54 protein-coding genes and 1 riboswitch (1 of these 55 only partly in view) are annotated in these 56283 nt (G+C 71.2%); of the genes, 38 read left to right on the top strand and 16 right to left on the bottom strand.

The annotated features are described in order from the left end of the window. Both ACZ6SQ_RS29375 and ACZ6SQ_RS29370 read right to left on the bottom strand, forming a co-directional pair. A protein-coding gene (locus ACZ6SQ_RS29375; RefSeq protein WP_469567294.1) for a hypothetical protein crosses the window boundary here: on the bottom strand, positions 1-34 show its start. The gene continues 1052 nt to the left of window position 1, outside the view; only the first 34 of its 1086 coding nucleotides appear in the window; the start codon lies at positions 32-34; its stop codon lies off the left edge, out of view. Then, positions 31-702: a hypothetical protein gene (locus ACZ6SQ_RS29370; RefSeq protein WP_469567292.1), complete on the bottom strand. Its 672-nt coding sequence runs from the start codon at positions 700-702 to the stop codon at positions 31-33. The genes ACZ6SQ_RS29375 and ACZ6SQ_RS29370 overlap by 4 nt, the downstream gene beginning before the upstream one ends. A gap of 248 nt (positions 703-950) precedes the next feature. Here ACZ6SQ_RS29370 and ACZ6SQ_RS29365 point away from each other — a divergent pair, with 248 nt between their 5' ends. After that, the gene (locus ACZ6SQ_RS29365; RefSeq protein WP_469567290.1) at positions 951-1616 is read left to right on the top strand and encodes a hypothetical protein; all 666 of its coding nucleotides are present in this window, start codon (positions 951-953) and stop codon (positions 1614-1616) included. 15 nt (positions 1617-1631) lie between these two features. On the opposite strand, the gene ACZ6SQ_RS29360 is transcribed toward ACZ6SQ_RS29365, so the two are convergent. Then, entirely contained in the window at positions 1632-2339 is a 708-nt protein-coding gene (locus ACZ6SQ_RS29360; RefSeq protein WP_469567288.1) for a hypothetical protein, read from the bottom strand. 784 nt (positions 2340-3123) lie between these two features. Here ACZ6SQ_RS29360 and ACZ6SQ_RS29355 point away from each other — a divergent pair. The 9 genes from ACZ6SQ_RS29355 (at position 3124) to ACZ6SQ_RS29315 (ending at position 9662) form a co-directional block, all read left to right on the top strand. After that, positions 3124-3840, top strand: coding sequence for a hypothetical protein (locus ACZ6SQ_RS29355; protein WP_469567286.1), 717 nt, complete (start codon positions 3124-3126; stop codon positions 3838-3840). Between the two features lie 20 nt (positions 3841-3860). Beyond that, positions 3861-4697 carry a hypothetical protein gene (locus ACZ6SQ_RS29350; RefSeq protein ID WP_389332768.1) on the top strand — a complete coding sequence of 279 codons (837 nt, stop codon included), beginning with the start codon at positions 3861-3863 and terminating at the stop codon, positions 4695-4697. Beyond that, positions 4694-6001 (top strand): CpaF family protein, encoded by a 1308-nt coding sequence (locus ACZ6SQ_RS29345; RefSeq protein WP_469567284.1) that lies wholly within the window; start codon positions 4694-4696, stop codon positions 5999-6001. The genes ACZ6SQ_RS29350 and ACZ6SQ_RS29345 overlap by 4 nt, the downstream gene beginning before the upstream one ends. Before the next feature lie 49 nt (positions 6002-6050). After that, positions 6051-7010: a type II secretion system F family protein gene (locus ACZ6SQ_RS29340; protein WP_469567446.1), complete on the top strand. Its 960-nt coding sequence runs from the start codon at positions 6051-6053 to the stop codon at positions 7008-7010. Beyond that, positions 7007-7927, top strand: coding sequence for a type II secretion system F family protein (locus ACZ6SQ_RS29335; protein ID WP_469567282.1), 921 nt, complete (start codon positions 7007-7009; stop codon positions 7925-7927). The genes ACZ6SQ_RS29340 and ACZ6SQ_RS29335 overlap by 4 nt, the downstream gene beginning before the upstream one ends. Before the next feature lie 55 nt (positions 7928-7982). Beyond that, entirely contained in the window at positions 7983-8249 is a 267-nt protein-coding gene (locus ACZ6SQ_RS29330; protein WP_469567280.1) for a hypothetical protein, read from the top strand. Between the two features lie 23 nt (positions 8250-8272). Next, positions 8273-8725 carry a TadE family protein gene (locus tag ACZ6SQ_RS29325; RefSeq protein ID WP_469567278.1) on the top strand — a complete coding sequence of 151 codons (453 nt, stop codon included), beginning with the start codon at positions 8273-8275 and terminating at the stop codon, positions 8723-8725. A 68-nt stretch (positions 8726-8793) separates the two neighbouring features. Beyond that, on the top strand, positions 8794-9198 hold the full coding sequence (locus ACZ6SQ_RS29320) for a TadE/TadG family type IV pilus assembly protein (protein WP_386380624.1): 405 nt from the start codon (positions 8794-8796) through the stop codon (positions 9196-9198). A gap of 44 nt (positions 9199-9242) precedes the next feature. After that, entirely contained in the window at positions 9243-9662 is a 420-nt protein-coding gene (locus ACZ6SQ_RS29315) for a pilus assembly protein TadG-related protein (RefSeq protein WP_389333048.1), read from the top strand. 247 nt (positions 9663-9909) lie between these two features. Here ACZ6SQ_RS29315 and ACZ6SQ_RS29310 read toward each other — a convergent pair whose 3' ends face one another. The 5 genes from ACZ6SQ_RS29310 to ACZ6SQ_RS29290 all read right to left on the bottom strand — a co-directional run bounded on the left by ACZ6SQ_RS29310 (position 9910) and on the right by ACZ6SQ_RS29290 (position 13421). Then, positions 9910-10236 (bottom strand): hypothetical protein, encoded by a 327-nt coding sequence (locus tag ACZ6SQ_RS29310; RefSeq protein ID WP_469567276.1) that lies wholly within the window; start codon positions 10234-10236, stop codon positions 9910-9912. Between the two features lie 175 nt (positions 10237-10411). Beyond that, on the bottom strand, positions 10412-10753 hold the full coding sequence (locus ACZ6SQ_RS29305) for a hypothetical protein (RefSeq protein ID WP_469567275.1): 342 nt from the start codon (positions 10751-10753) through the stop codon (positions 10412-10414). A gap of 25 nt (positions 10754-10778) precedes the next feature. Continuing rightward, entirely contained in the window at positions 10779-11384 is a 606-nt protein-coding gene (locus ACZ6SQ_RS29300) for a hypothetical protein (protein WP_469567273.1), read from the bottom strand. Between the two features lie 34 nt (positions 11385-11418). Continuing rightward, positions 11419-11868, bottom strand: a complete 450-nt coding sequence (locus ACZ6SQ_RS29295; RefSeq protein WP_469567271.1) for a hypothetical protein — start codon at positions 11866-11868, stop codon at positions 11419-11421. Then, positions 11841-13421, bottom strand: a complete 1581-nt coding sequence (locus ACZ6SQ_RS29290; protein WP_469567268.1) for a putative T7SS-secreted protein — start codon at positions 13419-13421, stop codon at positions 11841-11843. Before ACZ6SQ_RS29290 ends, ACZ6SQ_RS29295 begins: the two co-directional genes overlap by 28 nt. A gap of 299 nt (positions 13422-13720) precedes the next feature. Between ACZ6SQ_RS29290 and ACZ6SQ_RS29285 the strand changes: the two genes are divergently transcribed. The 5 genes from ACZ6SQ_RS29285 to ACZ6SQ_RS29265 all read left to right on the top strand — a co-directional run bounded on the left by ACZ6SQ_RS29285 (position 13721) and on the right by ACZ6SQ_RS29265 (position 20367). Then, a complete protein-coding gene (locus ACZ6SQ_RS29285; RefSeq protein ID WP_469567267.1) occupies positions 13721-16711 on the top strand; it encodes a BTAD domain-containing putative transcriptional regulator in 2991 nt (996 codons plus the stop codon). 29 nt (positions 16712-16740) lie between these two features. Continuing rightward, positions 16741-17643, top strand: a complete 903-nt coding sequence (locus ACZ6SQ_RS29280) for a prepilin peptidase (protein WP_469567441.1) — start codon at positions 16741-16743, stop codon at positions 17641-17643. A gap of 122 nt (positions 17644-17765) precedes the next feature. Then, positions 17766-18962 carry a cyclic dehypoxanthinyl futalosine synthase gene (gene mqnC, locus ACZ6SQ_RS29275; RefSeq protein WP_469567264.1) on the top strand — a complete coding sequence of 399 codons (1197 nt, stop codon included), beginning with the start codon at positions 17766-17768 and terminating at the stop codon, positions 18960-18962. A 49-nt stretch (positions 18963-19011) separates the two neighbouring features. Beyond that, a complete protein-coding gene (locus ACZ6SQ_RS29270; protein ID WP_469567262.1) occupies positions 19012-19611 on the top strand; it encodes an imidazolonepropionase-like domain-containing protein in 600 nt (199 codons plus the stop codon). A gap of 60 nt (positions 19612-19671) precedes the next feature. Continuing rightward, positions 19672-20367, top strand: a complete 696-nt coding sequence (locus tag ACZ6SQ_RS29265; protein WP_469567259.1) for a demethylmenaquinone methyltransferase — start codon at positions 19672-19674, stop codon at positions 20365-20367. Positions 20368-20442: 75 nt separating this feature from the next. On the opposite strand, the gene ACZ6SQ_RS29260 is transcribed toward ACZ6SQ_RS29265, so the two are convergent. Then, positions 20443-20787: a PASTA domain-containing protein gene (locus ACZ6SQ_RS29260; protein WP_469567255.1), complete on the bottom strand. Its 345-nt coding sequence runs from the start codon at positions 20785-20787 to the stop codon at positions 20443-20445. Between the two features lie 83 nt (positions 20788-20870). Further along, complete coding sequence (locus ACZ6SQ_RS29255) at positions 20871-21377, bottom strand: GNAT family N-acetyltransferase (protein WP_469567253.1); 507 nt, start codon at positions 21375-21377, stop codon at positions 20871-20873. A gap of 47 nt (positions 21378-21424) precedes the next feature. On the opposite strand from ACZ6SQ_RS29255, the gene ACZ6SQ_RS29250 reads away from it, so the two are divergent. Further along, positions 21425-22762 carry a geranylgeranyl reductase family protein gene (locus ACZ6SQ_RS29250; RefSeq protein WP_469567251.1) on the top strand — a complete coding sequence of 446 codons (1338 nt, stop codon included), beginning with the start codon at positions 21425-21427 and terminating at the stop codon, positions 22760-22762. Between the two features lie 335 nt (positions 22763-23097). Here ACZ6SQ_RS29250 and ACZ6SQ_RS29245 read toward each other — a convergent pair whose 3' ends face one another. Then, complete coding sequence (locus ACZ6SQ_RS29245) at positions 23098-23943, bottom strand: C40 family peptidase (RefSeq protein ID WP_469567249.1); 846 nt, start codon at positions 23941-23943, stop codon at positions 23098-23100. Positions 23944-24660: 717 nt separating this feature from the next. On the opposite strand from ACZ6SQ_RS29245, the gene ACZ6SQ_RS29240 reads away from it, so the two are divergent. The 15 genes from ACZ6SQ_RS29240 to recQ all read left to right on the top strand — a co-directional run bounded on the left by ACZ6SQ_RS29240 (position 24661) and on the right by recQ (position 42740). Continuing rightward, a complete protein-coding gene (locus ACZ6SQ_RS29240) occupies positions 24661-25020 on the top strand; it encodes an NADH-quinone oxidoreductase subunit A (protein WP_007383963.1) in 360 nt (119 codons plus the stop codon). A gap of 15 nt (positions 25021-25035) precedes the next feature. Further along, positions 25036-25590, top strand: coding sequence for a NuoB/complex I 20 kDa subunit family protein (locus ACZ6SQ_RS29235; protein WP_003998928.1), 555 nt, complete (start codon positions 25036-25038; stop codon positions 25588-25590). Then, the gene (locus ACZ6SQ_RS29230) at positions 25587-26321 is read left to right on the top strand and encodes an NADH-quinone oxidoreductase subunit C (protein WP_469567246.1); all 735 of its coding nucleotides are present in this window, start codon (positions 25587-25589) and stop codon (positions 26319-26321) included. Before ACZ6SQ_RS29235 ends, ACZ6SQ_RS29230 begins: the two co-directional genes overlap by 4 nt. Then, positions 26318-27640 (top strand): NADH-quinone oxidoreductase subunit D, encoded by a 1323-nt coding sequence (locus ACZ6SQ_RS29225; RefSeq protein WP_469567244.1) that lies wholly within the window; start codon positions 26318-26320, stop codon positions 27638-27640. The genes ACZ6SQ_RS29230 and ACZ6SQ_RS29225 overlap by 4 nt, the downstream gene beginning before the upstream one ends. Then, positions 27637-28404, top strand: a complete 768-nt coding sequence (gene nuoE, locus ACZ6SQ_RS29220) for an NADH-quinone oxidoreductase subunit NuoE (RefSeq protein WP_469567242.1) — start codon at positions 27637-27639, stop codon at positions 28402-28404. The genes ACZ6SQ_RS29225 and nuoE overlap by 4 nt, the downstream gene beginning before the upstream one ends. Continuing rightward, positions 28404-29750, top strand: a complete 1347-nt coding sequence (nuoF, locus tag ACZ6SQ_RS29215; protein WP_386380593.1) for an NADH-quinone oxidoreductase subunit NuoF — start codon at positions 28404-28406, stop codon at positions 29748-29750. The genes nuoE and nuoF overlap by 1 nt, the downstream gene beginning before the upstream one ends. After that, positions 29747-32251, top strand: coding sequence for an NADH-quinone oxidoreductase subunit G (locus ACZ6SQ_RS29210; protein ID WP_469567240.1), 2505 nt, complete (start codon positions 29747-29749; stop codon positions 32249-32251). The genes nuoF and ACZ6SQ_RS29210 overlap by 4 nt, the downstream gene beginning before the upstream one ends. Continuing rightward, entirely contained in the window at positions 32248-33615 is a 1368-nt protein-coding gene (gene nuoH / locus ACZ6SQ_RS29205; protein ID WP_386380595.1) for an NADH-quinone oxidoreductase subunit NuoH, read from the top strand. Before ACZ6SQ_RS29210 ends, nuoH begins: the two co-directional genes overlap by 4 nt. Continuing rightward, the gene (gene nuoI / locus ACZ6SQ_RS29200) at positions 33608-34219 is read left to right on the top strand and encodes an NADH-quinone oxidoreductase subunit NuoI (protein WP_469567236.1); all 612 of its coding nucleotides are present in this window, start codon (positions 33608-33610) and stop codon (positions 34217-34219) included. Before nuoH ends, nuoI begins: the two co-directional genes overlap by 8 nt. After that, entirely contained in the window at positions 34216-35058 is an 843-nt protein-coding gene (locus ACZ6SQ_RS29195) for an NADH-quinone oxidoreductase subunit J (RefSeq protein ID WP_469567233.1), read from the top strand. The genes nuoI and ACZ6SQ_RS29195 overlap by 4 nt, the downstream gene beginning before the upstream one ends. Further along, positions 35055-35354 (top strand): NADH-quinone oxidoreductase subunit NuoK, encoded by a 300-nt coding sequence (nuoK, locus tag ACZ6SQ_RS29190; RefSeq protein ID WP_053760538.1) that lies wholly within the window; start codon positions 35055-35057, stop codon positions 35352-35354. The genes ACZ6SQ_RS29195 and nuoK overlap by 4 nt, the downstream gene beginning before the upstream one ends. Positions 35355-35368: 14 nt before the next feature. Further along, positions 35369-37282 carry an NADH-quinone oxidoreductase subunit L gene (gene nuoL / locus ACZ6SQ_RS29185; protein WP_469567230.1) on the top strand — a complete coding sequence of 638 codons (1914 nt, stop codon included), beginning with the start codon at positions 35369-35371 and terminating at the stop codon, positions 37280-37282. A 5-nt stretch (positions 37283-37287) separates the two neighbouring features. Next, positions 37288-38859: an NADH-quinone oxidoreductase subunit M gene (locus tag ACZ6SQ_RS29180; protein WP_469567228.1), complete on the top strand. Its 1572-nt coding sequence runs from the start codon at positions 37288-37290 to the stop codon at positions 38857-38859. Then, entirely contained in the window at positions 38856-40505 is a 1650-nt protein-coding gene (nuoN, locus tag ACZ6SQ_RS29175) for an NADH-quinone oxidoreductase subunit NuoN (protein ID WP_386380600.1), read from the top strand. The genes ACZ6SQ_RS29180 and nuoN overlap by 4 nt, the downstream gene beginning before the upstream one ends. A 240-nt stretch (positions 40506-40745) precedes the next feature. Beyond that, the gene (gene recQ / locus ACZ6SQ_RS29170; RefSeq protein ID WP_469567226.1) at positions 40746-42740 is read left to right on the top strand and encodes a DNA helicase RecQ; all 1995 of its coding nucleotides are present in this window, start codon (positions 40746-40748) and stop codon (positions 42738-42740) included. A gap of 57 nt (positions 42741-42797) precedes the next feature. Here the strand turns inward: recQ and ACZ6SQ_RS29165 are convergent, their stop codons facing one another. Together ACZ6SQ_RS29165 and fahA are read right to left on the bottom strand one after the other, a co-directional pair. Beyond that, the gene (locus ACZ6SQ_RS29165) at positions 42798-43736 is read right to left on the bottom strand and encodes a M56 family metallopeptidase (protein WP_469567224.1); all 939 of its coding nucleotides are present in this window, start codon (positions 43734-43736) and stop codon (positions 42798-42800) included. Between the two features lie 305 nt (positions 43737-44041). Beyond that, positions 44042-45253, bottom strand: coding sequence for a fumarylacetoacetase (fahA, locus tag ACZ6SQ_RS29160; RefSeq protein WP_469567222.1), 1212 nt, complete (start codon positions 45251-45253; stop codon positions 44042-44044). Positions 45254-45592: 339 nt separating this feature from the next. Between fahA and ACZ6SQ_RS29155 the strand changes: the two genes are divergently transcribed. Then, a complete protein-coding gene (locus ACZ6SQ_RS29155; RefSeq protein WP_469567220.1) occupies positions 45593-46417 on the top strand; it encodes an HAD family hydrolase in 825 nt (274 codons plus the stop codon). Between the two features lie 73 nt (positions 46418-46490). Here the strand turns inward: ACZ6SQ_RS29155 and ACZ6SQ_RS29150 are convergent, their stop codons facing one another. Continuing rightward, positions 46491-46961: a transglycosylase SLT domain-containing protein gene (locus ACZ6SQ_RS29150; protein WP_469567218.1), complete on the bottom strand. Its 471-nt coding sequence runs from the start codon at positions 46959-46961 to the stop codon at positions 46491-46493. A 5-nt stretch (positions 46962-46966) separates the two neighbouring features. Beyond that, a riboswitch (cyclic di-AMP (ydaO/yuaA leader) is annotated at positions 46967-47106 on the bottom strand. Between the two features lie 869 nt (positions 47107-47975). Between ACZ6SQ_RS29150 and ACZ6SQ_RS29145 the strand changes: the two genes are divergently transcribed. From ACZ6SQ_RS29145 to ACZ6SQ_RS29130, 4 genes are all read left to right on the top strand, one after another. Beyond that, on the top strand, positions 47976-48986 hold the full coding sequence (locus ACZ6SQ_RS29145) for a polyprenyl synthetase family protein (protein ID WP_469567216.1): 1011 nt from the start codon (positions 47976-47978) through the stop codon (positions 48984-48986). 469 nt (positions 48987-49455) lie between these two features. Next, a complete protein-coding gene (locus tag ACZ6SQ_RS29140; protein WP_469567215.1) occupies positions 49456-50700 on the top strand; it encodes a LolA family protein in 1245 nt (414 codons plus the stop codon). Positions 50701-50774: 74 nt separating this feature from the next. Next, entirely contained in the window at positions 50775-51779 is a 1005-nt protein-coding gene (locus tag ACZ6SQ_RS29135; RefSeq protein WP_469567213.1) for an ABC transporter ATP-binding protein, read from the top strand. Then, positions 51766-52665 (top strand): ABC transporter permease, encoded by a 900-nt coding sequence (locus tag ACZ6SQ_RS29130; protein WP_469567211.1) that lies wholly within the window; start codon positions 51766-51768, stop codon positions 52663-52665. The genes ACZ6SQ_RS29135 and ACZ6SQ_RS29130 overlap by 14 nt, the downstream gene beginning before the upstream one ends. 12 nt (positions 52666-52677) lie before the next feature. Here the strand turns inward: ACZ6SQ_RS29130 and ACZ6SQ_RS29125 are convergent, their stop codons facing one another. After that, positions 52678-53259, bottom strand: a complete 582-nt coding sequence (locus ACZ6SQ_RS29125) for a flavodoxin family protein (RefSeq protein ID WP_469567209.1) — start codon at positions 53257-53259, stop codon at positions 52678-52680. A gap of 360 nt (positions 53260-53619) precedes the next feature. On the opposite strand from ACZ6SQ_RS29125, the gene ACZ6SQ_RS29120 reads away from it, so the two are divergent. Beyond that, positions 53620-54981 (top strand): tetratricopeptide repeat protein, encoded by a 1362-nt coding sequence (locus tag ACZ6SQ_RS29120; protein ID WP_469567207.1) that lies wholly within the window; start codon positions 53620-53622, stop codon positions 54979-54981. Positions 54982-55046: 65 nt separating this feature from the next. Here ACZ6SQ_RS29120 and ACZ6SQ_RS29115 read toward each other — a convergent pair whose 3' ends face one another. Then, positions 55047-55538 (bottom strand): VOC family protein, encoded by a 492-nt coding sequence (locus ACZ6SQ_RS29115; protein ID WP_469567205.1) that lies wholly within the window; start codon positions 55536-55538, stop codon positions 55047-55049. A gap of 21 nt (positions 55539-55559) precedes the next feature. Between ACZ6SQ_RS29115 and ACZ6SQ_RS29110 the strand changes: the two genes are divergently transcribed. Further along, entirely contained in the window at positions 55560-56192 is a 633-nt protein-coding gene (locus ACZ6SQ_RS29110) for a CGNR zinc finger domain-containing protein (protein WP_469567203.1), read from the top strand. The last annotated feature ends 91 nt before the right edge of the window (positions 56193-56283 follow it).

The following is a 56283-nucleotide window of genomic DNA, read 5'->3' as shown; positions in this document are numbered from 1 at the left end:
CGGTGCCGAGAACCGTACTCCGAGACCTGTTCACTGGCACTTCGCCGCCTTTGCCTCGACGTACACCTTGGTCGCTTGCCAAAGACCTTCTCCCGTAGGCGACTTGACCATGATGATCTTGAAGTGGTCGAAGTCCGTGATGCTGGGCGCGCCCTTCAGGACCTTTCCGGTCTTGACCTCTTTGGAGTAGAACTTGGTCGAGTCCACGCAGAACGCGACCTCCACCGAGTCGCCGTTCGACGAGGACCGGGTGGCGGCTTGGTAGTGGCGTCGGGTGCCGGTTGCCGTCCAGTCCCCTTCGAGTCTGACGTCGATCTGCGTCTTCGCGTACTTCAGCCCGTCGCCTGCGGAGTAGGCGACCAGGGCGGCGTCCTTGGTCGTGCGCTTGTCCACGCCCCGGTAAATGGCACGGACGTAGTTCGCGGCATCATCCATCGCAGCCGCCTCGTTCTTGTCCCCAGGCCTCTCCCAGTCGAACACCAGGTTCATGTCCTTGGGCAGCGACACATCGACGCCGTCCGGCTTGTCGGAGGCCGGAGCGTCCGACGGCTCCGCGGACTTGGTCGGCTTTCCGGATTCCTGGTCGGCTCCGGCGATCTTGTCGTTGTCGCCGGCCTTGTCGTCCTCGCCGCCGCATGCGGTCAGCAGCAGGGCCGAGGCGGTGGCGAGCGCGACAGCAACGGGCAAAGTGCGGCGCTTCACAGTGAGCTCCCCGTGAGACAGAAGTTCAGTCAAGAGCACAGACGGTATCGGTGCGCTTCCCGGTTTCGCCAGCGCGAACTATTCTGAAAGCAGGGGCAATTCCGGGCGTTCGGGTCCCCGAGTGGCGCTTGTCTCCGAGCCGCGTTCAGGCGTGCGACAGCACTCCGTCATGTGTACGCCGACCGCATCCGCTCTGGCCTGTGCTCCGGAAAGCACTGTTCCGTTCGCTTCACGGGTGGGGGAGACGAATGACCGGGAACGCTGCTGCGGCGGCCCCTGCGCGGACCGGCCGGGGTGACGACGAGGCCTGGCTGCGCCGGGAGGTGACTCGGTGGCTGCTGTTCGGTCTCGTGTGCGCCGGCGGTTCGCTGGGGCCTGCCTGGCTCGCGCCGGTGGTCCCGCTGCCCGGCCCGCTGCGCGCGGTCGCTGTACTCGTCGCCTGGGTCGTACTGCCACTGGCGTCCGCGCTGGTCCCGCTTCTGCTGCTGCGGAGGGTTCCGCGCAGGCGGCGGAAGGTCGCGTGGCAGCTTGTCGTGCCGGTCGTCGCGGGGGTGGCGCTGGGTGTGGTCGGCAAGGAAGCCGGGGACCAGGTCGCCCTGGAGGCGCGGGGCAGATGGGCCGATGTCGAGGTCGTGCGGGTGGAGAAGGCCGGGACCGATCACTGCGACCTGCGTACGGCCGACGGGCGGGAGGTCTCGCCCTCGCTCTCCGAGGGCGACGGCTGCGACGGCTCGATCGCGCCGGGGGACACGCTGCGGGTGCGCTACGACCCCGAGGGCGTCGCAGGCCCCACCGAGGATGCCGACGCCGCGTCGTACGGAGGGCTGATCGCCGGTCTCTTTCTGGCCGCCGTGGTGACGGGCACCTGGGGCGGCGTGCGGCAGAGCCGTTGGAACCGGGAGTACGTCGGCTGACCTCATCGGCGGGGCTCAGCCCAGCTTGGCGTTCTGGATCTTCACCAGATCCGCCGGGATCTCCGCGTTGCCGGGGCCGGCGCTCAGGAAGGCGCTGCTGTCCACGGTGAAGTAGTTGGCGATGGTGTCGCCGAAGCGGAAGGTCTGGGTGCGCACGGTCTGGGGGTGGCCCTGGAAGTCGAACGTGGCTGCCGTCGCGACCGACTCGTCGCCCGCCTCGGGCGCGCTCTCCGGCTTCGTGGAGTCGTACACCGCGCTGCCGCCGCTCTTCGACTTCGCGGTGAAGCCGCCACCGCAGGACGCCACCGCCGCGCCGAGTTCCTTCATCGCGGCCTCGGCGCCGCCGTCCTCGTACGTGCTGAGCGTGATGTACGTGAGCATGGACGTGGAACTCCCGCCGTTGGCGACACGGGTGAGGTGGCCCTCGGGGTCGCCGAGAGGGAGGTCGTTCATCGCGTGGACCAGCGGGGCGCACACGGGCTTCTCGACGGTCACCTCGGCGGTGCTCGTCGCGAACGCCTCCTCGGGGTCGGGCTCCCTCAGCGTGTACTTACCGGCCTCGGTCACCATCAGCTTCGTCAACTTCTCCGTGGGCGCCAGCTGTTTCGCCTTCGGCGACGAGGGCGCGGTCTCGGGCTTCGCGTCCGAGTCGCTCCCGCCGCAGGCGGTCAGTACGGCGGCGAGGGACAGCACGGAGGCTGCGGTCAGAGCGACGCGCTTCATGGGGGGGCTCCTTCGGGTGGGGGGTGAGCTTGTGCGTACGGCCAGAGTCACGGCCACAGCCACAGCCACAGCTACTGCCACAGTCACGGCCGCAGCCGTAGCCACAGTCACGGCAGCGGTACCGGTAGCTGTTGCGAACAGGGGCGCGAGCCTGCCCGAGAGATGCGCGTCGAACGCGCCTCAGACGGTGTGCCCGGTCGGGCGAGATGCGCTCAACTCCGCCTAATCCGACCCACGTTCCGCGCCCCGACCGCACGCGGGCACTCTACTCACGCCTTTCCCTTGTGCGAAACGGCTCCCCTCGTGAGGCGGGTTGCCCAAGTGCCCTGCCGTACCGCGTCGCTGAAGGCGGTGAATCCTCCTCTGTCGGCGTCCATCCCTTCGTGAGCGATTCGTGCAGGCCTGATGGTCGCCCCGTGACGAACCCCGCGTCTGCTCCGTCACAGCCCTGTGCGAGGACGGTGCGGATACGGCAACAGATTCGCTGACGCACAGCACGAGGAGCGCCGGAAGGCCCCGTGCAAAAGGGGCCGGGCGCGGCGGAATTGCAGAGGGGTAAGGGTGGGCCGGGCGAACCCCGAGGTCCCGGACGCGCCTTGAGGGGCGTATGGGCGGCTGATACGGTGCCATGGCTTGACACTCACCCCAGCGCTGGCTATTCGGCCAGGTCGCGCAGTACGTCCGGCTCATCCGGTGAGGGTGACTCCAGGGGGGTCGCTGGTGAAGTGTCCGGAAATGCAGAGTATTTGGCAGTCAGTGTCTTGGGTGTACGGGGAGCAGTCGCGTGAAGATCCAAGAGCGTGCGGGGGCGGGCGCCGGTCGTGCCGCCGTTCCGGCTCAGCCGTCGGTCGGTGACCGGCTTCCCACTCCGCCTCGCGAGCGCAAACCCGCACTGGCCGCACTCGCCGTGCTGCTGATCCTGGTCGGCGCGCTCGGCGCGACGATGCTGGTGCTGCGCGCGGGCGACCGGATCGAGGTCGTGAAGGTCACCGCCGACATCCAGGCCGGTGAGTCCGTATCCGACTCCGACGTGTCGTCCGTGATGGTCGCCGCCGACGACGGCATCAACTACATCCGCTGGGAACAGCTCGACAGCCTCAAGAAGCTGAAGGCCAAGTCCACCATCTACGAGGGCACGGTCGTGATGGGGCAGATGTTCACCGAGGGCGAGAGCCTGCCGGCGGGCAAGGCCGCCGTGGGCGTGGCCCTGAAGGAGGGCCAGTACCCGGGGGACATCAAGGCCGGTGACACCGTGGCCGTCTACAACGTGGACGCCGCCGAGGGCGGTTCGTCCGGCGCCGGCGCCTCCTCCGGTCCGACGTCGTCCGGCGGGCTTCTGACCGACAACGCGAAGATCGCCACCACGGCGACCAAGAGCGACTCCACCGTGACGACCGGCAGCCTCTCCCTGACGCTGCTCGTGGACGAGGCCGACGCCGCCGCCGTCACGCGGGCCGCGTCCGCCGGCGCCGTCGCCGTCGTGCACGTCCCCGGCAACTAGAAGGCAGGGCACCGCAAGCCATGGCGCTCATCGCTCTCGCCGCCGACAAGGGTTCCCCCGGCGTCACCACCGCGGCCGTAGCCCTCGCGGCGGTCTGGCCGCGTCGCGTCCTGCTCGCCGAGACCGATCCGGCGGGCGGTGACCTGGTGTACCGGTCGGCCGCCGCGCACGGCGGGCCGCTCAACCCGAACACCGGCATGCTGTCCATCGCCGCCACCGCGCGGCGCGGCCTGGTGCCGGACCAGCTCTGGGACCACGTACAGCCGTTGAGCGGCGGTCTCGACGTGCTCGTCGGGCTCGGTATCGCCGAGCAGGCCGCCGGTCTCACCGGACTGTGGCCGACCCTGGGCCGCGCCTTCGCCTCGCTCGGCGACTCGCCCGACGCGCCCGCAGACGTCATCGCCGACTGCGGACGCATCAGCGGCGACACCCCCGCCGTGGAACTGTTCCCGCACGCCGCGCTGGTGCTGCTGGTCTCCCGTACCGAACCCGAGGCCATCGCCCGGGTGCGCGACCGGGCCGCCGCGCTGTCCGCGAAGCTGCACGGAGGTGCGCGCGGCGCCGCGAGCCTCGGGATGCCCATGATCGGCGTGGTGCTGATCGCCGACCCGGGCAGCGCGGCCAAGATCGCCGGCCAGGTCAACGACATGCTCGTGCACGCGCAGACCGGCGCCCGGGTGGTCGGCACCATCGCCGACGACGCGGCGGGCGCCGACCAGCTCGCCGGGCGCCGGCGCGGCCGCCTGGACAAGTCGCTGCTCATCCGCTCGGCGCGCAAGGTCACCGCGGACCTCTACCAGCAGTACGGCGCCGCCTGGACGATGCCCGGACAGGCCCCGCAGGGAGCCGGCCGATGACCGCTGTCGACCATCAGCTGGTCAAGCGGTTCCGTCAGGACGCCGGTGACCGTATCGCCGAGCAGCGACGGCAGGACCAGGTCAGCGGTGTCACACCGATGTCCGGCGAGGACGAACGGCACTACGCCCGCGCGGTCATAGCCCAGATACTGGAGGAGTACGCCCGCCAGGAGATCAACGCCGGGCGTACGCCGCTGGACGCCGAGACCGAGGAGCAGTACGCGGCCGCCGTGCACGCCGCGCTGTTCGGCGTCGGCCGGCTCCAGCCGCTGCTGGACAACCCCGAGGTCGAGAACATCGACATCAACGGCTGCGACCAGGTCTTCGTCGGATACGCCGACGGCCGTGAGGTGCGCGGCGAACCGGTCGCGGAGACCGACGAGGAACTCGTCGAGCTGATCCAGGTGCTGGGCGCCTACAGCGGTCTGTCCTCCCGGCCCTTCGACTCCGCCAACCCCCAGCTCGACCTGCGGCTGCCCGACGGCTCACGACTGTCGGCCGTCATGGACGTCGCCCGTCGGCCCGCGCTGTCCATCCGCCGCTCGCGCATGGGCAAGGTGTTCATCTCCGACCTCGTCGGCAACGGCACGGTCTCCCCGGAGATCGGCCACTTCCTCGCCTGCGCGGTGCGCGCCCGCAAGAACATCATGATCGCGGGCGCCACCAACGCCGGTAAGACCACCCTGCTGAGGGCCCTCGCCAACGAGATCCCGCCCCACGAACGCCTCATCACCGTCGAGCGCGCCCTGGAACTCGGCCTCGACACCTTTGCCGAACTCCACCCGAACGTCGTGGCGTTCGAGGAGCGGCTGCCCAACTCCGAGGGCCAGGGCGCCATCACCATGGCGGAACTGGTCCGCCGCTCCCTGCGGATGAACCCCTCGCGGGTCATCGTCGGTGAGGTGCTCGGCGACGAGATCGTCACCATGCTGAACGCGATGTCCCAGGGCAACGACGGCTCGCTGTCCACGATCCACGCCAACAGCTCCAGCGAGGTGTTCAACCGCATCTCGACCTACGCGCTCCAGGCCTCGGAACGGCTGCCCATCGAGGCCAGCCAGATGCTGATCGCGGGCGCGGTGAACTTCGTGGTGTTCATCCAGCGCCGCAACGACTTCCAGACGGGCGGCCGGCTCCAGCGCATGGTGACCTCCGTACGCGAGGTCAACGGCGTCGACGGCCGTGTGCTGTCCAGCGAGGTGTTCACCGAGACGCCGGACGGCAGGGTCGTGCCGCACGCGCCGATCGCCTGCCTCGACGACCTGATCGCGCAGGGCTACCGGCCCTCGGGATCATGGGGGTGACACGCCGATGACGACGACGAGACTCGCGGCACTGGGCCAACTCGGCTCCATGGGCGGGCTGTTCTCCACCGACGTGCTGTACTCCATCGGCAGCGGAGTCGCCGTCGGCGGCGGCATCGCCCTGCTGCTGGTGGCCGTACGGGGGCTGCCCGCCAAGCCCGAGCACGAGAAGCAGAAGGCGTCCGAGCGGGCGAACGAGCTGATCCGGTTCGCCGGGCAGCGCGGCTCGCTGGCCGCCCTCGTCGGCCTCGCCGTGCTGCTCCTCACGCGCTGGGCGGTGGCCGGTATCGCGGCCGGTGTGCTCGTCTTCCTCTGGGACCGCCTCTTCGGCGGCGCCCGCGAGGAACGGGCCGCCATGCGCCGCGTGGAGGCCCTCGCCTCCTGGACGGAGTCCCTGCGCGACACCATCGCCGGCGCGGTCGGCCTGGAGCAGGCCATCCCGGCCTCCGCGCGCGCCGCGGCCCCGGTCCTGCGCCCGCACCTCGACGCCCTCGTCGACCGGCTGCGCGCCCGCACCCCGCTGCCCGACGCGCTCCAGGTGCTCGCGGACGAGATCGACGACGCCTCCGCCGACATCATCGTCGCCGCGCTCATCCTCAACGCCCGGCTGCGCGGCCCCGGTCTGCGCCAGGTCCTCGGCGCGCTCGCCAAGTCGGCCCGCGAGGAGGTCGACATGCGTCAGCGCGTGATGGCCCAGCGCGCCTCCACACGCCGTTCGGTGCAGATCGTCGTCGCGGTCTCGATCGCCTTCGTGCTCGGACTGTCCGTGTTCAACCGCGAGTTCGTCGAGCCGTACGGCACCGCCGTCGGCCAGCTCGTCCTCACCTGCGTCTGCGCCCTGTTCGGCCTCGGCTTCTGGTGGCTGCGCAAGCTGTCCACCATCGAGACGCCCGAACGCTTCCTGGTGCGCGACGAGTCGTCGGTGCGGTTCGTGCGTCCCCGGACGCCGGCCCCGGCATCGACGCCGCCGCCGGCGTCGCCGTCCACGGAGGAAGGGGTACGGCGATGAGCCTGACCATGCCGATCGTCGTCGGGGTGATCCTGGGTCTGGGCGTGTACGCCCTGATCCGCGCCCTGATGCCGACCAGGCGCAGCGCTGTCGCCCAGGTCGCGCGGATCGACGCGATGCGGGCGCGCGGGGCGGCGTACGAGTCGGCCCGACGGGGCGAGGACACCGGCCGGTTCGCCTCGCTGCGCGCCGAAGTCGGCGTCCGGGTGGCCGAGTTCTTCGTGCAGCAGGGGTGGGAGCAGCGCTCGCTGCGGGCCGACCTCGCGGTGCTGGACCGCAGTTGGGAGAAGTTCCTCGCGACGAAGGTGCTGCTGGGGGCGACGGGGCTTATCTTCGGCCCGTTCCTCTTCGCCGTGGCGTGGACGCTGGGCGTCGGCAGGAGCCCGGTCATCCCGGTGTGGCTGGCGCTGCTGTGCGCGGGCCTGTTCTTCTTCCTGCCCGATCTGGAGGTCCGCCGGGACGCCGCGGAGAAGCGCCGCGACCTGCGCCGGGTCATCGGGGCGTATCTGGACCTGGTGTCGATGAGCCTCGCGGGCGGCCGCGGTCTGCCCGAGGCGCTGCTGGCGGCCGCCGAGGTCTCCGACGGATGGGCCACGCAGCGTATCCGCAACGCCCTCGCCGACGCCCGGATCACCGGCATCAGCCAGTGGCAGGCGCTCGGCCAGCTCGGTGAGGAACTGGGCGTGGAGGAACTGAAGGACCTGTCGGCCTCGCTGGCCCTCGTCGCGGACGACGGCGCCAAGGTCCGCGAGTCCCTGGCCTCCCGCGCCGAGACCATGCGCCACCGTGAGCTGGCCGAGATCGAGGGCAGCGCGGGCGAGAAGTCGCAGTCGATGCTCGTCGCGCAGCTGCTGCTGTGCGCCGGCTTCCTGGTGTTCCTGATCTTCCCGGCGGCGATGCGGGTGTTCCAGGTGTGATGTCTCCCTTGCCGCCCGCCCCGATCTCCAGCTGAGTCGAGAGGAAATAACCCTCATGAACACGCCCAAGACCACGACCCAGGACTTCCGCACCGGCATCCCGGCGGTGGACTTCCTCGTCACCTTCCTGCGCGCCCGTGTCGAGCGCGCCCGCTCCGGCGAACTCGACCGCGGCGCCTCCGCGGTGGAGTGGGTCATCATCTCCGCGGTCGTCGTGGCGATCGTCGGTGTCGTCGCCGCCATCATCAACGCCGCGCTGAGCGAGGGCGCCACCAAGGTGGGCGACTGCATCAAGGGCGCGGACGCCGGCAAGACCTGCTGACGGCCGCGGGATCGACGGGGGTTGTGCTGGTGCGCGTGGTTCGCTGGTTGCGCCGCAGGACGGAGACGGTGTCCGCCCGCGGCGACTCCGGCATGACCGCGATCGAGTTCGTGCTGCTCACGCCGGTGCTGTTCTTCATGATCTTCGCGACGGTGCAGTTCGCGCTGTACTTCTTCGCCGATCACGTCGCCCAGGCCGCCGCCCAGGCCGGCGCGCGCAAGGCCCGTGCCACGGCCGACCAGCAGCCGGGCGGCTGGCGGGGCGAGGCGCGGGACGTGGTCGACTCCTACATCGCCCAGCTGGGCCCGCAGCTCGTGCTCTCCCCGGACGTGCGGATGCTCCAGCCGGAGCAGAACACGGTCGGCGTGGAGATCACCGCGCGGGTGCCCACGGTCTTCCCCGGCCTGGACCTGACGGTGCACGCGCAGTCGTCGGGCCCGGTGGAACGGTTCGTGCCGGAAGAGGGGAATCCGTGACGGCGGCAAGGCGCGTCAGCGCGCCGGAAGGCGGTCCCGCACGCGCGCCAGGGACCGGGAGCGCGAGGCTGTCCGCCTCGGGGTCCGACGAGGGGCTGTCCACCGTCGAGGTGGTGATCCTGGCCCCGGTGATGATCATGTTCATCCTGGTCCTGGTCGCGTTCGGCCAGCTGGTCGACGGGCGCGGCGCGATCGACGGCGCCGCCCGTGACGCGGCCCGTGCCGGGTCCATCCAGAAGGACCACGCGACAGCGATGGCCGAGGCGCGCAAGGCGGCGCGGGCGAACCTGGAGGACGTGTGCTCCGGCCCGGTCTCCGTCCGCCAGACCAGCCCCGGCTTCGAGCCGGACACCTTCTTCACGGTCGAGGTCAGCTGCGAGGTGCGCGGTCTGGCGATGCTGGGCCTGGACATCCCGACCACCCTCTCGGCGAGCTTCAGCTCACCGCTGGACCCGTTCCGGAGGACGGCGTGAGGACATGGCTGCCGAGGCTGCGGGCGACGGCGTCCCGCCGGCTGATGCTGGACGACCGGGGCTCGGGCGCAGGCGCGGTGATCATCTTCGCCCTGGTCTTCCTGTCGCTCTCCGCCTTCGTGATCGACGGCGGTCTGTCGATCTCCAAGCGGGAGCGGGCGGCGGACATCGCCGAGCAGGCCGCCCGCTACGCCGCCCAGGACATCGACCGCGAGGCGCTCTACGACAACGAGGGCGGCCCGGCGCCCATCAACTTCGAGAACTGCGACGTCCGCGTCAAGGCCTTCGCCCGTGAGATGGACATGACCGGTGCGGACATCGCCGCGTCCCACTGCGTGGTGGCCGACGCGGCCCAGGTCGAGGTGGAGATCCAGCTGACGTACTCCCCGGTCCTCACCGGCATGTTCTACGGCGGCGACGTGGTCGTACACGGCCAGGCGGTGGCGGAGAACGAGGTGGGCTGACGCGGGGCTCCTGCTCCGTCCCGGAGATCGGGCCGGTGAACCGCCGAGAAGCGCTCAGCCTGGTACCGGACGGGGGCGTAGCCGACGACGTACTCCGCGAGAAACGCCCGCGCCTCCTCCGGTACCGGCAGCGGGGCCCGGGTCACGTACTCGAGGTGGCGTTTCGGCGGGTAGTAGTCGACGAACTCGTACGTGATCCGCGTGAGGGAGTCCGCCGGTCCGTAGGCGTCGGCGGCTCCGAGGGCCGTCAGGAGATCCTGGAGCCGTACGGCCGGGGCTGCCGGGGAGGTCCCACGGCAGACGGCGAGACGGGTGTGTTGCCACGGGCGATCTCCTCGAGGTCGTCCAGGCGGAGCCGGAACCATGATCCGGTTCGGGTCACCACCACCCAGCGGTCGGCGAGCCCGCTCTCGAAGACGCTGCAGTCCGTGCTCGAGAAGATCTCGGTCATGCTCAGCCCCATCCGGGTGAGCGCGGGCGGCGATCCGTCCAGGGCCGGAACCTCCTCGTGCCCCGCGCGCAGCATCCGCGTGAACTCCTCGAGGAACGCGCCGCTCCTCTCCGACCCCCGCACGCAGGAGAAGTGGAGGTTCCCGTCCAGGAACGCGGGACGCTCCGCCCACGGGTCCCGGAGCAGGCGATAGCCGGCGACGGCGTCGCACGCCCGGGGACGAGGGGCGCGGGGGCACCGCAGATCCGGCAGGCGCCGAGGCCGGGCACGGTGACCCGGCGGGGGAAGGGCGGCTTCGTCACTTGCCCTTGTCGCCCTTGCTTCCCCGCTTGTCCTCGACCTTCATCGCCTCCCGCACCTTCTTGGCCAGCTCGTCGTCGAGCTTCTTGAACTCGCGTACCACCGCCTCGGACATGTCGGCGAGGGCGTCGAGCTGCTGGGTGATGTCCTCGCGGCCGTCCTCCCAGTTGGACTCGAAGTCGCCGAGGGCGTCGTTGACGCTGCTGTCGCCGATGTCGTCCTTGTAGGACTCGAAGAGCTTCTTGGTGTGGTTGAGGCGGGTCCTGATGGAGCGGAGCTGGCTGCCGAAGCCGGCCAGCTCGTCGAGTGGGAGCGAGAGGTCGCTCTTTCCCTTGCCCATGTGCCTTGTCCCCCAGGCGAGTCGGTCAGACGAAGCGGAACGTGCTCGTGACGGCGTCGAAGATGTCGTGGAAGGCCTCGGCCAGGTCCAGGACGGGGCTGGCGCCGGAGACGAGGAGGACCTGGTCCGTGGTTCCGGGGACCGGGATGTACGTCTGGGTCAGCGCCATCCGCAGGGTCCGGCTGTCGCCCTGTGCGACGGGCACGTCCTCCACGCCGTACGTCCGTGCCACCACCCCCACCTCGGGGATCTCGACAGTGGTCACCGTCCGCCACGCGTCGCCCTCGCGACGGGCCGTGATCGTCCGCAGACTGTCGGCGATGGCGCGCGGGTCGGTGGACAGGGCGACGCCCTGCTTGCTCCTGGCGCCGACCGCAGCGACCGTGAGGGTCGCGACCAGCGGCACCCCTTCGAAATTCTCGGCCATGCAGCCCAGGTAGACCGCACCGGAATCGTGCGCGTCCTTGGCCATTTTGTGCAGCATGGCCGTCATGTCCGCGCGATAGGGCTGGAGTTCCGGCGTCACACGGATCCGTTCATCCACCATGGACCGGATGGTCGACTCGCGTCCCTCCGGACGGATGTCGAACTCCCACCAGGTTTCCGGAACTGCCAGGGAAAAACTGAGCATTGAGACAGCTGTCCTTCGCACTGATGGACCTCGGCTAGCCGAGGTCCATGCCGAGATCCTCTGTTGCGATTTCGATGAGCCTGCTGTCCGGGACCCGGGGAGCGGCGTAGTCGAGTTGTCTGACGTGATCGATGAATTCGGCGGGCAGACTCACGTGGTACTTCGACAGGTAGTACACGAGATCCTCGCGCCAGATCCAGGTTCCGTCGGTGTAGAGCGAGCCGATCCCCGTAAGGTCCGGAGCTTCGGGATCCAGTACGTCGGGCCCGGCGCTCATCTCGCTCCAGATGCCCGTTCCCGCTCTGAGGTAGCCGGCGATCCGGTCCTCGTAGGGCTTGCCGGCCGGCCTGACGGCGTCCCTGATGGAACCGTCGAGAGGCAGTCCCCAACCGGGGGCAAGTTCTACGAAGAAACCTACGGGTCGAATCATCAGAAGTCCCTCGATACTGTCGGAAGCTAGACCATGGGCAGGAAGGTCAGCCATACTCCTTCATCCTTGATGTGCGGAGTGAAGGGGCCTTCCCCGAAGCTGGGGACACCCACCGCGTTCGTCGGTGCTTTGACGGGGACTCCGAGAGAGTTCGCCATATCCTGGATGACCTGGGGCTGGGCTGCGCCTGAATGGCAGGTCAGCATTCTGACGGGCTCGCCGTTGTATCCGGGTATTCGCTGGATTGTATCAAGCACATGGTTCGGGTTGACCGTGTGACCGCCCGCTCGGACCCCGGCGCGATTCGCCTCGCCGGCCACCATTCTGCCGTCGCGCGTTCCGTGGATGATGACGTCCTGGTATCCCGGGAGTCGCTCCGCGACATCGAAATTCCGCAGAGTGGCGGGGTCGTAGCCGATGGCTGTCGCGCCGGGCTTGTGATAAATGGGGACGTCCGAGGGGAGAGCGTCGTCGGCTGCCCGGCCGGGAGGGCCCACGTGAGGCGAATCGGCTTTCCACCACCGGCTCTTGCCCATCATGCTGAAGAACGAGAAGCGAACGTTCTTCAACTGCCGGACGCTGTTGGCGACATTCCTCAGCCCCCCGCCGATCCCCTTCATCGCCCCGGCGCCGAGCGCCTTCAGCCCGCCCGCCTTCCACAGCTTCCCCAGCTTGGCCAGGCTGGTGAAGCCCTTGGTGGCGGGGATGCAGTCCAGGACCGCCCAGGCCAGGTCGCCCCAGCCCGCTGTGCCGTTGAGCATCTTTCTGACCGTGTCGGCCAGGACGACGAGTGCCGCCGCGAAGACCAGCCAGCCCAGTGGGCCGCCGATGATCATGACGATGATGCCCACGACCATCACGACCCACTTGCAGACGGTGACGATCTCGTCCCAGTTGTCGGTGACCCAGTCGCCGATCTCCTCCCACCAGTGCCGGTTGGGGATACCGGCGTCGGAGGCCTCGTTGAGCTTGGTGACTGTCCGGCGGGCGGCCTCCTCGCGCAGACCCCGGGCCTGGGAGGCCAGTTTCTTCGCCGCCTCCAGGGCGTTCTGGGCGGCGCCGACGTCCCGCTGGGCCGCCTCCTGGCGCTCCTTGGCGTGCTGGGCGTCACGGGTGGCCCTGCGGACCTCCGTCTCGTCCGGTTTCGGGACGTCCTTGCCGCCGCTCTTCGACGAGTCGTAGGAGTCGGTCTTCTCCGTAGCCCTGCGCACCCAGTCGTCGGCGCCGGTCAACGCCGTCCTGGCCGTGCTCAGTTCGTCACGGGCCTTGCGGCCGTCCCGCAGCGCCTTGTCCGCCTTGTCCTGCGCCTCCTGGAGGTCGGGCCAGAACGAGGCGAGGGCGTCGCCCGCGAGGTCGTACGACTTCCTCAGCTTGCGCAGCTTCTTCGGGGCGTCGCCGAACTCGTCCGCGAAGACCTCGGCCGTCTTCCCGGCCCAGGAGAGGATCTCGTCCTCCTTCGCGACACCCTTCAGATCGCGCAGCGCCTCGGCCACGTCGTCCGCGAAGTTGTGCAACGTGCCCGCGAGTTGGCGGATTCGCTGTGGGTCGCCGGGTGTCGGGTCCTTGTCCAGGTCCAGGACATGCCAGTCGGTCGGCCGATACGACACGCGTTTACCCCCGTAACGCCTGCAATGCGTGCATCAGAACGTACGTGTGAATCTAGCCGCAGAAGGGGCCGGGGTCCCCGCAGAGCGACCGGGTGTGGTGAAGATCCTGGGGAGGGTGGCAGGCCCGAGTGGGCGCAAGTGGGGTGTAACGGGCGGAAATTCGTGAACTGGCGAACAGGGTTCCAGTACTCGCTTCTGGGCCGACGGCCCGGTCCATAAGATCTCCTCAGGCTCGGCAGACCCTTCTGCCCGGCGCCCGAACACGCTTCACCCACGCACCCGACCTCAGGACACCCGCCATGCCGCGACGCCGCAGTTCCAGCTCGTCAAGCTCGACGGGAAGCACGCCGGCCCCGAGGAACCGCACCCCGCAGCCCGTCCGGGTGCGGCGGCGTACCTTCGGGGACTTCGTGAAGGCGTTCCTCGCCTTCGTCGCGCTCGCCGCGCTGGTGTTCGGCGTGCCGCTGGGGCTGGCGTCGCAGTTCGGGTGGCCGTTCCCGGACGGGGCGCCCAGCCTGGACTGGCTCCAGCGCGAGATCTCGGTGCAGACGTTCCTGAACATCCTCACCGTCATCGTGTGGCTGGCCTGGGCGCAGTTCACCGCGTGCGTGCTCGTCGAGGTGAAGGCCGCCGTGTCCGGGGTCGGCGTACCGGGACGGGTGCCCGGGGCCGGGGCCAGCCAGCTGCTCGCACGGCAGCTGGTCGCCGCGCTGCTGCTGGTCGGCGCGACGGCCGCCAGCTTCACCCCGGGTCTGTCCCAGCTCGGGCAGAACCTGGAGGGCAACCAGCGCCCGGCCGTCGCCGCCGCGCAGGCCACCCCCGGCCTCTTCGCGCAGACGCAGGAGCAGGCCTCCTCCACGGCCGCCGCGCTCGCCGAACAGGCCGCCGACGCCGCCGCCCACACCGCCGCACCCGGCGCCGCAGCCAAGGGCGACACGAAGTACTACCGGATCCAGCCGCCCGAGGGCCGCCATCACGACTCCCTGTGGGAGGTCGCCGAACGCCACCTCGGCGACGGCCGCCGCTACAAGGAGATCTACCAGCTCAACAAGGACCGTGTGCAGCCCGACGGCTCCCGGCTGTCCGAGGCCAGCCTCATCCGGCCCGGCTGGATCATGGAGATGCCCGGCGACGCCCGCGGCGGCGAACTCGTCGAGATGCCCGACGAGGCGCCCGCCGTCTCGCCCGAGGTGCGGGAGCAGATCCGCGACTACGCCAGGACCGGCGACCACGCCCAGCAGCAGGGCGGCGGCGAGCAGGCGGGCGGCGCGGGCGGCGCGGGCGAGGTGTCCCTGCCCGAGCAGCGCCCCGCCCCGGCCCCCGCCCCCGCTCCCGGGCACGGCGCCGGCCAGTCGCAGGCCCCGTCCGGGCAGCAGGCCACCGCGGCCGACGACGGCCGCTCCTTCGGCCTCCCCGAGGCACTCCTCGGCGCCCCCCTCCTCGCCGCCGGCCTGCTCGGCGCCCTCGGCCGGCGTCGCCGCCAGGCCCTGTGGCAGTCGGCCGTCGGGGCCGTGGGCGGGCGCCGCGGCATGGAACCGCCCACCCCGACCGGCGCCGCCGCCGACGCCCAGGACGCGCTGATGGTCGGCGCCGACCCCGAGGCCGTACGCCTGCTGGACCGCTCCCTGCGCGGCCTCGCCGCCGCCCTCACGCACCTGTCGCGCCCGCTGCCCGTCGTCTACGCGGCCTGGCTGAGCAACGGCGACCTCCACCTCCAGCTCGCCCAGCCCGCCGGGACGCCGCCCGCGCCCTGGCAGCTCGGGCAGGACCAGACGTTCTGGATGCTGGCCCGCGCCGACGCCGAGGCCTACGAGGACGTCGACACCGCCGCCCCGTACCCCGGCCTGGTCAGCCTCGGCACCATGGACGAGTCGCGGCTGCTGCTCAACCTGGAGGCCGTGCCCGGCCTCGTCTCGCTGAGCGGCGACGAGGCCGACCGGGCCGCGGTGTTCGCCTCCGTCGCCGCCGAACTCGCCACCAACGGCTGGTCGGACCGTATGACCATCACCCTCGTCGGCTTCGGCGAGGACCTCACCCCGCTCGCCCCCAACCGGCTGCGCCACCTCGACGGCGTCGACGACCTGATCGAGACGATGGACGCCGAGACCCGGCAGCGGCGCGGCGCGCTCGGCGCCGCCGGACAGGACTCCGTGCTCACCGGCCGCACCGGGCCCGCGCAGCACACCCGTTGGGCGCCGCACCTGGTGCTGCTCGCCGCCGAGCCGTCCGCCGAGGACGCCCTCAAGCTCGCCGAACTCGCCGCCGACGCCGGCCGCCTCGGCATCGGCTACCTCGTCGGCACCGGGACCGGCGATCTGCCCGGCGCCTCCTGGGAGATGGAGATCACCGGCGAGGGCAAGCTGCTCGCGCCCCTGCTCGGCCTCGAACTCGACGCCCAGCTCCTGCCGGTGCCGCAGCAGCGCGCCGTCGTCGAGCTGTTCGTCGAGGCAGACCCCGGCGACGACGGCCCCCGGGGCCCGGTCACCACCCCGCCGTTCCTCGTCGACATCAGCGAACAGGGCCGGCCCGCCGTCTACGCCCGCCTCGTCGGCTCGTACGAGATCATCGGCCTGGACACCCCCGACGGCGAGCGCAGCGCCCTCCAGCACGAGGCCCTCGCCCTGCTGCTCCTGCACCGCGAGGGCGTGCACCCGCGCGTGCTGGCCTCCGCGCTGTGGCCGCGCGGTGTCACCGACGACGTCCGTGACGCGCTGCTCGACCGGCTGCGCGACTGGCTCGGCGCCGACCCCGACGGCACGCCCCGCCTCGCCACCGACTCCGCCGGACGCCTCACCCTCGCCAAGTCCGTAGTCTCCGACCTCGACGTGCTGCGCTCGCTCTACCACGAGGCCACCCAGGGCCGGGGCGTGGACAACCGGGTCGTGCGCGGGCGGCTGCTCACCGACGCGCTCGTGCTCGTGCGCGGCCCGCTGCTCGCCGACCGGCCCGAGGGCCGCTACCGCTGGCTCACCCACGAGATCATCGACGCCCAGCTTCCGCTGCTCGTCGCGGACATCGGGCTCGCGCTGTCCGAGTTCCATCTGGAGAAGGACCGCGCGGAGAAGGCGATCGAGGCGCTGGACGCCGCCCTGCGGACGGCTCCCGCCGACGAGCGGCTGTGGCACGAACTGCTGCGCGCCACCCACGCCACCGGCGACACGGCCCGTCTCACCACGCTCGCCGCCGACCTCGTCGGCCGCAGCGGTGCCCGCGGCCTCCCGCCCCGCACGGAGGCCCTGCTGGACGAGCTCCTGCCGTCCTGGCGCGACGGCGTCACGGCGGTGGGATGACCGGGCCGGGTGCCCCGACCGTGGACACGATCGAGTCCGCGCTGGTCGTCCTCGCCGTGCTGTGGGGCGCGGCGGCCGGTGCCCTGCTGCCGCGCGCGATCCACCGCTTCTCCGCGCCCGCGGGGGAGCCCTGGCACGAGCGGTGCCCGGGCGGGCATCGCCTCCGGGGCTGGACCGGCCGCGCCCGCTGCCCGCAGTGCGCCGCCGGCGCGCCCCCGGCCGATGCCGCTGATACACCTCTGGCCGACGCCGACGCCGACGCCGACGCCGACCTGTCCTCGGCCGAAGCCGCCGAAGCCGCCGAAGCGCCTCCGGCCGACGCCCCCGCCCTGCCCGCGTCCGCCCCTGCCGCCGCCCGGCACCCCGTGCCGACCGCGCCCGGAGCGTCGTACGGCCCGGGAGCGCTCGGTCCCGCGACCGCCACGGCACTGGTCTGCGCCGCGCTCGCCGCGGCCACCGGGGCCCGGCCCGAACTGGGCGTCTGGCTGCTGCTCGCGCCCGTCTGCGTGCTGCTGGCCGCGGTGGACCTGCGGGTGAGGCGGCTGCCCGACCCGCTCACGCTGCCCCTGGCCGCCGCGGCCGTCGCCCTGCTGGGCCTCGCCGCGCTGCTGCCCGAGCACTCGGGGGAGTGGACGACGACCGTCCTCGGGGCGCTCGCCCTCGGCGCCGGATACCTCGTGCTGTTCCTGATCAACCCCGGCGGCATGGGCTTCGGCGATGTGAAACTCGCCCTCGGCGCGGGCGCGGCGCTCGGCTGGTACGGCTGGGGAACGGTCATGCTCGGCACCTTCGCCGGGTTCCTGCTGGGCGCGCTCTACGGCGGCGCGCTGGTCGTCGCCCGCCGCGCCGACCGCAGGACGGAGATCCCCTTCGGCCCCTTCCTCATCGGCGGAGCCCTGCTGGGAGTCCTGGCCGGGGCGTACACGGCCTGACGTCAGCCTCCCGAACCCCCTGGCGTAACCTGGATCAGTCCGCCCACCCGTCTCCCACCACCACCCTTGCAACGAGCGCTGCGCGCGCACCTTTCTTGATTCCTTGACGAAAGGGACACCCGGTGACCGAGAAGGCCGACCTCCAGTCCGTCCTCGACCGAGCCGCCGGGGGCGGGCGCATCACCCCCGAGGAGGCGCTCGACCTCTACCGCGACGCCCCGCTGCACGCGCTGGGCGCGGCCGCCGACACCGTACGCCGCCGCCGCTACGCCGGTGTCGAGCACATTGCGACGTACATCATCGAGCGCAACATCAACTACACGAACGTCTGTGTGACGGCGTGCAAGTTCTGCGCGTTCTACGCCCCGCCCAAGAGCGACAAGGGCTGGACCCGCGACCTCGACGACATCCTGCGCCGCTGCGCGGAGACCGTCGAACTCGGCGGCACCCAGATCATGTTCCAGGGCGGCCACCACCCGGACTACGGCGTGGAGTACTACGAGAAGCACTTCTCGGCGATCAAGAAGGAGTTCCCGCAGCTCGTCATCCACAGCCTGGGGGCGAGCGAGGTCGAGCACATGGCGCGGATCTCCGAGGTGTCCGTGGAGGAGGCCGTCCAGCGCATCCACGCGGCCGGTCTCGACTCCTTCGCGGGCGCCGGCGCCGAGCTGCTCCCGGAGCGGCCGCGCAAGGCGATCGCCCCGCTGAAGGAGAGCGGCGAGCGCTGGCTGGAGATCATGGAGACCGCGCACAACCTGGGCGTGGAGTCGACCTCCACCATGCTGATGGGCACCGGCGAGACCAACGCCGAGCGCATCGAGCACCTGCGCATGATCCGTGACGTGCAGGACCGCACGGGCGGCTTCCGGGCCTTCATCCCGTACCTGTACCAGCCGCAGAACAACCATCTGAAGGGCCGCACCCAGGCCACGATCTTCGAGTACCTGCGGATGATCGCGATCGCCCGGCTGTTCTTCGACAACGTCGCGCACATCCAGGGCTCCTGGCTCACCACGGGCAAGGACGCGGGCCAGCTGACCCTGCACTACGGCGCGGACGACCTCGGCTCGATCATGCTGGAGGAGAACGTCGTCTCCGCGGCCGGTGCCAAGCACCGCTCCAACCTGATGGAGATGATCGAGATGATCCGGGGCGCCGACCGTGTCCCGGCCCAGCGCAGCACGACGTACGAGCACCTCCTCGTGCACGACGACCCGGCGAACGACCCCGTCGACGAGCGCGTGGTCTCCCACATCTCCTCGACCGCCATCGAGGGCGGCACGGCCCACCCCGAGCTGAAGATCCTCGCCGCCAACTGACAGCCCCGCTCCGCCGGAACGGGCGGACCGCAGTGGAACTGGTCCGGAATTGCTGACCCTTCACGTCGCCGAGGCCTCCCCGGAGGCCGCCGTGCTGGTCGACGGCGCGCACCTCGCCGCCGTCGGCCGGTACGAGGAGCTGACCGCCGCCCACCCGCAGGCACGCGTGCGGCGCTGGCCCGGCATCCTCACGCCCGGACTGCTCAACCCCTACGGGCCGGAGCTGCTGGAGCACACGTACCACCCCGACCCGCGTGAGGCCGACACGTACGGCACCCGGCCGATCGGCGGGCCGCGCGCGGAGGCGCTGTTCCGCGCGGACCCCGCACGGAAGGGCGCCAGCGCACGCCGGGGCGTGCAGCGGCTCCTGGCGCACGGGACCGTCGCCATCGCGGGGGAGCTGCGGGAGCGGGGCGCGCTGGACGCGGTGCGGCGCGCGGGGCTGCTCGTGGGGCAGCGCCCGCCGTCACTGCCGGGCCCGCCGTCCTTCTCACCCGTTCCGCTGATCCTGCTGCCTCCCCTGCTGCCGGGCGGCCCGGCCCGGTTCGCCGTCTTCGACGTGCCGGACCGCACGGCCCTGGTGCGGGAGGGGTCCGGCACCTGTGTGGCCACGGTGCTGGGCGGACGCCTGCTCTACCGGGCACACTGACGCGCACCGGCGGGAGGGCCGCTGCCCGGCCGCCGCACCCCCTGCTGCCACAATGAACCCGTGACCCGCGCATCCCTGGACAAGCAGCCGCACGAAGTCGCCTCGATGTTCGACGACGTGGCGGAACGGTACGACCTCACCAACGACGTGCTGTCCCTCGGGCAGGACCGGCGCTGGCGCAAGGAGGTCGCGAAGGCGGTCGACGCCCGCCCCGCGCAGAAGATCCTGGACCTCGCCGCCGGTACGGGCACGTCCTCGCAGCCCTTCACACAGGCCGGCGCCTACGTCGTGCCCTGCGACTTCTCCCTCGGCATGCTCCGCGTCGGCAAGCGGCGCCAGGCCTGGATGCCGTTCACCGCGGGCGACGCCACGCGGCTGCCGTTCAAGGACGACACCTTCGACGCGGTGACGATCTCCTTCGGGCTGCGCAACGTCCAGGACTTCGGCACCGGCCTGCGCGAGATGTACCGGGTCACCCGGCCCGGCGGGCGCGTCGTCATCTGCGAGTTCTCGCACCCGACCTGGACGCCGTTCCGCACGGTCTACACCGAGTACCTGATGCGCGCCCTGCCGCCGGTCGCCCGCACGGTGTCGTCCAACCCGGACGCGTACGTCTATCTCGCCGAGTCCATCCGCGCCTGGCCCGACCAGCCCGCGCTGGCGGCACGGCTGCAGGACGCCGGCTGGTCGGACGTGGCGTGGCGCAACCTGACGGGCGGGGTCGTGGCCCTGCACCGGGGGTTCAAGCGAGCCTGAGGGCACGGGCGGGGTTCCCGCGCCGCCGACGCCCGCCATCGTCGGCCGGCGCCCGTGACCGTCCGCCGCCGGCCGTCAGCCCGCCAGGGTCGGGTACGGATCGCCCGGCTCGTCCAGTTCCCGTTCCAGTCCGCCGCCCCCGGGGCGCGGCAGCCGCGGCTCCCGTACGCCTCCGCCGCCCTCGCCCCGCCCGAAGTCGAACCACACCGTGACGACGGCGTCCCGCGGCACCTCCACACCGGGCGGCGGATACTGCCGTACGACGTAGTCGACGACGGTGAGATGGAAGTCGGGCCGGTCCGGCGCGGCGAGGAACACCCCGTGCTCCTCGGCCTCGCGGCGGGCGTCCACGGCCATCAGCCCGACGAGTTTCGGCACATGCACTTCGGGTGTTTTGCGTGTGAAGCTCACAGATGTCACCCCCAGCGGTACTGGCAGGGTAACGCCGAGGAGTGCCGCCCGGAAGCGTCAAGTCGCTATCTGTAGCAACTGGTTACCGTGCGTCACAGGCTCAGCTCGTAGCAGCGCCCCTGCTGCTTCGACTCCGGGCTGACGAACGTTTCGGCCAGCCGCATGCCGAGCCGGTCGATCACCGCGATCGAGCGGGCGTTCCGGGCGTTGACCATGGCCACGACGTCGTCCACGCCCGCCGTGCGGACCCGCTCCAGGGTCTCCCGCGCGGCCGCGGTGACATACCCCTTGCCCCAGTGCGGGCGGGCGAGCCGCCAGCCGATCTCGATCCGGCCCTTCGGCCCCCACTCGGCCGGCCACGGCTGGGCCCCGGTGAAGCCGATGACCTCGCCGGACTCGTCGAGCATGCTCCACAGGCAGAAGCCCAGTTCGGCGTCGTGCCGGCGCTGGCGGGCGGTCAGCTCCTCGTACGCGGAGAGCTCCCAGGCCCTGCCGCCGTGGAACTCCATGACGTCCGGGTGATCGAAGATCCGGTGCCACACGACGGCGTCCTCGTCGGTCGGAACGCGCAGCCGTACAGCGGGGAGAGCTCGGTTCACGGGGCAGCCCTTCAGCCGGTTGATCAATTGTGCTGCATAGACTGCCCATGTCCAGTGCCGGTCGGCACGCAGATTTCGAGCCTTGGGGAGATCCCGCCGTGACCGAGCCCCTCTCCGACAACACCGCAGATGTGATCGTCGTGGGCGCGGGGCCAGCAGGCTCCACCACCGCCTACCACCTGGCCCGGGCCGGTCTCGACGTCCTTCTGCTGGAGAAGACCCAGTTCCCGCGCGAGAAGGTCTGCGGCGACGGCCTCACCCCGCGTGCCGTCAAGCAGTTGGTGGCCATGGGCATCGACGTCTCCGAGGAGGCCGGCTGGCTGCGCAACAAGGGCCTGCGGATCATCGGCGGCGGCGTCCGCCTCCAGCTCGACTGGCCGGATCTCGCCTCCTTCCCCGACTACGGCCTGGTCCGCAAGCGGGACGACTTCGACGAGCAACTCGCCCACCAGGCCCAGAAGGCGGGCGCCCGGCTCTACGAGCAGTGCAACGTCTCCGGCCCGATCGTGGACGACCGCACCGGCCGCATCACCGGCGTGAAGGCCAAGCTCGGCGACGAGAAGCGTGAAGTCACCTTCCACGCCCCGCTGGTGGTCGCCGCCGACGGCAACTCCACCCGGCTGTCCCTCGCGATGGGCCTGCACCGCCGTGAGGACCGCCCGATGGGCGTCGCCGTCCGCACGTACTTCGAGAGCCCGCGCCACGAGGACGACTACCTGGAGTCCTGGCTGGAGCTGTGGGACCGCCGCGGTCCCGGCGAGGACCGGCTGCTGCCCGGCTACGGCTGGATCTTCGGCATGGGCGACGGAACCTCCAACGTCGGCCTGGGCGTGCTCAACACCTCCGACTCCTTCAAGGAGCTGGACTGGCGCGAGGTGCTCAAGGCCTGGTGCGCCTCCATGCCAGAGGACTGGGGCTACACCCCGGAGAACATGACCGGCCCGATCCGCGGCGCCGCCCTGCCGATGGCCTTCAACCGCCAGCCGCACTACACGCGCGGACTGCTGCTCGTCGGTGACGCCGGCGGCCTGGTGAACCCGTTCAACGGCGAGGGCATCGCCTACGCCATGGAGTCCGGGCAGCTCGCCGCCGAGGTCATCGTCCAGGCCCACGCCCGCGCGACGCCCGCCCAGCGCGAGACGGCCCTCCAGGGCTACCCGCGCATCCTGAAGGACACCTACGGCGGCTACTACACGCTCGGCCGTGCCTTCGTGAAGCTCATCGGCAACCCGAGGGTCATGAAGATCGCCGCGCAGCGGGGCCTGACGCACCCGATGCTGATGAAGTTCACCCTCAAGCTCCTGGCCAACCTCACCGACCCGGCCGGCGGCGACGCCATGGACCGCATCATCAACGGGCTGAGCAAGGTGGCACCCAAGGCGTGAACGAAGCCGGGCGCCCCGGAAAAGGGCGCCCGGCGAAAATCTGCACACCGCGGGACAGTTCGGGTATTCCACCCGAGCCGTCTCGGTGTATCGCCCGAGCCGTCTCCACATATCGGGCATGCCTGCCCATCCGCATGGCGGCCGGCTATTTCGGGCGGACCGGATCTTTCGAGCCGACCGGACCTTTCCGGTTGTCCGGACCTTTCCGGTCGACCGGACCCTTCAGGCGGCCGGGCAGGCCGAACACCCCACCGCGCAAACGGTGAAGGGCCGCTGCCCCCGAGCGGCTGCGGCCCTTCACCCGGTCCTGCGTGCGCCGGAGCGCCTCGCGCGGCTCAGAGCACGCGCACCGCGCCCGAGGCCGGGTAGCCGGACAGGTCCTGGATGACGACACCCTTGGAGGGGTTGGCCGCGTCCAGGTACTGGCCGTCACCGATGTAGACACCCACGTGGTACGCGGAGCCCTTGCCGCCCCAGTAGAGGATGTCGCCGACCTGGAGGTTGGACGTGCCGACCTCGGTGCCGACCATCGACTGGTCCTGGGAGACGCGGGGGAGGTCCACGCCGACCTCGCGGAAGGCGGCCTGGACGAGGCTGGAGCAGTCCCAGGCGTTGGGGCCGGTGGCACCCATGACGTACGCGTCGCCCAGCTGAGCCTTGAGGAAGGCGATGACGGTGCCCACGGAGCCGCTGGCCGGGGCCGAGGCGGTCTCGGAGGCGGACGTGGACTGCGTGGTGAGCTCGGTCCGCTCCGCGGAGCGGGAGGCGGCCTCCTCGGCCGCTGCCCGGCGGGCTGCGGCCTCCTCGGCGGCCTTCTTCCGGGCCTCCTCCTTCTTCTTCGCCACCGCGAGGTCCGCCTTGGCCTCCTTGGCGGCCTGGGCGGCGGCCGCGTCACGCTCGGCGGCCAGCTCGTAGTTCGCGGCGGCCAGCTCCATGGCGTCCGCGGACTCGGCGACATGAGTGGACAGGTCGGCCGTGAGGGTGGGCAGTTCGATCGTCTGCGTCACCGGCTCGGCGGCGTTGGCCGTTGCCGACGCACCGGCCGCCGCCATGCTGAGAACGCCACCGGCAACTCCGGCGCGCATCGCGATCGTCGAGGACGCGGTGCGGCGGGGCTTCCGGTGGCTGCGTATGTGAGCGGTGTGGGACATGAGAGCAATCGGTATCAGGGGCTCCTCCATACCTACAAGAAACGTGGGCTGCGCCACAGTTGTTCAATCGGCGTCGCGAAAACCCGGCGCCCGGCTCCTTATTGACGCCGTAACGGGCATTGCGGACACACCCTTCCAAGCCTGTGATCACGTGCTTTCGTCGTTACGTCCGGATTGCCCGGCGCCTACCACTGGTTGAGACCGTTGGCCAAGCCCGGTTTTCATCCGCCTCTCACGGATGTGGCGCAGGTCACGGAACGGTCACCCGAGGGGATGCGTCTCGCGCGGTCCGGGGTCCGCCGGGCGCTCGTGAACGCGTGCACACGTCCACATCTCGCCCCGGACCTCCCCCTGATGTGTGAATGCCGCCCTCTATCAAGGGGGGACGTCCAACACCAATTTGCATGCAGGCGAACCCTCTTGATATGGAGACGCCCCTCCTGAGCTGGCCCGACGAGCGAAAATGTCACCTCTGGTGATCACTCTGACGCTTCGAGTGTGAAGATCACCGCTCATCCGACTTCATGATCCTTCGTCAGGTGGTGGAGATCACAAAGCTTGTGGAATACCCCGTGTCGCAGATCACAGAGCGCCGGGCATAGGATGCGAGGCAGTTGGGCTTGTGACCTGCTTCACATGTTCTCGATCTTCGTCCGGGACGAACGGGGTTGAGGGGGCGGACGAGGCAGAAGTGAGCCCGGGTACCACCCGCCAGCAGTCAGTGCCGACTGAGAGGAGCGAGGAGCGGTGAACGCGTATGCGCCCATCCTCGTACTGGGAGCCCTCGGGGCAGGCTTTGCGATCTTCTCCGTGGTCATGGCCACGCTGATCGGTCCGAAGCGGTACAACCGCGCCAAGCTCGAAGCCTACGAATGCGGCATCGAGCCGACCCCCACGCCGGCCGGCGGCGGGCGCTTCCCCATCAAGTACTACCTGACGGCGATGCTCTTCATCGTCTTCGACATCGAGATCGTCTTCCTCTACCCCTGGGCCGTCACCTTCGACGCCCTGGGTGTGTTCGGGCTCGTGGAGATGCTGCTCTTCGTGCTCACCGTCTTCGTCGCCTACGCGTACGTGTGGCGGCGCGGCGGCCTGGAATGGGACTGAGGGGCCTTAAAGGACATGGGACTCGAAGAAAAGCTGCCGAGCGGATTCCTGCTGACCACCGTCGAGCAGGCCGCGGGCTGGGTGCGCAAGGCGTCCGTCTTCCCCGCCACGTTCGGCCTCGCCTGTTGTGCCATCGAGATGATGACCACGGGCGCCGGCCGGTACGACCTGGCGCGCTTCGGCATGGAGGTCTTCCGCGGATCACCGCGCCAGGCGGACCTGATGATCGTCGCCGGCCGGGTCAGCCAGAAGATGGCGCCGGTGCTCCGGCAGGTCTACGACCAGATGCCGAACCCCAAGTGGGTGATCTCCATGGGGGTCTGCGCCTCCTCGGGCGGCATGTTCAACAACTACGCCATCGTCCAGGGCGTCGACCACATCGTCCCGGTCGACATCTACCTGCCCGGCTGCCCGCCCCGGCCCGAGATGCTGATGGACGCGATCCTCAAGCTCCACCAGAAGATCCAGACCTCCAAGCTCGGCGTGAACGCGGAGGAAGCGGCCCGGGAGGCGGAGGAAGCGGCGCTCAAGGCCCTTCCGACGATCGAGATGAAGGGGCTGCTGCGGTGAGCGACGCGAACGGGGTGAACCCCGAGAAGGACCTGAGCGCCTCCAACCTCCCCGGCCAGCGCGGCCAGGGCGGCGAGGAGATCCGCGTCCAGCGCGGCATGTTCGGCGCCGACAACGGCGGCGACACCTCCGGCTACGGCGGCCTGGTGCGCTCGGTCCGGCTCCCCGGCCCGGCGAGCCGCCCCTACGGCGGCTGGTTCGACGAGGTCGCCGACGAACTCGAGGGCGCGCTGGAGGAGCAGGGCCTGCTCCCCGAGAACGCGATCGAGAGGACGGTCGTCGACCGCGACGAACTCACCTTCCACATCGAGCGCGAACACCTGCCGCGCGTCGCCCGCACCCTGCGCGACGACCCGGCCCTGCGCTTCGAGCTGTGCACCGGCGTCAGCGGGGTGCACTACCCCGAGGACAAGGGCCGCGAGCTGCACGCCGTCTACCACCTGCGCTCGATCACCCACAACCGGCTGATCCGGCTGGAGGTCAGCGCCCCCGACAGCGACCCGCGCATCCCCTCGCTCGTCCCGGTCTACCCGACGAACGACTGGCACGAGCGCGAGACGTACGACTTCTTCGGGATCGTCTTCGACGGCCACCCGGCCCTGACGCGGATCATGATGCCGGACGACTGGCAGGGCCATCCGCAGCGCAAGGACTACCCCCTCGGCGGCATCCCCGTCGAGTACAAGGGCGCCCAGATCCCGGCTCCGGACCAGCGGAGGTCGTACTCATGAGCACGCAGCACGCAACGGGGCGCGCGACCACCGAGGGCACCGTATATACGGTCACCGGTGGCGACTGGGACGAGGTCGTCAAGGCCGCGGCCCGTGCCGACGACGAGCGCATCGTCCTCAACATGGGCCCCCAGCACCCCTCCACGCACGGAGTGCTCCGCCTGATCCTGGAGATCGACGGCGAGACCGTCACCGAGGCCCGCTGCGGCATCGGCTACCTCCACACCGGCATCGAGAAGAACCTCGAGTACCGGACCTGGACGCAGGGCACCACGTTCGTGACGCGCATGGACTACCTGACGTCCTTCTTCAACGAGACTGCCTACTGCCTCGCCGTCGAGAAGCTCCTCGGCATCGAGGACCAGATCACCGAGCGGGCCAAGATCATCCGGGTGCTCCTGATGGAGCTGAACCGGCTCTCCTCCCACCTGGTGTGCATCGCCACCGGCGGCATGGAGCTCGGCGCGACCACGATCATGATCTACGGCTTCCGCGACCGCGAGATGATCCTCGACATCTACGAGCTCATCACCGGCCTGCGGATGAACCACGCCTACATCCGCCCCGGCGGACTCGCCCAGGACCTGCCGCCCGGCGCGGTGGACCAGATCCGCGAGTTCGTGAAGAAGATGAAGAAGAACCTCCCGGAGTACGACAAGCTCGCCACCGGGAACCCCATCTTCAAGGCCCGTATGCAGGACATCGGCTACCTCGACCTGGCCGGCTGCATGGCCCTCGGCGCCACCGGCCCGATCCTGCGCTCGACCGGTCTGCCGCACGACCTGCGCAAGTCGCAGCCCTACTGCGACTACGAGACCTACGACTTCGACGTCCCGACCACCGACACCTGCGACTCCTACGGCCGCTTCCTCATCCGCCTGGAGGAGATGCGCCAGTCGCTCGGGATCGTCGAGCAGTGCCTGGACCGGCTCCAGCCCGGCCCGGTCATGGTCGCCGACAAGAAGATCGCCTGGCCCGCGCAGCTCGCGCTCGGCCCGGACGGCCTCGGCAACTCCCTCGACCACATCAAGAAGATCATGGGCACCTCCATGGAGGCCCTGATCCACCACTTCAAGCTGGTCACCGAGGGCTTCCGCGTCCCGCCGGGACAGGCGTACGCGGCCGTCGAGTCACCCAAGGGCGAGCTCGGCGTGCACGCCGTGTCCGACGGCGGCACCCGCCCCTACCGGGTCCACTTCCGCGACCCGTCCTTCACCAACCTGCAAGCCATGGCGGCGATGTGCGAGGGCGGCCAGGTCGCCGACGTCATCGTCGCCGTCGCGTCCATCGACCCCGTGATGGGAGGCGTCGACCGGTGACCACCTCTTCTTCCGAGCGGGGCGTGAGCCTGGGCATGCCCCAGCTGCCCGCGCCCGCCTACCCGGACGACGTCCGGGAACGGCTCGAGCGCGACGCGCGCGAGGTCATCGCCCGCTACCCGGACTCCCGCTCCGCCCTGCTGCCGCTGCTCCACCTCGTGCAGTCCGAGGAGGGACACGTCACCCGCACCGGGATGCAGTTCTGCGCCGACGTGCTGGAGCTGACCACGGCCGAGGTCACCGCCGTCGCCACCTTCTACACCATGTACCGGCGCAAGCCCTCCGGCGACTACCAGGTGGGGGTGTGCACCAACACCCTGTGCGCGGTGATGGGCGGCGACGCGATCTTCGAGGCGCTCCAGGAGCACCTGGCCGTCGGCAACGGCCAGACGACCGCCGACGACAAGGTCACCCTGGAGCACATCGAGTGCAACGCGGCCTGCGACTTCGCGCCGGTCGTGATGGTCAACTGGGAGTTCTTCGACAACCAGACCGTCGAGAGCGCCAAGCGCCTGGTGGACGACCTGCGCGACGGCCGGGTGGTCTCGCCCACGCGCGGCGCGCCGCTGTGCACCTTCAAGGAGACCGCGCGGATCCTGGCCGGTTTCCCCGACGAGCGCCCCGGAGCCGTCGAGGCGAGCGGCAGCGCGGGACCCGCGTCGCTGGTGGGCCTGCGCCTGGCCAAGGGCGAGACCGCATCCCCGCGCGTGGTCCACCCGCGCGAGCAACCCCAGGACAAGCCGACCGCCGAGGAGGGGGAGTGATGACCTTGGCACCCGAGCTGAAAGACACCGGCCCCGAGAAGCTGCTCGCACCCGTGCTGTCGGCATTCTGGGACGAGGACCGCTCCTGGTCCCTGGACGTCTACCGCAGGCACGAGGGGTACGAGGGCCTGCGCAAGGCGCTCGCCATGACGCCGGACGACCTGATCGCCTACGTCAAGGACTCCGGGCTGCGCGGCCGCGGCGGCGCAGGCTTCCCGACCGGGATGAAGTGGCAGTTCATCCCGCAGGGGGACGGAAAGCCGCACTATCTCGTGGTCAACGCCGACGAGTCGGAGCCCGGTACCTGCAAGGACATCCCGCTCCTCTTCGCGAACCCGCACAGCCTCATCGAGGGCATCGTCATCGCGTGCTACGCCATCAGGTCCTCGCACGCGTTCATCTATCTGCGGGGTGAGGTCGTCCCCGTACTGCGGCGGCTGCACGCGGCCGTGCGCGAGGCGTACGAGGCGGGCTACCTCGGCACGAACATCCTGGGCAGCGGACTCGATCTCGACCTCACCGTGCACGCGGGCGCGGGCGCGTACATCTGCGGCGAGGAGACCGCGCTGCTGGACTCGCTGGAAGGCCGCCGTGGCCAGCCGCGGCTGCGTCCTCCCTTCCCGGCGGTGGCAGGCCTCTACGCCTGCCCGACTGTGGTGAACAACGTCGAGTCCATCGCCTCGGTTCCCGCCATCCTCCAGAACGGCAAGGAATGGTTCCGGTCGATGGGCAGCGAGAAGTCCCCGGGCTTCACGCTCTACTCGCTCAGCGGCCATGTCGCGAGCCCCGGCCAGTACGAGGCCCCGCTCGGCATCACCCTGCGCCAGCTGCTGGAGATGAGCGGCGGCATGCGCCCCGGGCACCGGCTCAAGTTCTGGACGCCCGGCGGCTCCTCGACCCCGCTGCTCACCGACGAGCACCTCGACGTCCCCCTCGACTACGAGGGAGTCGGCGCCGCGGGCTCCATGCTCGGCACGAAGGCACTCCAGTGCTTCGACGAGACGACCTGCGTGGTGCGGGCGGTGACCCGCTGGACCGAGTTCTACGCCCACGAGTCCTGCGGCAAGTGCACGCCCTGCCGTGAAGGCACGTACTGGCTCGTCCAGTTGATGCGCGACATCGAGGCCGGCAAGGGCGTGATGAGCGACCTCGACAAGCTGAACGACATCGCCGACAACATCAACGGCAAGTCCTTCTGCGCCCTCGGCGACGGCGCCGCCTCGCCGATCTTCTCCTCGCTGCAGTACTTCCGCGAGGAGTACGAGCAGCACATCACGGGCCGCGGCTGCCCCTTCGACCCGGCCAAGTCGACGGCCTGGGCCGACCGTACGGAGGTGAACGCATGACAGTGACCACCAGCGCTCCCTCCGGAGGCGGGGAGGCGGCGGTGCCGCCCGAGGACCTCGTGTCGCTGACGATCGACGGCGCCGAGATCAGCGTGCCCAAGGGCACCCTGGTCATCCGGGCCGCCGAGCAGCTCGGCATCGAGGTGCCCCGCTTCTGCGACCACCCTCTCCTCGCGCCGGTCGGCGCCTGCCGCCAGTGCATCGTCGAGGTCGAGGGCCAGCGCAAGCCGATGGCCTCCTGCACCATCACCTGCACCGACGGGATGGTGGTGAAGACCCAGCTCAGCTCGCCCGTCGCGGAGAAGGCGCAGAAGGGTGTGATGGAGCTCCTGCTCATCAACCACCCGCTGGACTGCCCCGTCTGCGACAAGGGCGGCGAGTGCCCGCTGCAGAACCAGGCCATGTCGCACGGCCACTCCGAGTCCCGCTTCGAGGGAAAGAAGCGGACGTTCGAGAAGCCCGTGCCGATCTCCACCCAGGTGCTGCTGGACCGGGAACGCTGTGTGCTCTGCGCGCGCTGCACCCGCTTCTCCAACCAGATCGCCGGCGACCCGATGATCGAACTGCTGGAGCGGGGCGCGCTCCAGCAGGTCGGCACGGGCGAGGGCGACCCGTTCGAGTCGTACTTCTCCGGCAACACCATCCAGATCTGCCCGGTCGGCGCGCTCACCTCGGCGGCGTACCGGTTCCGCTCCCGGCCCTTCGACCTGGTCTCCTCGCCGAGCGTGTGCGAGCACTGCTCCGGCGGCTGCGCCACCCGCACCGACCACCGGCGCGGCAAGGTCATGCGGCGCCTCGCGGCGGCGGACCCCGAGGTCAACGAGGAGTGGATCTGCGACAAGGGGCGCTTCGGGTTCCGGTACGCGCAGGCGCGCGACCGCGTCGAGACGCCCCTGGTGCGCGACGCCGACGGCAGGCTCGTGCCCGCGTCCTGGCCGGAGGCGCTCCAGGCCGCGGCCGAGGGACTGCTGGCCGCGCGCGGCCGCGCCGGTGTGCTCACCGGCGGCCGGCTGACCGTCGAGGACGCGTACGCGTACAGCAAGTTCGCGCGCGTGGCGCTCGACACCAACGACATCGACTTCCGCGCGCGCGTGCACAGCAGCGAGGAGGCCGACTTCCTCGCCGCCCGGGTCGCCGGACGCGGCCGGGACCTCGACGGCACGGGCGTCACCTACACCTCCCTGGAGAAGGCGCCGGCCGTGCTGCTGGCCGGCTTCGAGTCCGAGGAGGAGGCCCCCGGAGTCTTCCTGCGGCTGCGCAAGGCCTGGCGCGGACACGGCCAGAAGGTGTTCTCACTGACCACCTACGCCACCCGCGGACTCCAGAAGGCGGGCGGCACCCTGCTGCCGGCCGCTCCCGGCACCGAGACCGAGTGGCTGGACGCGCTCGCGAGCGGCGTCGGCCTGGAGGAGCCGGGCGGCCGGTGCGCCGAGGCGCTGCGTGCCGAGGGCTCGGTGATCGTCGTCGGCGAGCGGCTGGCGGCCGTCGCCGGCGGGCTCACCGCCGCCGTACGGGCCGCCACGGCGACCGGCGCGCGGCTGGTGTGGATCCCGCGCCGGGCCGGTGAGCGCGGCGCGATCGAGGCGGGCGCGCTGCCGTCGCTGCTGCCGGGCGGGCGTCCGGCCACCGACCCGCGTGCCCGCGAGGAGGTCGCGGCCGCCTGGGGCGTCGCCGAACTCCCGCACCGCTACGGCCGCGACACCGGCCAGATCGTCGAGGCCGCGGCCTCCGGCGAACTGCGGGCCCTGCTGGTGGCCGGTGTGGAGGTCGCCGACCTGCCCGACCCGGCACGCGCGCGTGAGGCCCTGGACGAGGTCGGCTTCCTGGTGTCGCTGGAGCAGCGGCCCAGCGAGGTCACCGCGCAGGCGGACGTGGTGCTGCCGGTCGCCGCGGTCGCCGAGAAGGCCGGTGCCTTCCTCAACTGGGAGGGCAGGGTGCGCTCCTTCGAGGCCGCGCTGAAGCCCGACCAGATGACCCGGCGCCTGGCGCCCGGCGACGCGCGGGTGCTCCAGATGCTGGCCGACGCCATGGACGTCCACCTGGGCCTGCCGGACCTGCGGACCGCGCGCGCCGAGCTGGACCGGCTGGGCGCGTGGGACGGTCAGCGGGCCGGCGAGCCGCGGGAGAGCGGCGGTGTGCTGCCCCGGCCCGCGGCCGGGGAGGCCGTGCTCGCCGGACACCGGCTGCTGCTGGACCTCGGCGCGCTCCAGCGGGGCGACGAGGCGCTCGCCGGGACGCGGCACGCGGCCCACGCGCGCGTGTCGGCGGCCACGGCCGTCGAGGCGGGGGTGCGGGACGGCGAGGTCCTGGTCGTGACCGGACCCTCCGGCACCGTCGAACTGCCGCTGGAGATCACCGAGATGCCCGACCGCGTGGTCTGGCTGCCGCTGAACTCCACCGGCCGGGGCGTCGCCCCCGACGCCGGGGCACAGCCCGGCTCCCTCGTCCGCATCGGCCCGGCGGTCTCCGCCGGCGAGGCACCCAAGGAGGTGGAGGCATGAGCCCGTTCCTCGCCGCTGAAGACCTCTCGCTGTTCGGCCGCGACCCCTGGTGGCTGGTCACGATCAAGGCGGTGTTCTGCTTCGCCTTCCTGATGGTGACCGTGCTGTTCTCCATCGTCTGGGAGCGCAAGGTCGTCGCCTGGATGCAGTTGCGCATCGGGCCCAACCGGCACGGGCCCTGGGGCATGCTCCAGTCGCTCGCCGACGGCATCAAGCTGATGCTGAAGGAAGACCTCGTCGTCAAGCGCGCGGACAAGGCCGTCTACATCCTCGCGCCGATCGTGGCTGCCATCCCGGCCTTCATGGCGATCGCGGTGATCCCCTTCGGCCCGGCCGGCAACGAGATCTCGATCTTCGGCACCCGCACCACGATGCAGCTCACCGACCTGCCGATCGCGATGCTCTACATCCTCGCGGTCGCCTCGGTCGGCATCTACGGCATCGTGCTGGCGGGCTGGAGCTCCGGTTCGACGTACCCGCTGCTCGGCGGTCTGCGCAGCTGCGCGCAGATGATCTCGTACGAGATCGCGATGGGTGCCGCGTTCGCCTCGGTGTTCCTCTACTCGGGCTCGATGTCGACGTCGACGATCGTCGAACAGCAGGCGGACCGCTGGTACATCCTGCTGCTGCCGGTGTCGTTCATCATCTACGTGATCACGATGGTCGGCGAGACCAACCGGGCGCCGTTCGACATGCCGGAGTCCGAGGGCGATCTGGTCGGCGGCTTCAACACCGAGTACTCGTCGATCAAGTTCGCGATGTTCATGCTCGCCGAGTACGTCAACATGGTGACCGTCTCGGCCGTGTCGGTGACGCTCTTCCTGGGCGGCTGGCGGGCCCCGTGGCCGATCAGCGGCTTCTGGGAGGGCGCCAACCACGGCTGGTGGCCGATGCTGTGGTTCACCGTGAAGGTGCAGCTGCTGCTGTTCTTCTTCATCTGGCTGCGCGGCACGCTCCCGCGGGTCCGCTACGACCAGCTGATGAAGCTCGGCTGGAAGGTCCTCATCCCGGTCTCGCTGGTCTGGCTGATGCTCGTCGCGACCGTGCGGGCCCTGCGCAACGAGAACTACGACTTCGCCGACATCGCCCTGTACGTCGGCGGCGGTGTGATCGCCCTGCTGCTGCTCTCCTTCGTCGCGGACTTCTTCCGCGGCGGCCGGGACGGGCAGGCGGAGGCGGCGCCCGCGGACCGCGCCCCCTTCGACCCGATGGCGGGCGGATTCCCCGTGCCGCCGCTGCCCGGACAGGAGTTGCCCGCGGCCCCGCGCAGGCGCCCGCGCCGGGAGCGGGAGCTGATTGTCAGTGGCGGACCGGATACTGCCAGTGACGGATCTCTGGATGGAAAGGAGGCGTCCGATGGCTGAGGAGCCCAAGGAGACCGAGCAGTCGAAGCCCGGTTTCCAGAACCCCGTGGCCGGCTTCGGCGTGACCTTCAAGGCCATGTTCAAGAAGCGGCTGACCGAGCAGTACCCGGAGCAGCAGAAGACCACCGCTCCCCGTTTCCACGGACGGCACCAGCTCAACCGCCATCCGGACGGCCTGGAGAAGTGCGTCGGCTGTGAACTGTGCGCGTGGGCCTGCCCGGCCGACGCGATCTATGTGGAGGGCGCGGACAACACCGACGAGGAGCGCTACTCCCCGGGCGAGCGCTACGGCCGCGTCTATCAGATCAACTACGCCCGCTGCATCCTGTGCGGCCTGTGCATCGAGGCGTGCCCCACGCGCGCGCTGACGATGACCAACGAGTTCGAGCTGGCCGACTCCAGCCGGGCCAACCTCATCTACACCAAGGAGCAGCTGCTCGCCGGTCTGGACGAGGGCATGGTCGACAGTCCGCACGCCATCTACCCCGGCATGGACGAACAGGACTACTACCGGGGCCTGGTGACGGAGGCGGCTCCGGGCACGGAGCAGCAGACCGCGGTCTCCAAGGGCGAGGAGCCCTCGGGGCAGGAGGTGGACGCATGAGCACGCAGCTCGCCGCCTACACCACCTCCACCGGCGAGGCCGTCCAGTTCTGGATCCTCGGCACCGTCGCGGTGATCGGCGCCCTGTGCACCGTCCTGATGAAGAAGGCCGTGCACAGCGCGCTCTGCCTGGCCGGCACCATGATCGTCCTGGCGGTGTTCTACCTCGCCAACGGCGCCTACTTCCTCGGTGTCGTGCAGATCATCGTCTACACCGGCGCGATCATGATGCTGTTCCTGTTCGTGGTGATGCTCGTCGGTGTCACCGCGGCGGACTCCCTGAAGGAGACCATCAAGGGCCAGCGCTGGCTGGCCCTGCTGTGCGGCACCGGCTTCGGCATCCTGCTGATCGGCGGCATCGCCAACGCCTCCCTGACGGAGTTCAACGGCCTCGGCCAGGCGAACGCGAACGGCAATGTGGAGGGCCTCGCGGCCCTCATCTTCACCAAGTACGTCTTCGCGTTCGAGATCACCGGCGCGCTGCTCATCACGGCCGCCGTCGGCGCGATGGTGCTCACCCACCGCGAGCGCACCGAGCGCGCCATGACCCAGCGCGAGCTGGCCGAGCAGCGGGTGCGCGAGGGCAAGCACCTGCCGCCGCTGCCGGCGCCCGGCGTGTACGCGCGGCACAACGCCGTGGACATCGCGGGCATGCTCCCCGACGGCACCCCGTCGGAGCTCACGGTCAGCAAGACCCTGCGCGAGCGCGGCCAGATCAGGGACGTCTCGGCGCAGGCGCTCAACGATCTGAAGGCCATCGAGCAGCGCGCCGAGGAGCGCCTGGAGCGTGGCGAGATCGAGCCGCCCCACTTCAAGCGGACCGAGGAGGCGTCGAAGTGAACCCGGTCAACTACCTCTACCTCGCCGCCCTGTTGTTCACGATCGGCGCCACCGGCGTGCTGATCAGGCGGAACGCGATCGTGCTGTTCATGTGCATCGAGCTGATGCTGAACGCCTGCAACCTCGCGTTCGTCGCCTTCTCCCGGATGCACGGCAATCTCGACGGGCAGATCATCGCGTTCTTCACGATGGTCGTCGCCGCCGCGGAGGTCGTGGTCGGGCTGGCGATCATCGTGTCGCTGTTCCGTTCCCGCCACTCGGCCTCGGTCGACGACGCCAGCCTGATGAAGCTGTAAGGGGTCGCTGAATCGTGGAGAACCTGATCGCGCTGCTCATCGCGGCGCCTCTGCTCGGAGCGGCCGTACTGCTGTGCGGCGGCCGGCGTCTCGACGCCGTCGGCCACTGGATCGGCACGGCGCTGGCGGCCGTCTCCTTCGTCCTCGGTCTCGTCCTGTTCACCGACCTGCTGGGCAGGGCCGCCGAGGACCGCACCGTCACCCAGCACCTGTTCACCTGGATCCAGGTCGGGGGCTTCGACGCGGACGTCGCCTTCCGCCTCGACCAGCTGTCGATGACGTTCGTGCTGCTGATCACGGGCGTCGGCTCGCTGATCCACCTGTACTCGGTCGGGTACATGGAGCACGACGAGCGCCGCCGCCGCTTCTTCGGCTATCTGAACCTGTTCCTCGCGGCGATGCTGCTGCTGGTCCTCGCCGACAACTACCTGCTGCTGTACGTCGGCTGGGAGGGCGTCGGTCTCGCCTCCTATCTGCTGATCGGCTTCTGGCAGCACAAGCCCAGCGCGGCCACGGCCGCGAAGAAGGCCTTCCTGGTCAACCGCGTCGGCGACATCGGCCTGTCGATCGCGATCATGCTGATGTTCACGACGTTCGGCACGTTCGCCTTCGGTCCCCTCCTCGGCACGCACGAGGAGCCCGGCCTGGTCGCCGACACCTCCGAGGGCAGGCTCACCGCCATCGCGCTGATGCTGCTGCTCGCGGCCTGCGGCAAGTCGGCCCAGGTGCCGCTGCAGTCCTGGCTCGGGGACGCGATGGAGGGCCCGACCCCGGTCTCGGCCCTCATCCACGCCGCGACCATGGTGACCGCGGGCGTCTACCTGATCGTCCGCTCCGGCGCGATCTTCGACGCGGCACCGGACGCGCAGCTCGTCGTCACCATCGTCGGCGCGGTCACGCTGCTGTTCGGTGCGATCGTCGGTTGCGCGAAGGACGACATCAAGAAGGCGCTGGCCGGGTCGACCATGTCGCAGATCGGCTACATGGTCCTCGCCGCGGGCCTCGGCCCCATCGGCTACGTCTTCGCGATCATGCACCTGGTGACGCACGGCTTCTTCAAGGCCGGGCTGTTCCTCGGCGCCGGTTCGGTCATGCACGGCATGAACGAAGAGGTGGACATGCGCAGGTACGGCGGCCTCAGGAAGTACATGCCGGTCACCTTCGTCACCTTCGGCCTCGGCTACCTCGCCATCATCGGCTTCCCGGGCCTGTCCGGCTTCTTCTCCAAGGACAAGATCATCGAGGCGGCGTTCGCCAAGGGCGGCACCGAGGGCTGGATCCTCGGCGGCGTGGCCCTGCTGGGCGCGGCCCTCACCGCCTTCTACATGACGCGCGTGATGATCATGACGTTCTTCGGGGAGAAGCGCTGGCAGCCCGACGCGGACGGCCACGAGCCGCACCCGCACGAGTCGCCGAAGATCATGACGATCCCGATGGTCCTCCTGGCCGTCGGCTCGGTCGCGGCGGGTGGCTTCTTCAGCATCGGCGACCGCTTCCTGAACTGGCTGGAGCCCGTCACCGGGCACGACCACGGCCACGCGCCGATCAGCGCGGGCGCGGTGACCGGCGCGACGGTGGCCTGCATGGTCATCGGCGTCGCCGTCGCCTACCTCCAGTACGGCCGCCGCCCGGTCCCGTCCGTCGCCCCGCGCGGGTCGCTGCTCACCCGGGCCGCCCGCCGCGACCTGTACCAGGACGACTTCAACCACGTGGTCCTGGTCCGCGGCGGCGAGCACCTCACCCGGTCCCTGGTCTACGTCGACCACACCCTGGTCGACGGCGTCGTCAACGGCACGGCTGCCTCGGTCGGCGGCCTCTCCGGACGGCTGCGCCGGCTCCAGAACGGCTTCGCGCGGTCGTACGCGGTCTCGATGTTCGGCGGTGCGGCACTCATCGTCGCCGCGACCCTGCTGATGAGGGCGGTCTGATACCGATGTCCTTTCCCCTGCTGACAGCGGCGGCGGCGCTCCCGGCCATCGGGGCGGTGGCCACGGCCGCCGTGCCCGCCGCGCGCCGCACCGCCGCCAAGTGGCTGGCGCTGCTGTTCTCGCTGGCCACGCTGGCCCTGGCCGTCGCCGTCCTGGTCCGCTTCGACCCCGACGGCGACCGGTACCAGCTAACCGAGTCCCACTCCTGGATCGCGGACTTCGGGGTCCGCTACGAACTGGGCGTGGACGGCATCGGGGTGGCGCTGATCGCGCTCACCGCCCTGCTGATCCCGTTCATCGTCCTCGCGGGCTGGCACGACGCCGACCCGCTGGAGACCGGCAGCAAGCGGTGGCGGCCGACCCAGGGCTTCTTCGCCCTGATCCTCGCCGTCGAGGCCATGGTGATCCTCTCCTTCGAGGCCACCGACGTCTTCCTCTTCTACATCTTCTTCGAAGCCATGCTCATCCCGATGTACTTCCTCATCGGCGGCTTCGGGGACCGTGCCCACGAGCACGGCGAGGAGGCGGCCTCGACGCAGCGGTCGTACGCGGCCGTGAAGTTCCTCCTCTACAACCTGGTCGGCGGTCTGATCATGCTGGCCGCGGTGATCGGCCTGTACGTGGTCGCCGGGAACTTCTCGCTCCCCGAGATCGCCGAGGCCCGCGCCAACGGCACGCTCGACATGGCGACCAGCACCGAACGCTGGCTGTTCCTGGGCTTCTTCTTCGCCTTCGCGGTGAAGGCCCCGCTGTGGCCGCTGCACACCTGGCTGCCCAACGCGATGGGGGAGGCCACCGCCCCGGTCGCCGTCCTCATCACCGCGGTCGTCGACAAGGTGGGCACCTTCGCGATGCTCCGCTTCTGCCTCGGGCTGTTCCCGGAGGCCTCGAAGTGGGCGACGCCCGTGATCCTCGTCCTCGCCCTGATCAGCATCATCTACGGGGCGCTGCTCGCGGTCGGCCAGCGGGACATGAAGCGCCTGGTGGCGTACGCGTCGATCTCGCACTTCGGCTTCATCATCATGGGCATCTTCGCGATGACCACCCAGGGCCAGTCCGGCGCGACCCTCTACATGGTCAACCACGGCATCTCGACGGCCGCCCTGATGCTGGTGGCCGGCTTCCTCATCTCGCGGCGCGGCTCGCGGCTCATCGCCGACTACGGCGGTGTGCAGAAGGTCGCCCCGGTGCTCGCGGGCACCTTCCTGATCGGCGGCCTGGCGACGCTGTCGCTGCCGGGGCTCGCGCCGTTCGTCAGCGAGTTCCTGGTGTTGGTCGGCACGTTCGCCGAGTACCCGGTGGTCGGCATCATCGCCACCCTCGGCATCGTGCTCGCCGCGCTGTACACCCTCGTCCTGTACCAGCGGACGATGACCGGCCCGGTGAAGACCGAGGTCGCCACGATGCCCGACCTCAGGCTCCGTGAACTCGCCGTGGTCGCGCCCCTCGTGGTGCTGCTGATCTTCCTGGGTGTCTACCCGAAGCCGCTGACGGACATCGTCAACCCGGCGGTCGAGCACACCATGTCCGACGTACAGAAGAAGGACCCCCGGCCCGAGGTGGAGGCGGCCAAGTGAGCGCAACAGCCGTCCACAGCCTGTGGACAACCGCGGCCGACCCGATCACGAAGATCGACGCGCCGAAGATCGAATACGGGCAATTGTCGCCCACCCTGATCGTCGTGGGCGCGGCGATCGTCGGAGTACTGGTCGAGGCGTTCGTGCCGCGCAAGTCCCGTTACTACGCCCATATGTTCGTCTCGGTCGTCGCCCTGGTCGCCGCGTTCGCGGCGGTCGTGGCGCTCGCCGCGGACGGGTACGGCACCACCAAGGCGGGCGTCGCGGCCATGGGTGCGATCGCCGTCGACGGTCCGGCACTGTTCCTCCAGGGCACGATCCTGCTGGCGGCGCTGGTCGGCCTGTTCACCTTCGCCGAGCGCCGACTCGACCCGCAGTCGCACGGCAACCGCGTCGACTCCTTCGCCGCGCAGGCCGCCTCCGTGCCCGGCAGCGAGAGCGAGCAGGCCGCGGTGAAGGCCGGGTTCACCACCACCGAGGTGTTCCCGCTGCTGCTCTTCGCGGTCGCGGGCATGCTGCTGTTCCCCTCGGCCAACGACCTGCTGACGCTGTTCGTCGCGCTCGAGGTCTTCTCGCTCCCGCTGTACCTGCTGTGCGCGCTGGCCCGCCGCAAGCGGCTGATGTCGCAGGAAGCGGCCGTGAAGTACTTCCTGCTCGGCGCGTTCGCCTCCGCGTTCACGCTGTTCGGCATCGCCCTGCTGTACGGCTACTCCGGCTCGATGTCGTACGCGGCGATCGCGCAGGTCGTCGACGGCTCGGTCCCCGAGGTCAGCCCGGCTCTCGCCGGCACCATGGGCAACGACGCGCTGCTGCTGGTCGGCTCCGCGCTGATCCTGATGGGCCTGCTGTTCAAGGTGGGCGCGGTGCCGTTCCACATGTGGACGCCGGACGTCTACCAGGGCGCGCCGACCCCGGTGACCGGCTTCATGGCGGCCGCGACCAAGGTGGCCGCCTTCGGCGCCCTGCTGCGTCTGCTGTACGTGGTGCTGCCGGGCCTGCGCTGGGACTGGCGGCCGGTGATGTGGGGCGTGGCCATCGTCACCATGCTGGGCGGCGCGATCGTGGCGATCACCCAGACGGACATCAAGCGTCTGCTGGCGTACTCCTCGATCGCGCACGCGGGGTTCATCCTGGCGGGTGTCATCGCGACCACGCCGGAGGGCGTCTCCTCCGTCCTCTTCTATCTGGCCGCCTACTCGTTCGTGACGATCGGCGCGTTCGCGGTGGTCACGCTCGTCCGGGACGCCGGTGGTGAGGCGACGCACCTGTCCAAGTGGGCCGGTCTGGGCCGGCGGTCCCCGCTCGTGGCGGCCGTGTTCGCGGTGTTTCTGCTGGCCTTCGCGGGCATCCCGCTGACCTCGGGCTTCTCCGGCAAGTTCGCCGTGTTCAAGGCGGCGGCGGAGGGCGGCGCGGCGCCGCTGGTCGTGGTCGGTGTGATCTCCTCGGCGATCGCCGCGTTCTTCTACATCCGGGTGATCGTGCTGATGTTCTTCAGCGAGCCGCGGCCTGAGGGCCCGACCGTCGCCGTGCCGTCGCCGCTGACGACGACGGCGATCGGCGTGGGCGTGGCGGTCACGCTGGTGCTCGGCGTGGCGCCGCAGTACTTCCTGGACCTGGCGGGCCAGGCCGGGGTGTTCGTGCGCTGAGACCGGCATCGCCCGTGGGCCCCGGTTCCCCGAGAGGGGGCCGGGGCCCACGCGTGTCCGGCGGGGGCGGCCCGCCGCTCCGGTCGGCCGTTCCGGCCGACTGCTCCGGCCGACTGTTCTGGCCGAACACGGAGAGTCCCGGCGTTCACTCGTACGGGTCTGTGGATAACTCCAGGGGCTGTCGGTGCCTGCGCCTATCGTGGACGCAGTGGTCGAGACACGGCGTACGGGGGCACGGCGATGGGCGGGACGGGCGGGATCAGCGAGATGACAGGGACGACCGGGGGACCGGCGCCGACCGACAGCGAGGCACTGGCCGCACTGCACCGCGTGTTCGGCTACGACGCCTTCCGCGGCGAGCAGGAAGCGATCATCGAGCATGTGGTGTCCGGCTCGGACGCCGTGGTGCTCATGCCCACCGGCGGCGGCAAGTCGCTGTGCTACCAGATCCCCGCCCTGGTCAGACCCGGCACGGGCATCGTCGTCTCCCCGCTGATCGCGCTCATGCAGGACCAGGTCGACGCGCTGCGGGCACTCGGTGTGCGGGCCGGGTTCATCAACTCCACGCAGGACTTCGACGAGCGGCGCCTGGTGGAGGCGGAGTTCCTCGCCGGTGAGCTGGACCTGCTCTATCTGGCGCCGGAGCGGCTTCGGCTGGACACCACGCTGGAGCTGCTGGGCCGCGGCAAGATCTCGGTGTTCGCGATCGACGAGGCGCACTGCGTCTCCCAGTGGGGCCACGACTTCCGCCCCGACTACCTCGCCCTGTCCCTGCTCGGCGAGCGCTGGCCGGACGTGCCGCGCATCGCCCTCACGGCCACGGCGACCCGGGCCACCCACCAGGAGATCACCGAGCGGCTGCGCATGCCGGCCGCCCGCCACTTCGAGGCCAGCTTCGACCGGCCCAACATCCAGTACCGGATCGTGCCGAAGGCCGAGCCCAGGAAGCAGCTGCTGAGCTTTCTGCGCGACGAGCACGCGGGCGACGCGGGCATCGTCTACTGCCTGTCGCGCAACTCCGTGGAGCGCACGGCGGAGTTCCTGTCCGCCAACGGCGTCGAGGCCGTGCCGTACCACGCGGGCCTGGACGCGGGCACCCGCGCTGCCCACCAGTCCCGGTTCCTGCGCGAGGACGGCCTGGTCGTGGTGGCCACCATCGCCTTCGGCATGGGCATCGACAAGCCCGATGTGCGCTTCGTCGCCCACCTCGACCTGCCCAAGTCCGTGGAGGGCTACTACCAGGAGACGGGCCGGGCCGGCCGCGACGGACAGCCCTCGACGGCCTGGCTGGCCTACGGGCTCAACGACGTCATCCAGCAGCGCAAACTGATCCAGTCCGGCGAGGGTGACGAGGCGTTCCGCCGCCGGGCCGCGTCCCACCTGGACGCGATGCTCGCCCTGTGCGAGACCGCGCGGTGCCGGCGCGCACAGCTCCTCACCTACTTCGGCCAGGACCCCGACTCGCCGGCCTGCGGCAACTGCGACACCTGTCTGACACCGCCCGAGACCTGGGACGGCACGGTGGCGGCCCAGAAGGTGCTGTCGACGGTGGTGCGGCTCCAGCGCGAACGGGGGCAGAAGTTCGGCGCCGGCCAGATCGTCGACATCCTGCTCGGCAGACGCACCGCGAAGGTGATCCAGTTCGACCACGACCAGCTGTCCGTGTTCGGCATCGGCGAGGACCTGACCGAGGCCGAATGGCGCGGTGCCGTCCGCCAGATGCTGGCGCAGGGACTGCTCGCCGTCGAGGGGGAGTACGGCACGCTGGTGCTCACCGAGGAGAGCGGGTCGGTGCTGCGGCGCGAGCGTGAGGTGCCGCTGCGCAAGGAGCCGAAGAAGCCCGCCGGATCGCGGTCGGGCTCGTCCTCCGGCAGAGGCGAGCGCAAGCCCAAGGCGGTGGTGGCGGAGCTGCCCGAGGAGCTTCAGCCGGTCTTCGAGGCGCTGCGCGCCTGGCGCGGCGAGCAGGCCCGCGAACAGGGCGTCCCGGCGTACGTCATCTTCCACGACGCCACGCTGCGGGAGATCGCCCTCGCCCGGCCCGGCTCGGTGCGCGAGCTCGGCTCCATCAGCGGCGTCGGCGAGAAGAAGCTGGCGACCTACGGGGAGGGCGTGCTCGCGGTGCTGGCCGCGCTGGACGGCGAGCCCGGCTCCACGGCTCCGGCCGAGGAGGCCGCCGCCGCGCCGGACGACTGGCCGGAGTTCGAGACCGAGCCCGAGCCGGACGACTGGGCGTAGGCGGGAGGAGGCGCCGAGCCCGAGCCGGACCGGGCGTCGGCCCAGGGGCCGCCGGGGTCAGTTGAGCGCGGTCAGCCCCGGCGCGAAGGTGATCAGCAGCGGGAGCAGCGGGACCAGGGCCGCGACCGTGGTCGTCAGGGCGCGCCGGACGCGGTCCAGGCGGGGCGGCGGCTGGAGCAGACGGTCCACGCGCTCGCGCAGCAGACGGTCGCTGGAGGCGCAGGACAGGACGCCGCGGTGCTGGTTCAGCTCGATCAGGGCCAGGGCCGCGGTCAGATGGCCGCACCGGCGCGAGGCGGTGTCGTCGGCGGCGAGTTCCACCAGTCGGCGGGTCTGGTCGCAGAAGTAGGCGAACAGCGGCACCCGGGGAAAGCCGGTGGCCAGGGCCGTCGACAGATGCAGCAGCCAGTCGTGGTGGGCGCGGGCGTGACCGCGTTCATGGGTGAGCACGGCGTCCAGCTGGTGGTCGGTGAGGCGGTGCAGCGCGCCGGTGGTGACGACCAGCTGGGGCGGGCTGCCCGGCATCCACCAGGCGTCGGGGTACTCGTCCTCCAGCACCAGCAGGGGGCCGCGCGAGGCAGGGAGCCCTGCGGGCAGGTCGGGGGCGCGCTCGCGCAGATGCGCGCGGGCCAGTCCGCGCCGACGGCGGGCCTCCACCAGCTCACGGGCCAGCATCGCGGTGGTCCAGGCCGCTCCGAAGGCCAGCAGGACGGTGAGGGCGGTCGCCCAGGGCGGGGCGGCGGTGAGGTCGTAGGCGGCGGTCACCTCGACGGGCGCCGGGGCGAAGACATGGGCGCGGACGGTCTGGAAGACGGCGGCGGCGCTCAAGGTGAGGGCGGTGAGACAGCAGAGCAGGACGGTCGCGACGAGGCACTGCCACACCCACAGCGCGACCACGGGCTCCCGCTCGGGCCAGGCGGCCCGCGTGAGCGCGCGGGGGACCGGCACGGCGGCCGTCAGGGCGAGAAGGCTCAGCAGGAGCAGGCAGACGGTCATGCCACGGGCTCCGGATCCTGATCGGGAGTAGGGCGGGGGTGCGGTGCCTCGCTGCGCGCGGGGGGACGCGCTCGCCGCCAGTATGACGGCGGGGGGCGGTGGGCGTAAGGAATCGGCGGGAGCGGATCCGGAGCGGATCCGGTAGTGGCTGCAGCCCGGCCGTCGCCCGGCGGGCCGGGCCGCGATCCACCCTCATGGATCGCGGCACCGGCCGCCGGGGATCTCCTCACCGATCGCCGCTCAGGCCGCCCAGGACGTCCTCACTCACCGCCTGGGCCCCGGCCCGGCCGCACCGGGGCGCCGGTTCAGCCCGCCACGATCCGCCCGGTGACCTCGCCCAGGCCGACGCGGATGCCGTCCGGGCCGGGGGCCCAGGCGGTGAGGGTGACGACGTCGCCGTCCTCGAGGAACGTGCGCTTGCCGTCGGGGAGTTCGAAGGGGTCGCGGCCGTTCCAGGTCAGCTCCAGGAGGGAGCCGCGCTGGGCCTCGGCGGGGCCGCTGACCGTGCCGGAGCCGTAGAGGTCACCGGTGCGCAGGGAGGCACCGTTGACGGTCATGTGGGCCAGCTGCTGGGCGGCGGTCCAGTACATGGTGGAGAAGGGGGGCTCGGAGATGACCTGACCGTTGACCGCGACGGAGATCCGCAGGTCGTAGCCGTAGGGCTCCTCGTCGGCGTCGTCGAGGTAGGGCAGCAGCGGGTGAGTGCGCTCCGGGGCGGCGACGCGGGACTCCTCCAGGGCCTCCAGCGGGGTGATCCACGCCGACACCGAGGTGGCGAAGGACTTCCCCAGGAAGGGGCCGAGGGGGACGTACTCCCAGGCCTGGAGGTCGCGGGCGGACCAGTCGTTGAGCAGGCAGAGGCCGAAGACGTGGTCGCGGAAGCCGGCCAGCGGCACCGGGGTGCCCATCGTGGACGGCGTGCCGACGACGAAGCCGACCTCGGCCTCGATGTCCAGGCGCACGGAAGGGCCGAAGACCGGGGCGGGGTCGGCCGGGGCCTTGCGCTGCCCGGAGGGCCGTACGACGTCGGTGCCGGAGACCACGACGGTGCCGGAGCGGCCGTGGTAGCCGATCGGCAGGTGCTTCCAGTTCGGGGTGAGGGAGTCCTCGGCGTCGGGGCGGAACATCTGGCCGACGTTGCGGGCGTGGTGCTCGGACGCGTAGAAGTCCACGTAGTCCGCGACGGTGAAGGGCAGGTGCAGGGTCACCGAGTCGAGGGGGTGCATCAGCGGCTCGACGGTCTCGCGGTAGCTGGGGACCGTCACCCACGCGGTGAGCGCGCGCCGGACGTCCGACCAGGCGGTGCGGCCGGCGGCCAGCAGCGGGTCGAGGGACGGCTGGTCGAGCAGCGTGGCGTAGGGGGAGCCGAGGGCCCGGGCCGCCGCGCCCGCGTCGAGGACGTGGTCTCCGAGCCGGACGCCGACGGTCCGCCGGTGCGGGTCCCCGGTGGAGAACACGCCGTACGGAAGGTTGTGCGGACCGAAGGGGTCGCCCTCGGGGACATCGAAGGGGGGCATGCGGTTCTGCCTCGCTCTCGTGCGTGCCGTGTGCGGTGCCGTGCGCTCGCGTGCCGCGCGTTCGGACGGCACGTGACTGCGCCACACGTTACGGCCGGGCCGCCCGTCGTGGTCGGGCGGAGCCGCCGTTGAATCCCGGCCGCGTCGCCGCGTGCCGAAACCGGCCGAACCCCGCCGAACGGAGCCGGGCCACCGGGCCGGGCCATCCGGTCGGCCCCACTTGGGGGTGAAATGCCGGAGCGCGAAAGGGAGTTGAAGAGGCGCGTGAGCTCGGAGAGGCGCCTGTCGTAGTCTCCGACGCGGGGGGTCCGAGGGGTTCGATGTCCGTATTCTCTGATCATGGCCGCACCCACCGCATATGCCGACCGCACCGCCTTCTCGCTCGTCGCCACCGATATGGACGGCACACTGCTGCGCGGCGACGACACATTCTCCGACCGGTCGCGTGCAGCGCTGGCCCTGGCGGAGGCCGCCGGCGCCCGGCATCTGGTGGTGACCGGCCGGCCGGCGCCGAGGGTGCGTCCGCTCCTGGAGGAGCTGGGCAGCACGGGCCTAGCGGTGTGCGGACAGGGCGCGCAGCTCTACGACGCCGGTGCGGACCGGCTGTTGTGGTCCGTGACGCTGGACCGCGAGCTCGCCGAGACCGCACTCGGCAAGATCGAGGCCGAGGTAGGACAGGTGTACGCGGCCGTGGACCAGGACGGCGTCGACGGGCTCACGCTCATCGAGCCGGGCTACACGATGCCGCACCCCACCTTGCCCGCGCTGCGCGTCGAGCGCCGCGACGATCTGTGGTGCGAGCCGATCAGCAAGGTGCTGCTGCGCCATCACACCCTGGGCGACGACGAGTTGGCGACGGTCGCGCGGGGCGCGGTGGGTTCGCTGGCCACGGTCACCATGTCGGGGCCCGGCACGGTCGAGCTGCAGCCGTGCGGCATCACCAAGGCGACCGGCCTGGCGCTGGCGGCCCGGCATCTCGGCCTGACCCCGCAGGACACCATCGCCTTCGGGGACATGCCCAACGACATCCCCATGTTCGACTGGGCCGAGTACGGCGTCGCCATGGCCAACGCCCACCCCGAACTCAAGGCGGTGGCCGACGAGATCACCCACTCGAACGAGGACGACGGCATCGCCGTCGTCCTCGAACGACTCTACGGCTGACGCGCCGGGCGGATCCGGGCGAATCCGGTCAGATCGGATGTGTTGCCCGGGTCCCGGCGGCCGGCCGGAGGGATCAGTAGGCGCCGAAGACGTTGTCGATCGACCCGTAGCGCGCGGCCGCGTAGTTGCAGGCGGCGGTGATGTTGGCGACCGGGTCGTACGGGTCGAACGCCGTGCCGGGCACGTGGTACGCCGCGAAGGTCGGGTCGATGACCTGGAGCAGGCCCTTGGAAGGCGTGCCGGCGGCGGCGTTGGAGTCCCAGTCGTTGATCGCGAGGGGGTTGCCCGAGGACTCGCGCATGACGTTGCGGTAGATGCCGTCGTACGTGCCCGGGATGCCGTTCTGGGCCATCACGTCGAGTGACTGACGGATCCAGCCGTCGAGGTTGCTCGGGTAGACGGTCGCGGCCGTAGTGGCCGTGGGGGCGGCCGACGCGGTGGTCGCGCCGACGATCGGCAGCGCCAGCACGGCGGCGCCGACACCGGCGGCGGCGAGGGCACGGGCGAGACGGGGGCGGCGGTTTGCATGCGTGTTCGCAGGCATGGGGGTGTTCCTCTCCGGCGCCTGCGAGGTGAGCTGTCGGGTTCGGGCGGAAAGGTGCCCGGCCCTGCCCTTTCGGACATGGCTTCACCCCGAGCCGTACCGCGCCTCGTACCTGGTACGACGTTCGGTCCGGCGACCTGCCTGGGTCCCCCGCTCCTGCCGCTGCGTCTGGTCGTCGGATGCTGTGGGCGGCGGCAGGATTCGGCGTCCGCCCGGCTGGCCCGGAACGTATGCGAGAGCACATGACCGAAACAAGTGCGGGATTCACACAATGGGACGACGCGGCATGATCCAGTCCGTTTGGGGTACTTGATCCATTTTGGTCGCCGCCGCGCAATTGCAGGGCGGGGCGCCCCCCGTGCCCCCTGGGCGCGCGGTCCGGCGTGCGGGCCGGCCAGTGAGCCAACTCACCGTCAGCCGCAAGAGCGGCAATTCGGACATGAGGCCCAACTCTGCCTCAATTGACCGCTCGTGGGATCCGCCTCTCGCGGATGCGGATCCCGGCGTCCGGGGCCGGGTCGGCCGACTGCCCTCCGGGGGCGTGGCGGGTCGCTCCCCGTGGCTCTCGCGGATGTGGCGGCTCGCTCCCCGTGGCTCTCGCGGATGTGGCGGCTCGCTCCCCGTGGCTCCCGTGGGGGTGGCGGCTCGCTTTCCCGCGTCCTCCGCGAACGCGGCGGGTCGCCGGACGCGTGCGCGGGAGCGCCCCCGTCGAAGCGTCCGCGCGGGCGCACCCCGTTCGGAAGCGGGGCGCGCGGATCCTGGTGGACGATCCCGTCGGGGGGGCGTACGGACACGAATGGCGCGATCCCTGCGGAGCCCGTTCGATTAAGTGGATAAATGTCCGTTCTTATCGGTTGATCAGCAACATACCGGCCGTGCCGCAATACCGCCCGGCCTGCGGGGTGGGTGGCGGCAGTGATCGAATCGTGACCGGATACGCTGACTTGAGTGATGGCGGCGACCTATCGACAAACCGCGTAATCGCCGGTGGACACCAGCAGACAGGAGACCCTCGTGACCGTCGTCGGGCCGTTCGGGCTGAGCGTGCGGGACCAGGCTCTGGAGGCCGATGTCCAGGCCGGATTGACGGCAGTCGAGGAAGGGTTGCTCGAGGCAACCAAGAGCGAGGTCCCCTTCATCACCCAGGCCGCCCAGCATCTGATGCGGGCCGGCGGTAAGCGGTTCAGGCCGCTGCTCGTGATGCTCGCCGCCCAGTTCGGCGACCCCTACGCGCCCGGCGTCGTGCCCTCGGCCGTGGTGGTCGAGCTGACCCACCTCGCCACGCTGTACCACGACGACGTGATGGACGAGGCGGCCGTACGCCGCGGAGTGCCCAGCGCCAACACCCGCTGGGGCAACTCGGTGGCCGTCCTCACCGGCGACTTCCTCTTCGCCCGTGCCTCGCACATCCTCGCCGACCTCGGCCCCGAGGCGGTCCGCGTCCAGGCCGAGGCGTTCGAGCGGCTGGTCACCGGCCAGATCCTGGAGACGGCCGGTCCCGCCGACGGCCGCGACCCCGTCGACCACTACCTGGACGTGCTGAGCGGCAAGACGGGCTCGCTGGTGGCCGTCTCCTGCCGGTTCGGCGCGATGATGTCCGGCGCCGACGAGACCCATGTCGACGTGCTCACCCAGTACGGCGAGCGGCTCGGCGTCGCCTTCCAGCTCGCGGACGACGTCCTGGACATCGCCTCCGACTCCCGCGAGTCCGGCAAGACCCCCGGCACCGACCTGCGCGAGGGCATCGCCACCCTGCCCGTGCTGCGGCTGCGCGAGCGGGCCGCCCGGCTGGGGCTCGCCGAGGACCTCGCCCTGTGCGATCTGCTGGACTCCGACCTCACGGACGACGCCCGGCTGGCCGAGGCGCTCGCCGCGCTGCGCGAGCACCCGGCCCTGGAGCACGCCCGCCGCGACACCGTCCGCTACGCCTCGGAGGCCCGCGCCGCGCTCGCGCCCCTGCCGGAGTGCGATGCGAAGGCGTCCCTGGTGGAGCTCTGCGACGCGGTGGTGCACCGGGCGGGCTGACGGCCTCAGGGGAACAGCCGCAGGGAAACGCCCCAGGGAACGACCCCAGGGGAACGGCCCCAGGGGCCACGGAGGCTCCGCACCGCACCGTCCCGACGGTCCGCAGGCCCGCCCCTCGCCGTCAAGACCACCCAGGCCCCCGGCGCGACCACCCAGGCCCCCCGTCACGGCCACCGCGTCCCCCGGCACCACCCCCCCGGAGCCCCCCCGCCCCGCCATCCCCAACTGCCTGTCCAAGGGCGGCGCGCCCTCGACCCCTACGGGTCGGGGGAGGCGCCGCCCTTGCGTGTCATACCGCAGGAGTACGTGGAGTTGGCTCCGCGGAGTGACGCGTCGACACCCCCGGTTTGGTCTGATGGAGACCACACGGAAAACACCACTCCTCACCGATTCGGGTGAGAATGGCGGCTCAGGGTGAACAGTGCGCATCGAGCTGAACGGCCGCCGCCGACACGGAGGTAGGGCACACATGGCACCGTACGAATCCGACGAGACCACGGCCGCCTCGGAGGCCGACGGCCCGAGCGCGGGCCGACGCAGGGCCACGCGGTACATCGTCCCGGTCGCGGTGACCGGCGTGGCGGCGGCGACCATCGGGCTCGTGCCCGCGCTCGCCAGCTCCGGCAGCCCCGACCTGCCGAAGATCAGCGCGGAGCAAGTCGTCCAGAACATCGCCGAGTCGGACACCGAGCAGCTGTCCGGCACGGTCCGGATCAACACCGACCTCGGCCTGCCCGACCTTGGCGGACTGGAGAGCGGACTGTTCTCCGGCGCCGCCCGGGGCGCGGACGGCGGCGACGGCTCCGCGGCCGACCCGTCGGCCCGGCTCACCGAGCTGGCCACCGGCACGCACACCCTGCGCGTGGCCGCCGACGGTCCCGACCGCCAGAAGCTGTCGCTCCTCCAGGACGCCGCCGAGTACAGCGTCATCCACAACGGCAAGGACGTCTGGGGCTACGACAGCCGGTCCAACGAGGTCTACCACTCGACGACGGCCGAGTCCGCCGAGCCCGAGGACGTGCCCGCCACGCCCAAGGACTTCGCCGAGGAGGCCCTGAAGGCGGCCGACGACACCACGTCCGTGACCGTCGACGGCACCGCCAGGGTCGCCGGCCGCGACGCCTACAAGCTGCTGATCGAGCCCAAGCAGTCCGGTACGACCGTCGGCGCGATCAGCATCGCGGTGGATGCGAAGACCTGGACGCCGCTGAAGTTCACCCTCACCCCGGCGAGCGGCGGCGCGGCCGTCCTGGACGTCGGCTTCACCCAGGTCAGCTTCGCCAGGCCGGCCGCCTCCACGTTCGACTTCACCCCGCCCAAGGGCGCGAAGGTCACCGAGGAGGGCGAGGCCGGGCACGACGCCCCGAGCGCCTCCGTGGACGGCGGTTTCGACCACTTCGGGAAGGGCTTCGAGAAGGGCCTGGAGCAGGGCGCCGAGGGCGGGTCCGCCGACGGTCCGCAGACCATCGGCGAGGGCTGGAACGCGATCGCCGTCCTGGACACCGGCGGCGAGGGCGTCCCCTCCGGCGACGAGATGGGCGGCCAGTTCGGCGGCTTCCTGGACTCCCTCGGCGACAAGGTCGACGGCAAGTTCGGCTCGGGCACGGTCTTCAAGACCCGCCTGATCAACGCCCTGATCACCGACGACGGCAAGGTCTACGTCGGCGCGGTCACCCAGGAAGCCCTGGTGAAGGCGGCCGATTCGCAGGGATGACCGCGGTGGCGGGCGTGCGCGCGGGACAGTAAGTACCGTACGCGTACGACGAGTCGAGGGAGCCGGGGGAGCCCATGCGCGCAACGTCCGCCACACCGGGGCACGAGAGCGACCCGGGCGCCGCCCCCGGCGCCGGTGCCGACGAGGGCGACGGAGCGATCGTCACCCGCGCTCTCACCAAGCGTTACCGCGGCGGACAGCTCGCCGTCGACGGGCTGGATCTGACCGTCCCGGCGGGCAGTGTCTTCGGCTTCCTCGGCCCCAACGGCTCCGGCAAGACCACGACCATCCGCATGCTGATGGGCCTGATCGAGCCCACCTCGGGCAGCGCGCGCGTGCTCGGGCGGCCCATGCCCCGGGCCGCGCGGACCGTGCTCCCGCAGGTGGGCGCCCTGATCGAGGGCCCGGCGCTGTACGGATTCCTGTCCGGCCGCGACAACCTCCTGCGGTACGACGCCGCCGACCCCACCGCCGACCCGCGCACCCGCCGGGACCGGGTCGGCACGGCGCTGGAGCGGGTGGGGCTGGCGAGCGCCTCGGGCAAGAAGGCACGGGCCTACTCCCTCGGCATGAAGCAGCGGCTGGGCCTTGCCGCGGCCCTGCTCCAGCCGCGCCGGCTGCTGGTGCTGGACGAGCCGACCAACGGGCTCGACCCGCAGGGCATGCGGGAGATCCGCACCCTGATCAGGGAGCTGGCCGCCGACGGCACGACGGTGTTCCTCTCCTCCCATCTGCTGGACGAGATCGAGCAGGTCTGCACGCACGCGGCCGTGATGGCCCGCGGCCGGCTGATCACCCAGGGCGCGGTCGCCGACCTCGCGGCCGGGGCGCGCGGGCGGCTGGTCGTCACGACCCCGGACGCGGCAGAGGCGGCCCGGGTGCTGAAGGAACAGGGCGTGGGCGACGTGGTCGCCGACGGGGACCGGGTCACCGGCGAGCCGCCCGAGCGGGAACTCGCGGAGATCAACGCCTCGTTGGTCCGGGCAGGGGTGCGGGTACGCGGATTCGGCGTCGAACGGGCCTCGCTGGAGGAGGCGTTCGTGGCGCTGACGGGGGAGGGCTTCGATGTCGCGGGCTGACCTGACCGTCGCGGCGCCGGGCGGCGCGTCCGCCGCCCGCACGCCCGGCTTCCTGTGGAGCCTGGGCCTGCTGCGCAGCGAGCTGGTGACGACCTTCCGGCGCTGGCGCACACTCGCCCTGCTGGGGGTGCTGGCGGCCGTGCCGGTGCTGGTCGGGATCGCGGTGAAGATCGAGACCAGTGACGGTTCCGCCGTCGGCGGCGGGGGCGGCGAGGGCCCCGCGTTCATCTCGCAGATCACCAACAACGGCCTGTTCCTGGTGTTCACGGGGCTCGCGGCGACACTGCCGTTCTTCCTGCCGATGGCCGTCGGCGTGGTGGCGGGGGACGCGCTGGCCGGCGAGTCCAACGCGGGCACACTGCGCTATCTCCTGGTCGCGCCCGCCGGCCGCACTCGGTTGCTGCTCACCAAGTACGTGACGGTGGTCGCCTTCTGCCTGGCGGCCACGCTCACGGTCGCCGTCTCGGCCCTCATGGTCGGCGCCCTGCTCTTCCCGATGGGTGATCTGACGACCATCTCGGGGACCCGCATCAGCTTCACCGAGGGCCTCGTCCGGGCCGTGCTGATCGCCCTCGTCGTCGCCGCGTCACTGCTCGGGGTCGCGGCGCTCGGCCTGTTCGTCTCCACGCTGACCGGCAGCGGCATCGCCGCGATGGCGACGACGGTGGGCCTGCTGATCACCGTGCAGATCCTCGACCAGATCCCCCAGCTGAGCGCCCTGCACCCGTACTTCTTCTCCCACCACTGGCTGTCCTTCGCCGACCTGATGCGTGAGCCGGTCTACTGGGAGGACCTGCGCAAGAACCTCGGCATCCAGGCGCTGTACGCGGTGGTGTTCGGCTCGGCGGCCTGGGCGCGCTTCACCACGAAGGACATCACGGCGTAGGGCCCCGGCCGCTCACTTCTCGTACGGGAAGCGGGCGAGGGGCGCGTCCTGGGCGAAGAAGGTCTTGGCGCGGGCCAGGGCGTCGGTGTCGGCGAGCACATCACCCGGCCTGCTGCCGTTGCCGAGCAGGACGCCGCCGAAGCGCATCCTCATGTACGCCGCGGAGTTGTTCAGGGTGCCGATGAGCGGCTCGGCGACCTCGGTCTCCTCGTGCGCGAGCGCGGTGACGCCCCACAGCGTCCGTCCCGCCATCGTGGCCCGGAAGTCCGCGCCGGGCACGCGCAGCCAGGCCGACCAGTGGTCGAGGTAGCGCTTGGCGTGTGCGGAGAGGGAGTACCAGTACAGAGGTGAGGCGATGACGAGGTCCGTCGCGGCGAGCGTGGCGTCGAGCAGGAGGCCGGCGTCGGGGTCCTCGCCGCGCTCGCGGGCGACGTCGTGCCGTACGTCCTCGAAGTCGGGCAGGGGGTGGTCGGCCAGATGGATCCAGCGCTGCCCGACGTCCTCGGGCAGTTGCTCGGCGGCGCGGCGGGCGAGCAGTTCGGTGTTGCCGTCCGCGCGGCTGCCGGTGGTCAGGAAGAGGAAGCGGCGGGTCATGGGTCCCCCAGGTGGTCCGTGTCCAGAGCTGTGCTCGGAACGCTGCTCAGGCCCGTGCTCGGGTCGGGAAGGCCCCAACATCGTATGCACATGCATCAAAATCTTTCCACCGGGAACCGAGGGACTGGGGCCTCTGGGGCCCACAGGGCCTCAGCGGTTTCTGGGATCTCAGCGCCCCCTGGTGCCTCTGGTGTCTGTGTGGTCTCTGGGGCCTCCGAGACGCCTGGTACGCCCGGGAATTCGGCCCCGGTTCTTGGGACGAGGCTGTGACGTCGTGGTGACGCGTGAAGGGCCTGTGAGCGGAGAGACTCGACCGTGCGTGTCCGGCGGCGTTCGCGGACAGAGGGAGTGGGGGAACCGATGACACCGACCAGCCGCGGCGACCAGCGGGAACAGCACGGCATCACCCAGGCGCCGACCGCCGGACCGGTGGCACCGCTCGACGTCCGCGTCACCGTGACCGGCGCCCTCGTCGAGGGGGTGCGCGTGGCCACGGGCACCGGCGAGGAGATCCAGCGGGCCGTCCTGAAGCACCTCCAGACCGTCGCCCGCGCCTCGGGCCGCCCGGTGCTCGCCATGGTCCACGACGAGCGCATCGGCTACGTCGTTCCGCTCCAGGTCGCCCCCGACGGCGCGAGCAGCTTCACGGCCGACCCGGTCCGGGTGCGGCGGGAGGCGCCGAAGGCCGAGGCCCTGGGCGGGACGGCCGCACCGGCCACCCCGGGCGGGGTCGGCCGGCCCCGGGGGCAGGAGCGGCCGCGGACCGCGGCACCCGGCGGGGAGCCCCGGCGGGTGGAGCCGGCGCGCGCCCAGCAGGTGGAGCCGTCGCCGGCCGAGGGATTCGGTCCGCCGCCGGTGATGGCCGGGCCGTCCCACGGTGCCGAGCCGTACGGCCCCCAGACCCTGACCCCGCAGCCCCCGCCGTCCGGCTCGCCCTACGTCCCGCAGGCGCACCACGCCGATCCGGACGCGTCGAACCCCTACCTCCGGCCGACGGCACCGACGCCGACGGCCCTGCGGCCCGAGCCGGTTCCCGGCACCGCGCCGGCCCCCCGGCCGATCCCGGAACCGCAGACCACCACCGCGAACCGCTCCGCCACCGGCACCCCCGCCCCGCTGACCACGTCCGCGCTGACCTCGTCCGCCCTGACCCGGCTCACCTCGTCCGCCCCGGCCCCCTCCACCTCGCTCACCCCGACCCCGCCCCGCGGCTTCGACGCCATCGCCGAAGCGGTGCTCGACGACGAACAGGGCGTCGCCACCGGGCCCCTCGCGGAGCCCATGGGGCGGATCGGCGAGGCCGTGCGGTCGGGACGGGTCGAGGCGGCCGCGGAGCTCGCGGCACGGACGCTGGCGGGAACGGGGCTGGAGCACGAGCACCCCGAGGTGCTGCGGCTGCGGGAACTCACCGCGTACATCGCCTACCTGGCCGGAGAGGGCGAGCGTGCCATGGGCCTGTCGCTCGACCTGGCCCGGGTGCACCGACGCCTGGGAGACGCCGACGCGGCGTACGGGAACGTGCAGAGCGCCGCGATGGCCTGGCGCGCGGTGCGCGATCCGCAGGACGGGCTGCGGCTCGGCCACGAGTTGATAGACATGTGGACGGACCTGGCGGCCGAGGGCGGCCCCGCCGCCGCCGACCTGGAGGAACTGGAGTCGGCCCACGCCCGCATGATCCGGCTCACCGACCGAGCGGCCCGCGCCGCCCGTTCCCAGGCGTGAGGGCCCGGCCCGCTCGTTCCTAGGGCGTGAGGGCCCCGGTCTGCTCGCGCACAGGGCCTAGGCCCTCACTGCACGCAGAACTCGTTCCCCTCCGGATCCGCCATGACCACCCACTGTCCGCCCGCTTCCTTCACCTCCCGCAGCACGCTCGCCCCGAGCCCCCGCAGCCGGGCCACCTCGTCCTCGCGCCGGCCGGCGCCGGGATGCAGGTCCAGGTGGAGCCGGTTCTTGCCGGACTTGGGCTCGGGCACGCGCTGGAACAGCAGCCGCCGCCCCAGCCCGGTGCCGCTGTCCGGCTCGACGGGGTCCTCGGGATGCCGTACGGCGACCAGGTCGCGGAAGGCGAGGCGGGCGTGGAACTCGACGACCGCCTCGCGCGGCAGGGCGCCGAGTTCCAGCAGCCGTTCGATGAGCGCGTTGTTGTCCTCGACCTCGTAGTGCAGCGCGGCGGCCCAGAAGTCGGCCTGGGCCTGCGGGTTGCCGCAGTCGATGACGAGCTTCCAGTGGACGGGCGCCGGGGCGGGCGCCCTCGTCTCGTGTGCTTCGGTGTCGGTCACGTAACCAGTTATATTGGTTACGTGACCGATCGCGTCCGGGAAACGCCGGAACTCCCGCCGAAGACGCCCGGCCTGACCCTGATCTCGTACGAGGGCACGCCGTACCGCTTCGATCCCGGCGCCCTGTGCCTGGAGCTGCTGCCCACGGGGGGTCCGGGTGCCTTCGCGCGCTTCGAGGTGCTGCACGAGCCCGCCGACCTGGCGGCCTGGGCGCGCCGCAGTCGGCTCGCGGACGGTCTGGAGCTCGCCGTCGACGAGGGCGAGCTGAGCGACGCCCGGGTCTTCCGTGACGCGCTGTTCCTGCTCACCGCCGACCGCGCGCACGGCCGCCCGCTCCAGCCGCGTCATCTGGAGATCGTCAACGCGGCCGCCGCCGAACCGCCCCTCGTGCCCCGTCTCGCCCCGGACGGCTCGCCCGCCTGGGCGCCGGGCGCCACCGGAACCCGGCTGCTGTCCACGCTGGCCCGTGACGCGATCGACCTCTTCGGCGGACCGTACGCCGACCGCGTCCGCGAGTGCGGTGCCCACGACTGCTTCCTGCTCTTCGTCGACACCTCGCGCCCCGGCCGTCGCCGCTGGTGCGCCATGGAGCACTGCGGAAACCGCGAGAAGGCCCGCGCCCACCGCGCCCGTAACGCGACCGGGCAGGCCTAGGCGCTGTTTCCTGGATCATGTGCGGAGCCAGATGATGAGGGCTGCGAGGGTGACGGTGCCGAGGTAGGCGTATGCCCGTTTCTCGTAGCGT

This window comes from Streptomyces sp. NPDC048600 (assembly GCF_055587025.1).
Note: the sequence above shows the minus strand (reverse complement) of the source record. Positions and strands in the feature narration are given on the sequence as shown.

Bases quoted from the DNA above. Each gene is read 5' to 3' on its own strand.
- ACZ6SQ_RS29285 (WP_469567267.1), top strand. From the start codon at position 13,721: ATGCCGCGACGCCGCAGTTCCAGCTCGTCAAGCTCGACGGGAAGCACG.
- ACZ6SQ_RS29150 (WP_469567218.1), bottom strand. From the start codon at position 46,961: ATGCCTGCGAACACGCATGCAAACCGCCGCCCCCGTCTCGCCCGTGCC.
- ACZ6SQ_RS29365 (WP_469567290.1), top strand. From the start codon at position 951: ATGACCGGGAACGCTGCTGCGGCGGCCCCTGCGCGGACCGGCCGGGGT.
- nuoH (WP_386380595.1), top strand. From the start codon at position 32,248: ATGAGCCCGTTCCTCGCCGCTGAAGACCTCTCGCTGTTCGGCCGCGAC.
- ACZ6SQ_RS29195 (WP_469567233.1), top strand. From the start codon at position 34,216: ATGAGCACGCAGCTCGCCGCCTACACCACCTCCACCGGCGAGGCCGTC.
- ACZ6SQ_RS29330 (WP_469567280.1), top strand. From the start codon at position 7,983: ATGAACACGCCCAAGACCACGACCCAGGACTTCCGCACCGGCATCCCG.
- ACZ6SQ_RS29125 (WP_469567209.1), bottom strand. From the start codon at position 53,259: ATGACCCGCCGCTTCCTCTTCCTGACCACCGGCAGCCGCGCGGACGGC.
- ACZ6SQ_RS29225 (WP_469567244.1), top strand. From the start codon at position 26,318: ATGAGCACGCAGCACGCAACGGGGCGCGCGACCACCGAGGGCACCGTA.
- ACZ6SQ_RS29235 (WP_003998928.1), top strand. From the start codon at position 25,036: ATGGGACTCGAAGAAAAGCTGCCGAGCGGATTCCTGCTGACCACCGTC.
- recQ (WP_469567226.1), top strand. From the start codon at position 40,746: ATGGGCGGGACGGGCGGGATCAGCGAGATGACAGGGACGACCGGGGGA.
- nuoF (WP_386380593.1), top strand. From the start codon at position 28,404: ATGACCTTGGCACCCGAGCTGAAAGACACCGGCCCCGAGAAGCTGCTC.
- ACZ6SQ_RS29165 (WP_469567224.1), bottom strand. From the start codon at position 43,736: ATGACCGTCTGCCTGCTCCTGCTGAGCCTTCTCGCCCTGACGGCCGCC.
- ACZ6SQ_RS29130 (WP_469567211.1), top strand. From the start codon at position 51,766: ATGTCGCGGGCTGACCTGACCGTCGCGGCGCCGGGCGGCGCGTCCGCC.
- ACZ6SQ_RS29155 (WP_469567220.1), top strand. From the start codon at position 45,593: ATGGCCGCACCCACCGCATATGCCGACCGCACCGCCTTCTCGCTCGTC.
- nuoI (WP_469567236.1), top strand. From the start codon at position 33,608: ATGGCTGAGGAGCCCAAGGAGACCGAGCAGTCGAAGCCCGGTTTCCAG.
- ACZ6SQ_RS29345 (WP_469567284.1), top strand. From the start codon at position 4,694: ATGACCGCTGTCGACCATCAGCTGGTCAAGCGGTTCCGTCAGGACGCC.
- ACZ6SQ_RS29135 (WP_469567213.1), top strand. From the start codon at position 50,775: ATGCGCGCAACGTCCGCCACACCGGGGCACGAGAGCGACCCGGGCGCC.
- ACZ6SQ_RS29140 (WP_469567215.1), top strand. From the start codon at position 49,456: ATGGCACCGTACGAATCCGACGAGACCACGGCCGCCTCGGAGGCCGAC.
- ACZ6SQ_RS29315 (WP_389333048.1), top strand. From the start codon at position 9,243: ATGCTGGACGACCGGGGCTCGGGCGCAGGCGCGGTGATCATCTTCGCC.
- ACZ6SQ_RS29295 (WP_469567271.1), bottom strand. From the start codon at position 11,868: ATGGCTGACCTTCCTGCCCATGGTCTAGCTTCCGACAGTATCGAGGGA.
- ACZ6SQ_RS29350 (WP_389332768.1), top strand. From the start codon at position 3,861: ATGGCGCTCATCGCTCTCGCCGCCGACAAGGGTTCCCCCGGCGTCACC.
- ACZ6SQ_RS29210 (WP_469567240.1), top strand. From the start codon at position 29,747: ATGACAGTGACCACCAGCGCTCCCTCCGGAGGCGGGGAGGCGGCGGTG.
- ACZ6SQ_RS29250 (WP_469567251.1), top strand. From the start codon at position 21,425: ATGTCCAGTGCCGGTCGGCACGCAGATTTCGAGCCTTGGGGAGATCCC.
- ACZ6SQ_RS29360 (WP_469567288.1), bottom strand. From the start codon at position 2,339: ATGAAGCGCGTCGCTCTGACCGCAGCCTCCGTGCTGTCCCTCGCCGCC.
- ACZ6SQ_RS29305 (WP_469567275.1), bottom strand. From the start codon at position 10,753: ATGGGCAAGGGAAAGAGCGACCTCTCGCTCCCACTCGACGAGCTGGCC.
- ACZ6SQ_RS29340 (WP_469567446.1), top strand. From the start codon at position 6,051: ATGGGCGGGCTGTTCTCCACCGACGTGCTGTACTCCATCGGCAGCGGA.
- ACZ6SQ_RS29335 (WP_469567282.1), top strand. From the start codon at position 7,007: ATGAGCCTGACCATGCCGATCGTCGTCGGGGTGATCCTGGGTCTGGGC.
- fahA (WP_469567222.1), bottom strand. From the start codon at position 45,253: ATGCCCCCCTTCGATGTCCCCGAGGGCGACCCCTTCGGTCCGCACAAC.
- ACZ6SQ_RS29120 (WP_469567207.1), top strand. From the start codon at position 53,620: ATGACACCGACCAGCCGCGGCGACCAGCGGGAACAGCACGGCATCACC.
- ACZ6SQ_RS29180 (WP_469567228.1), top strand. From the start codon at position 37,288: ATGTCCTTTCCCCTGCTGACAGCGGCGGCGGCGCTCCCGGCCATCGGG.
- ACZ6SQ_RS29245 (WP_469567249.1), bottom strand. From the start codon at position 23,943: ATGGAGGAGCCCCTGATACCGATTGCTCTCATGTCCCACACCGCTCAC.
- ACZ6SQ_RS29300 (WP_469567273.1), bottom strand. From the start codon at position 11,384: ATGCTCAGTTTTTCCCTGGCAGTTCCGGAAACCTGGTGGGAGTTCGAC.